The organism is Mesorhizobium sp. WSM4307, from assembly GCF_007003945.1.
Lineage (GTDB): Bacteria > Pseudomonadota > Alphaproteobacteria > Rhizobiales > Rhizobiaceae > Mesorhizobium.
Map to the genome: position 1 here is coordinate 1 of NZ_VFTB01000023.1, position 57671 is coordinate 57671.

The window sequence follows — 57671 nt, forward strand, 5'->3', positions numbered from 1 at the left end:
TGCTTCATGTTGATGATTTGGTCGAGCCGGGAGCGGAACAGGTCCTGCTCTCCCGTCTCGCGCTTCTCGCGTGGCCTGGACATTCGCTGTCCCCTCGATTCGCCGCCGCCGAACCGAGTGAATCACGCTCCGCGCCACAAGGGAATCGCAAAACCGAATTGCAGGAAAACAGCGTCCAAATACCGCTAATCCTGCAATTCCAAAGCCGCTATCCGCCTCAATCAACAGGCCAGATCAATGGCTTGCGGATAGTTCACGGCCGACCAAATCGAAAATGCAAACTTAGGCTGTTGCGCGGTATCTCCTTCCACATCATCTCTTGCGCATACCTGCATTCCAAGGTGTTTGATCCTATGCTTCGCGAGGAGCAGGTAGGTCGCGACAGCTAGGCAATGTTCCAGCTGCCCTAGCGGAGGAGTCACGATTTTCCGGCAAGCTCCGTCGGCAGACGTTCCTTTCTGGCCTTGGCAAAGGCTCGGTCGCCTTCCAGAAACGCCGCCAGCATGAAAGGGATGAGTTCTGCCACGGTTTCAGACTGACCATAGGTCTGACGGTAAAGTGCAGCATACTCCTTGAGTGTTTGGCTCAGCTCCGCGCTGACGGTAATGGTGATCTTCGAAGCTGTTCGGTCCGGAAGTTTTCCAAGTTTCAGGTCAGCCATGATAACTCCTGCTCAACTGGCGTATGGCCGCAGCACGATGTCCTTGTGCACGATGACGCGCAGTGGCCAACCTGGGCGGACGACGATGGTGGGCTGGATATTGAGGTTTTTTTCGGTGATGCGCTGGCCGGCTCGACTGGCGTTCTGCTGGGCTGATTCCCGGATCGCCTTGACCAGATCGCTCTCGTTTTCGCCGAGGCTGAATTCTGTGCCGACACCGAGCAATGTGGCAAGCGCCACTCCCTTGATCATCTGCCAAGTGTGGAAATCGACTTCGTCTTCCAGCCCTGCGTAGCCGGCGGTGTCGCTCGCGGGCAGATTGTCGATTTCGGCCGACGAGCCGTCGGGCAGCAGAATGCGCTGCCAGACCAGCAGCGCTCGCTTTTGCCCGAACGCGACGACGCTGTCGTAGACGCCGATAAGACGTGAGCCCTGCGGAATCAGCAATATGTTGCCCGTGACCGTGTCGTGCACATTTTCGGTGACTTGCGCGACGACAAGGCCCGGCAAATCGGAATTGATGCCGGTGATCAGGCTGGCGGCAATCACGCTGCCAGCCATCAGTTGATATGGCGAGATCGGCGTCTGCAGCGCATGCGGATTGTAGATCCCGCCAGTGCTCCGCTGGCTGAGAAAATCAAGCTTTCGCTGCTGATTGTTCTGGTCGCCTTCCGCCGCCGCCACCGAGGCTGACGCGCGTCCTGCTTCGGATTGGGGAAGCGCCTCAAATGGATGCTGAGCAGTTTGCACGCTCTCTCCGACATCTGTCTTTTGAGCTCGATTTTCGACGCGGAAAAGCACCCGCGATTCACGCGCTTCGATCGCCTGCTGCGCTAGACGCTGCTCCTCGGCCGAGATGTCTTGGCCCGGCACGATGCCGAGCTGGCGCTGCCGCTCGAGGATGGGGCGGCCGAGGTCGCCCGGCAAAGGTAGCCCAAGGACGGGAGGCTTCGGCTTCATGCCGGAATAGTCATGGGGAAGCGTATCGAGCCCCTCGGCGGTTGGTTTGCGCTCAGTGTTGTAGAGATCTTCCGCCTGATCCCTGATGCGAAGGGCCGGCCCCTGGAGGGCGATCATGGTAACGCCGAAGACAGCGCCGGATCCGAGCGCTGCGATCGCGATGATCACACCGCGCCTGAACCGCACCACGCGGCGGGGAGAGGCCCGAAGCTGCAGTTCCTCGGGATCCAGTTTCGGCGGGATGCCAGAGCGGGAATTTTCGATCATGAGTCCTCACCTCGCCGGCTGCCGCGAAAGAGCGAGATCCGCCGTTGCGGTTGCCTGCCGTCAATCCTGCTGATGCGGATCACCTGCTGCCGCTTGGTGCCGAGGCGAAGTTCGGCCGCGGCGAAGAGCCGATCGACGATGTAATAGTTGCCGCGCACGCGATAGTTGACGAGCTCGCTGCTCCCATCTGCGCCGACGATGAAGAGTGGTGGCGCCTCGCCCTGATCTATGCGACGAGGGAACTCAATATAGACCTTGCTGCCGTCGTCGAAGGCTCGCGTCGGTCTCCAGGGCGGTGTGTCGCCACTGATTGAGTAGCGAAAGCGAAGGTTTTCGAGCGCGATATTCGACGCGACCGGTGTAACTGCCTCGGCTTGAGCATTGCGCTGGCGAAGCGCGATGATCTGGTCTTGGCTGTAGGTCCAGGAGATTGCCGCCATTGCGGTCTTCTCGGTGCTTTGAAGCTGCAAATGATAGGTCCGCCGGTCCGTCGTAATGACGACATTGGTGGCAAGACCCGGCGCGAAGGGTTTTACCAGAACATGGGTGCGCTGATTGTCACCGGTGCCGCTTGCGGTATCGCCAATGACCCAGCGCACGGTGTCGCCAGCCGACACGGCGGTTAGTTTCTCGCCCGGCTGCAGAGCGATGTCGGTCACGCGCTCCGGCGCGGCATAGAGTTGATAAAGCGCGCCATCGGTGAAGGGGTAGACTTGCACGGCATTAACATACCCGTACTTGGTGGGTTGCTGGGTCGCGGCTTTGTTGGCATCAGCGACGCGTTCTTCAGGGGGGCGCTTGTCCTCGGCCTTGCCGGGCTCGGGCTGCATTTGGCCAGGCAGCGGCAGTGGTTTTGGCACCTCGACAATTCTAATCGGCCTCTCCGGCGCCTTTTCGATCGCGGCCGGTTTGAAGTCGGCAGCGTCATAGGAAATCTCAGGCGGCGGCACCTTCTTCGATGCACAAGCGGAAACGACCGCTGCCGACACCGATAGGATCAGCACGGCACGAATCGGTGACATTTTACCTTTCATTGGTGGACTCCGTCGGAGAAAGGGGGGTTGGGACGGCGCTGTCGAGCTCGCGTGACCAGTCAATGGCATTGATGAAGACGCCGAGCGGATTCTTGCGCAGCTGATCCGTATTGCTTGGCGAGCGAATCACGATCGTGAGGATCGCAGTCCAGCGCATCGTGCTGGCAAGGCTTCCGCGCTCAAACACCTGCTCGGTCCATTTGACCTGGAATGAACTTTCGGAGGCTCTGACCACGCTGGTGACCTGTACCGAAACACTGCGCGTTCCGATCTGACCGAAGGGGTCGTTCGCCTTGGCGTATTCGTTGAGGAAGAGCGCTGCGCGATCGCTAGCAAAGTCGTACGCTGCCAACCAGTTCTGCCGTACCAAAACCGGATCGGTGGAAACGGAACGGACATTCTGGATGAAGCGGCCGAGATGCCAGGCGATCTGAGCATCCGAGGGCTCATAATTCCGGATCGCCGGCGCGACGGCGCGCGTCTCGCCGAAGCCATCGACCTCGACGACATAAGGCACGACACGGCTTTGCATCGACTGCCATACGAGTCCGCCGGAAAGCCCGGTCGCCAAGGCCAGGCAGCCAAGGGCCATGATCCGCCAGTTCCTGGCCTGCAGTCGAGATGAGCCGATGCGCTCGTCCCACAGCTGGGCGGCTTTTTGATACGGCGTGACCGGTTCGGGTGTTTTGCCGTAACGGTGCACGGGTCGCTTGAAGAGCATCTAGTCATCCTTGTCGTTGAGAGAGGGGGTGGCGCTGCCTCCCGGCCGGTCTCCGTCTCGGACAGCTTGCATGGCAGCGTGGCGATTTGCACGGGCGGTCTGTTCAGAACGTAGGCGCCTTGCCCACGTCGGCGCCGAAACAGTGGCCGAACCGGCAGAGCGTTCGGTCATTGGCGCTGTCGGCGTGCCGCCGGTCGCGGTCCACGCGGCATCGCGCCCGGCATCGGCGTTGCGCCCAACACTTGCAGTGGCGGATCGCGCTATGCGTATAGCGGCGCCGCCAGCTGCACTGGTTACACCATGCATTCCAGCAGCCACACCGGAGAGGCCAGCGTCGGGCGAGGTTGCGCGCCCGATCTGCCATGACGTGGAAGCAGCCGATCCCATTGTTGTGCCGGCTCGGATGGCGGCGACACCGCCGCTGGTTGCCATACGCGCGCCAGCAAATGCTGTGCCTCCAGCAACGAGTGATACACCCGCTGCCGCCGCGGTCGTGCCGAGGGCGGCGCCCGCCCCAAGCTGCGGTGCGCCTGAGACAAGACCCGACGCGATCCCCGGCCCAAAAATGCCAAGGCCAAGCAATGCCAGTGCGCCCAGTACCTGGGACATGGCACCGGCAAGATCCGGCTCCTTGCCTTGCAATGCGGAAGCGAACTCCCCGAAGAGCGTGGAGCCGATACCGACAATGACGGCGAGCACCATCACCTTGATGCCTGACGAGATAACATGGCCGAGCACGCGTTCGGCCAGGAACGCTGAACGGTTCCAAAGTGCGAATGGAACCAAAACAAAACCTGCCAGCGTGGTGAGCTTGAACTCAAGGATGGTGATGAAAAGCTGGATGGAAAGGATGAAGAAGGCGATGATGACCAGGAACCAGGCCATCAGCAGCACGAAGATGGTCAGTGCGTTGCCGAAGATTTCCGGGAAGCCCAGGAGCTGACTGGCTTGGTCAAGCATTGGCCAAGCACCTTCGAAACCGGTCGCGGCAATGCGGCCCGGGCGCAAGAGATTGTCTGCCGACAGATTGCCGGCCGACGCCTTAATCCCGAGACCGGCAAAAGAACGATAAACGATATCGGCGAGGTTCTTGAAATTGTTCAGAATGAAGGCGAAGACGCCAACATAGAGCACCTTGCGGACAAGCCGGCCGAGAACGCTGGTTTCGTCGCCGAGCGCCCACGCCAGGCCGGCAAGTGTGATGTCAATGCCGATCAGAATGGTAGTGAGGAAGGCGAGGTCGCCCGATAGCAGACCGAACCCGCTGTCGATGTAGCGGATGAAGGTCTCCATGAAGCGATCGATGACGCCAAGGTCGTTCATGCCGCTGCCTTTCTCGTCGTGATGAACTCGTGATTAATTGCCGGGATAAGCCGAGCCGGTACCCAAGAATCGCTTCGTCATCTCGCGGGCGGCTTCGTCTGACTGGGCCTTGCGGGCGGCATCCTCGGCCTCAGCTCGAAACTGCGTTGCGAGCAGCGTCTGGATCTGCATCTGCTGTTTTGTCGAAAGCGCCATCAGCTGGTTGGTGGCCTGGCTTGCCTGAAGCGCACCGGCCGCCCCTTGGCTGCGGTTGACGAGATCGGCGAGCAGATCGCCGTCGGCGCGGACGTTCTCGACGATTTGCGACTGGACACCCATGGTCTGGCGGAACGCCTGCATGGCGGTTTGCCAACGCTCCCGCGCAGCACTCGCCACATCGCTGACTTTGATCGTGGCGTCGTAGCTTTCCGGATATTGGCTGCGCCACTGGTCTTGAAGCTTGCCCAGATCAAAGCTGAGGCCACTCGCCTGGTCCATCAAGCCGTCGATGCGATGGAGCGAACCGGTGAGTTGGCCAACGGAAGAGAAATCCAGACGCTGAAGATTGCGCGCCATGTTCTGCAGCATGGTCGCCTGATTCTGCAGCGACTGGATCTGGTTGTTGATCTGCTCCAATGCGCGCGCGGCCGTCAGCACGTTCTGCGCATAATTGGACGGATCGAACACGATAAGGGCGTAGGCGGGCTGCACATAGTCGGCCATAGGCTTGGCGATCAGGGAAACGGTGATCAGGCCGGAGAGAAGGCGTCGCCGCATCATGAGAATTGCTCCTTGTCTGGTTGAGGGAATTGCTTGAGAAGTTCGCCGGCCCAATCGAGGCCGCGCGCGATCAGGAACTGCGAGGCAAAGCTGCCTTGCCCGTCTTCGGACATGATCCTGTCGATCAGAGTCTGCGTGGCCGGATCGGAAGCACCGCAAAGCGCAAGAGCGATGGGGCCAAGCTCGAGCTCGAACAGACGGTTGCCGCGGCGCGATTGCAGATAATACTGACGCTTCGGCGTGGCGCGGGCGATCAATTCGATCTGCCGCTCGCTTAAACCGAAGCGCTCGTAGGCTGTGCGCGCCTGGGGTTCCACGGCACGATCATTGGGAAGGAAAATGCGCTGCGGGCAGCTTTCGATGATTGCCGGCGCTATGCCAGAGCCCGCGATATCAGCCAGCGACTGCGTAGCGAAGACAACCGACACGTTCTTCTTTCGCAGCACCTTCAGCCATTCGCGGATGCGGGCGGCGAACAGCGGATTGTCGAGATAGACCCACGCCTCGTCGAGCATGATCAGCGTGGGCCGTCCGTCGAACCGTTCCTCAAGTCGCTGGAACAGATAGGTAAGCACCGGCAGCAAAGCGCTTTGGCTGTGCATTAACTCCTCGGTCTCGAAACACTGCACATCCGACAAGGCCAGCCCATCATGATCGGCATCGAGCAGGCGGCCGAAGGGACCGTCGAGCGTGTAGGGCATCAATGCGGTCTTCAGCGCATTGGATTGAAGCAGGACCGAAAGACCGGTCAGTGTGCGTTCCTGCGCCGGCGCGGTGGCAAGGCTGGCCAGCGCTGACCAAATAGCCTCCTTCACCTCCGGCGTGACGGTGACGTTCTCGTGGGCAACAAGGCTGGCGATCCATTCGGCCGCCCAGCTTCGGCTAGCCTGGTCGTTGATGCTGCGCAGTGGCTGAAAGGCAAGGGAACCGTCCGCTCCTAGCGCGTGGTGTTCTCCACCCATGGCAAGTGTTGCAGCACGGGCCGAATTGCCTTTGTCGAAGACATAAACCTGGGCGCCGGCGTAGCGCCTGAACTGCAGAGCAATCAGAGCAAGCAGAACCGACTTGCCGGCGCCGGTCGGACCAACAACCAGCATGTGGCCGACATCTTCGACGTGGGTGGAAAGCCGAAACGGTGTCGACCCACTGGTCTCGGCAACGAAAAGCGGTGGCGCTTCGGTTTGGGTGACTTTCGCGAGATGCTCGTTTGTCGCAGGACCGGCCCAAACCGACGACAGCGGCATGAGATGGGCAAGGTTCAATGTATGAACGAGCGGTTGGCGAACGTTAGCGTAGACATGGCCAGGCAATGAGCCGAGCCAAGCCTCGACCGCATTGACGCCTTCTCGGATCGTGGTGAAGCCGAGCCCATTGATGATGCGCTCGACCGCGCGAAGCTTCTCTGCAGCGGCTTGGCGATCCTCGCCCCACACCGTCACGGTGGTGGTGAGATAGCCGAAACTCACATGATCACCGCCCAATGCCTGAAGGGCTTCGTCGGCATCGAGCGCCTTGTTGTCGGCATCGCTATCGACAAGCGGGACCGGCTCGTTGGTAATGACCTCGCGTAGGATTGCCACGATCGATTTGCGCTTGGCAAACCACTGCCGGCGCAATCGCGTCAGCGTCTTCGTGGCTTCCGTTTTCTCGAGCGGAATGAAGCGCGTCATCCAGCGATAGGCGAAATCCTGATGATTGAGGGTATCGAGGATTCCGGGCCGGGTGAGGTTCGGAAAGCCGAGGATGGTCAGTGTGCGAAGATGCTGCTCACCCAGCATCGGCTCCAGGCCACCGGTAAGCGGCGCATCGACCAGGATTGCATCCAGATATATCGGCGTTTCCGGGGCCATGATAGGATGGCGACGAGGCGAAATCGTGCCGTGGAGGTAGGTCAACGTCTGAGCATCATCGAGGACGCGTACTTCGGACATGAAACCCGAGAAGAGATCGAGCACGCGGTTGGTCTCGTCACGGAACCTCGCCAGATCCTGGCGCCAGTCTCTTTCTCCTCGGGAATAATGAGAGTCGACGAGCGTGCTTTCTGCGCGCGCCTGGGCGTCCGGCGGTGGCATAAACACCAAGGTCAGATGATAGCGGCTCTCGTAGTGCGCTACCTTCCCCTCGAAAGCAGCGCGGCGTTCTTCGTCGACCAGCCACGACGCGGCGTCAGGAAAATGCGAGTTCGGATAGCCCAGCGCTTCTGTGCGCTCGGCCTCAAAGAACAATGCCCAGCCAGAGCCAAGGCGTCTGAGAGCATTGTTCGCCCGGGCGCAAATGCCGACGAGTTCAGCCTCCGTCGCACTTTCGAGATCCGGGCCGCGGAACCGCAACGTCCGCTGAAAGCTGCCGTCCTTGTTGAGCACGATGCCGGGCGCCACCAAGGCAGCCCAGGGTAGATGGTCGGCAAGCCGGTCGGCTTTGCTTCGATATTCCGAAAGGTTCAGCATGCAAGCCACCCCTTCAGACGTAGGTGGCGCACAAGCACGCTGGCGAAGTCCGGATCGCGTCTTGCGGCAAACACCGCTAACGAGTGGCCTGCGATCCAAAGCACCAGACCAGCAATCCATTGCTGCAAGCCGAAGCCAATGGCCGCGGCCACTGTACCGTTGAGGATCGCCACCGCGCGCGGAGCCCCGCCGAGCAGGATCGGCTCGGTCAGCGCCCGGTGGACCGGTACTGCGAAGCCCTCGATATGCTGCTCCCCGGCGGCCATCAGACGAGCGCCCCACCACCGAAGGAGAAGAAGGAGAGGAAGAAGCTCGATGCCGCGAAGGCGATCGACAGACCGAAGACGATCTGAATCAGGCGCCGAAAACCACCGGCGGTGTCGCCGAAGGCAAGCGTCAGGCCGGTGGTGATAATGATGATCACCGCAACGATCTTGGCGACCGGTCCCTGCACGGACTCCAGGATCTGCTGCAGCGGCTGCTCCCACGGCATGCCGGAGCCGGCGGCATAAACCGGGGCCGTGATAAGAAACGCGAGCGCTGTGGACGAAAGAAAGCGAAGCTTCTTGCGCATGAGGAAGGCCTTTCAAAGCTGCTGGAGTTGCGAAAGCGTGAGCGGGGCAACGGCGTAATCGCCGCTGCCGTCGAGACCGGTGACCTCGGCGATTGCGTCGATGTGGCGCGACGAGCCGCGTCCCGCTATGAAGACGATCAGATCTATCGCCTCAGCGATGAGCCGGCGGGGAACGGTGACCACCGCTTCCTGGGCGAGTTGCTCAATGCGATAGAGAGCCGAGCGCGCGGAATTGGCGTGTACGGTAGCGATGCCGCCTGGGTGCCCGGTGTTCCATGCCTTCAGCATGTCGAGCGCTTCCGCGCCCCTCACCTCGCCCACGATGATGCGGTCCGGCCTGAGCCTCAGCGTCGAGCGCACGAGATCGGCAAGGGTGACCGAGCCCCGCCTTGTTCTCAGGGCAACGCAGTCCCTGGCCGCGCACTGCAGTTCGCGTGTGTCCTCGATCAGGATCACCCGATCGTCGCATTCGGCGACTTCAGCCAGCAGAGCGTTGGCGAGTGTTGTCTTCCCCGAGGAAGTGCCGCCGGCGATCAGCATGTTGCGCCGCTCGCGGACGGCCTTTTTCAGCGCATCGGCCTGCAGCGGCAGCATGATGCGTTCGGCAACATAGTCGGCCAGGGTGTAGACTTTCGCGGCGGGCTTGCGGATGGCAAAACATGGCGCCAACACCACAGGTGGCAGCAGGCCTTCGAAGCGTTCGCCAGACGGCAATTCGGCACTGACGATCGGGTTGTCGGCGTGCGCCTCGGCGCGCACGTGCGAAGCAACCAGGCGGATGATACGTTCTGCCTCGGACGGGTGCATGTGAACGTCGGTATCGACCCGACCTTCGCCTAACCGGTCGAGTCGCAGCGCGCCGTCGGGATTGACCATCACCTCGATGACGGACGGATCGGCCAGGGCTTCGGTGATTGCCGGACCCATGGCGGTGCGCAGCATGACACGCCGCCGGTGGTCGGCCTCGGGATGAGAGCTCATCCTTCCCCTCCCCCACCATTGTCTTTGCTAAGCGACTTTTTGCCGGAAGCGATCTGGCGGCCGACCTTCTCAACGAATTTCTCGAAACGCTCTTGGGCAATAGCCTGCGTTGCCCGATCCGGGACCGGCGTGTGGGCGTGAAGGGTGATCGAAAAGCGGATGAAGAGCGCCAGGCTCTCCAGGATCACCTCGGAATCGCGCCTGACGTGGGCAAGATCGCGGGAGAGCCGGTCAAGCCTTACGCCGTAGCGCCGATCGAACTCGCTCTCGCCACGCCGCTCGATGAACGCCTCGATCGCCTTCCCCACGATCGCTGATTTGGTCGTTGACGGATCGCGACTGAGGTTGTCCAGTTTCTCGCTGAGCTCCGGCTCAAGCAGAAACTGATGGCGAATGCGGTGCGGCTTCATGCGGATCGTTCCGACGGCCCGGCGTTGCGCCGGCGACGGGAGAAGCATCGGCCAGACGCTCAAAATTGCTTATGGCCGTTATCTACGCTGAGGTGCGCTCTGCAACTCAGCGGACTTCAGAAGCCGGGAATGACATCGTCGCCCCTGCCCTCGTTGATACCGTAGACGCGGGCCGCAGTGGAAATCCGATCCATGACACGCTTGTCCGCGAGCGCTTCGCTGTCATCGTCTGCGGGCTTGTACAGATCGGCCTGATCGGGCTCTTGAGAGACAACAACGTCTTCTTCGGGCAGGCTTGGATGGCGTTGCTGCTGAACGCCTCCCTCGTCTTCAACTGGCGCGTCGGCGCTTTCCTCGTCCGCAGCAAGTCGGCTATCGACGCTGCACACTTGTCCAGTCCAGCCGTCCGGGCGTGATGCAGGGCAGTCCGCATAGGGTCCGTCGTGCAGCACCGGCGCAGGCAGCACCCGATCTGTGAAATTCTGATCCTGATAATAGCGCAGCTTCTTGGCGCGGATCGGCGGCAACCCAGAAACCAGGACCAATTCGTCTGACGGCGGCAATTGCATCACCTCGCCTGGCGTCAGGAGCGGGCGCGCGGTTTCCTGGCGGCTCACCATGACATGTGAAAGCCAGGGCGCAAGCCGATGGCCCGCATAGTTGCGCATCGACCTAAGTTCGGTTGCGGTGCCGAGGGCATCCGAGATGCGCTTGGCCGTGCGTTCGTCATTGGAGGAAAAGGCAATTCGCACGTGGCAATTGTCGAGAATAGCATTGTTCTCGCCATAGGCCTTTGAAACCTGGTTCAAAGATTGTGCGATCAGATAGGAGCGAATGCCATAACCTGCCATGAAGGCGAGCGCCGTTTCGAAGAAGTCGAGGCGACCGAGCGCCGGAAACTCGTCCAGCATCATGAGCAGCTGATGCTTACGGCTCTTCTTCGGGTCCCCCTCCAGACGCTCCGTCAACCGCCTGCCGATCTGGTTCAAGATCAGTCGCACAAAAGGCTTGGTGCGCGAGATATCCGAAGGCGGCACGACCAGATAGAGCGACAGCGGTCGCTCTCCATCCACTAGGTCAGCGATGCGCCAGTCGCAGGACGAAGTGGCCGCCGCGACCGTTGGATCACGATAAAGCCCGAGAAAGGACATGGCGGTCGAGAGGACGCCTGAGCGCTCGTTTTCCGACTTGTTCAGGAGTTCGCGAGCCGCCGAGGCCACTACGGGATGGACCTGAGGGTTATGCCCCGTCCCGAGATGGTTTGTCGTCATCATCCGCCGTAGCGTTGCGGCAAACGAGCGTTGCGGGTCCGACAGGAAGGTGGCGACGCGGGCCAGCGTCTTGTCCTCTTCAGCGTAGAGCACGTGCAAAATGGCGCCAACTAGGAGTGAATGGCTGGTCTTCTCCCAGTGGTTCCGTCGCTCCAGCGCGCCCTCGGGATCGACGAGGATGTCGGCGATGTTTTGAACGTCCCGGATCTCATCTGGGCCTTTGCGCACCTCCAGCAGCGGGTTGTAGCGTGCCGATCTCGGGTCGGTCGGATTGAACAGAAGGCAGTACGAGAATTTCGACCGCCAGCCGGAGGTCAACTGCCAATTTTCGCCTTTTATATCATGAATGATGGCAGACCCGGTCCAGGAAAGTAGCGTTGGAACAACCAGCCCCACGCCCTTGCCCGAACGCGTCGGCGCAAATGCCATGACGTGCTCCGGGCCGTCATGGCGCAGATAGCGATCGTTCAGCCTACCGAGGAAAACGCCCGCCGGCCGTAACAACCCTGCCGTCTCGACCTCATGAGTCGTGGCCCACCGTGAAGACCCATAGGTCGTAACCGACCCGCGCTGTCGCGCGCGCAAAAGCGAGCCAGCGATTGCGGCGGCACAACCCAGGAATCCGCTGGCGCCTGCAAGCGTACCGGCTTTGTCGAAGACCTCCGGCGCATAAGCATCGAAGTGGAACCACCATTCAAACAGCTTCCACGGCTTGTAGATTGGCCAGCCGGCGAAGAGAAACCATGGTGCGCCGAGAGGCGTCTGGTAGGTCAGCATTTGAGCGCACCATTGGGTTGCCGTCCATACGCCGATAATGACAATTGCGCACACAACGGCGATCTGCCCGATCAGTAGCTTCGTAGGTGTCATCGGCTTGGCCCGCTGAACAACGCGACCTAGCATCGCGCGGCGCAGCCGGGACAGGAATGTTCCTCACATACGATTTGGGAGCAATGAACGACTTCCTACGTATGCAGGTCGGTCAGCACGCGTGTTGCGCCTTCACGCGACACCATCCGCCACTCCATCCTTTCCATTCACCCTGAGGCCCGGCGCCGCCGACAGTTGCGTGACCGCTCCTCCGCAAAGTTATCTTCTGCGTTCAGGGAGCCACGGCGCCTGGGCTGGCTGATGAACACCGTCCGCTCGCGCATGTGGGGTCGAATTGATTTGTGCCCAAGTGGAGGCAGGCTCGTCTTCCAACAGTTGCCGCAGTTCCCCTGGCTCGAACGCCATCATCGGTGGGGAAGCGGGTTCATCCTCCAACAGTTGCCGCAGTTCCCCTGGCTCGAACGCCATCATCGGTGGGGAAGCGGGTTCATCCTCCAACAGCTGCCGCAGTTCCCCTGGCTCGAACGCCATCATTGGTGGGGAGGCAGGCTCGTCCTCCAACAGTTGCCGCAGTTCCCCTGGCTCGAACGCCATCATTGGTGGGGAGGCAGGTTCGTCCTCCAACAGTTGCCGCAGTTCCCCTGGCTCGAACGCCATCATTGGTGGGGAGGCAGGCTCGTCTTCCAACAGTTGCCGCAGTTCCCCTGGCTCGAATGCCATCATCGGTGGGGAGGCGGGTTCATCCTCCAGCAGCTGCCGCGGCTCTTCCTCGTGCGGCAAGCGCCTCCTTAGCCGGTCTTGCAGCGCCTGCCGATCGGCAACGAGGTTGTCGAGGGGCAGCGGCTCGTGGTCTGGCCGCTGCCCTTTCACCAATCGTTCAACCAGCGCCCACGTGCCCTCCAGGACAAATACGCCGCAATCATAATGGTTCGTCTGTCTGGCCATGGGGGCTGGCGCCAAGGTGGCATTCAGCAGTCCTGCGAGCTGTTTTGCAGGCACGTCGTTATATCCCTCTCGCTGGAGGGAGTCGTAGTGATAGGCGAACCGCCTTTCCGGGTCGCGGCGATCAACGAGCAGCAGCGACCAATGGGTGCCGGGGCTAGTAGCCGTGCCATTATTCACTGGCAAGAACAGGAAGTCGGCTGTGGCGTTGTTTTGATTATAGATGGACTGCAATATGCCTCGAGCGTCTTGCGGCGACGTGTGTCGCAGTAGATGGGATACGGAAGGATCCACCAGCCGAGTCCGGGCAGCGAGCGCCGGATTGATCCCCTGCAGTTGCCCCTCCAGCAAATTGTAATCTCTCTGGATATGGGCGTCGCTCAGCCATTCGGCGGCGCCGAGCACCCGCCCCGTTGCAACGTTGGACGGGGCTGTCGGATCGAGCGCCCCGATCTGAGCCCCAGAGGAACTGGTAGTCAGTGTGGTCACATCAACCAGTGGAAGGCCGCGGTAGGTGCCTGGCAGCCTAGCGGTTGCTGGCGAGGCGGGTTGGGGAGCTCTTGCCGGTGCCGCTGGCCCAGCTTCAGCAGCGGCCCCAACGCGCCTGGTGACTGCGTCTGCCGGATGAGCAGAAAGGACAGTTTCGCGCCCGAGCACAATGCGCGGCAGGATATCCCGGAGGTGAGCCAATGCAGAACTGATACTTAGCCTATTACCATAGGAGACAGCCTTGAAGCTCTCAACATCTTTATCCAGCGATTTGTCGTGAATCCGAGCCGCAATCCCAAGCTTGTTATTTTGACGCAGGTACTGACTAAAATGTCTAAGAAAATTTGTATAGCCGCCCACGGTATCTGGATTCCGTCCGGTCGCAGGCGCTGCCAGGTACTCCTTGGTCGAAGCGGCTCTGTAATTTCTAATGAGCTCGGCATCGTCAGGATAGGGGATCACGACAGGGCGAGCCATAATCGGGGCTCCGCCTGTCGACTTCTTGAGGTAACGCAGTGCGCCAGCCACGGTGGAGGAACCACCCGTACTCTCGTACTCCTTGAGATCCTGATCCAGCGACGAATGGTAAAGCCGAGCAGCAAACCCTGGCTTGTTGTTTTGAAGGAGCCACCGACTAAAGCCGAAAAGAGAATTTACATTGTAAGTGACCGTGTTCGCTTTGGCCTTACCCGCGTGGAATGCTGCCCTCAGCCCTTCGATAGCGGTCGCATCGTTGGAATAGACAGGACGCTTGTCGGCACCGTCGGGGACTACAATTGGACGATCCGGCTGCACTGTCGAGGGCATCGACCCACCACCTCCGGGATGCGGTGCTGGGGTGGATTCGTGCTCATCCCTCTGCCTGACGAGCTGCGCCTCACATTCCGGTGTAGCCACCTCATGAGGATCCTGCATCGGTTCGATCCCCTCCATCTCCTGCTGCAACCAAGCCAAAGCTTGGCGAGCGGCCTGCGCGGCTTCATCAACCGCGGAGGATGTCTCCACACCTCTGGCGGACGCCGGCAGAGCCTGCTCCGCCCGCCGTCGAAAGAGCTCTGGCGAGGCGGATTTCTCCGCCCACAATCTGGGCTGCGTAGCGAGTCCCCGTCCAGATTTATGTGGCACCGCCTCGCTTGGCAGCGGGCTGCTCCTGTCCCGTGCAGCTACCAGCTCCTCCGGGGCGCCCTGGTCGCCGTGGCGCCAGTTCAAGTGAGGGACGGCCTCTCCAAAGTCGGGCGCTTGGTGTTGGTGCGCGGTTGGGGCGAGAGACAATGGTAGATCGGTGCCCTCCTTATAACCTACCGGCAGGAGCTCCTCTGGCCAATCGAATCCCTGCTGTGGTGCGGTATGCTGAGCAGCGTCGCCACGGGGACGAGCCTCCATGCTGACCGCGTTTTCCAGATGATTCCCGAGTATAACGCGCGGCGGGTTCTTGCGGAGATAAACCAGCGCAGATTCGATCGGAGCTCCACCATTAGAGGAGGCGGCCTTGTAGCTCTCAACATCTTTATCCAGCGATTTATCGTAAATGCGACCCGCAATTCCGAGCTTGTCATTTTGACGTAGGTAATGACTGAAATGGTTAAGAGCAGTTGCGTAGCCGCTCGCGGATCTGAAATGTCTGGTGAGCGCGGCGTCGTCAGGATGGGGGTTCAGGACAGCGCGACCCACAATCGGGCCGGCTCCGCCCATCGACTTCATCAATTGACGCAGTGCGCCAGCCACGGTGGAGGAACCACCCCTACTCTCGTACTCCTCGAGATCCTGGCTCAGCGACGGATGGTAAAGCCGAGCAGCAAGCCCTGGCTTGTTGTTTTGAAAGAGCCAACGACTAAAGCCGAAAAGAGAATTTGTGCTGCGAGTGACCGTGTCCGGCCTGGCTTTACCCGCAAGGAGTGCTGACTTCAGCCCTTCGATGGCGGTGGCATCGTTGGAATAAACAGGACGCTTGTCGGCACCGTCGGGGACCACAATTGGACGATCCGGCTGCACTGTCGAGGGCATCGACCCGTCGAGATGCGGTGCTGGGGTGTATTCGTGCTCGTCCCCCTGCATCACAAGTTGCGCCTCCCGTTCCGATGTACCCACCTGATCGGTGGGGAGTTGCATCATCACGCGAGCGCCTGAGTTGCCAACCTCACCTGGTTGCCGCTCAGTGACAGCATGCTGCAGATTGCTTTGGATCCTCTGCCTCTTCGTTGGTCTCAACTCACCTTTACCATGCGAGCCATTGACGAGGACCTCCTCGCCTAGCGCACCCATCAACTCGTCCGCCGCCTGCAGTTCGCCCAAGTGCTGCTCAAAACCGGCTTGGCCGGCCTGTCCGCTTGCTCGTGCGGTACGGCGTGCTGCACCTGCAGCCAAGCTGCCACGATGAATGTCTAGTTTGTACGGGTGCACGCTATCCTCACTTCCACAGATCACATGAGCAACCTACTCAGGCAAGCTTTCGAGAGGCTGACGAGGTCCGCCGCCGCGGAAGGCGAAGGCTGGTTTTCTGCTCAGCGGTTGACGGCCTCGCGTGTTGCGGCCGCGCCGGGTATCACGCCAATCAATCTGAATAGTCGATGCGTCAAACGAACCAGGATGGGATTTTCGTAGCGGGGCTGCTCTACTCACTCTTGTCCTGAGGGCAGAATTCAACCATATCGCCGAGCAACTGGATGCCGATTGGATACCCGATCCGGAAAGCTTCAGCTCATATGTGACGCGAGGATGAGAATCGTGGCAGCTCCAGACCGACGGGCTGCCACCCACAGCGGCGATGACCGACGAGGGTCTTCTATTGCCAAGGCAATCGTCCGTTCGGGGACCTATGTGTTCCAATGCTCGTCGAGCGGATCGGTGGGCCGCACCGCCGTAGCGTTACGGCGAGCGGAAGCGGCGTTGGGTGCGGCTTTTCCCCTGAACGCTTCACACCAGGCTGATAGGGGATCTTGCAATCGCACACACGCGGTCTGCAGGCGTGCCTATCAAGCAGTTTGCTCAGACCAACGTCGCGGCGAGCCGATCCTCAATACGCAGCGCAAGTCCTAGACTCCACGATCGTCCTTCGGTGCAGATTTGCTCGCGCCTCGCCCTGATTACAGCTGATAAGGCGAGCTAACAATTGCAAGAGCCACAAGCTATTCCAGCTCGATCGGTTTGGTGTTCCAGTCGGGCGGGGTCTGACCGAGAATGTTGCGAACGAAGAAGTCTAGGAGTTTGCGCTCGGTGTAGGTGCCTAGAGTATGGTGATTGGCACCAGGAACGTAGACCATGTCAAAATCTTTTCCTGCCTTGATGAGTCGATCGGCAAGCTGGAACGAGCAAAACGGATCGACATTATCATCCATTTCGCCGACCGCGATCATCAGCTTGCCCTGCAGCCTGTGAGCATTGTCAACGGCGGAGGATTGCGAATATTCAATGCCGACCGGCCACCCCATCCAAAGTTCGTTCCACCAGGTCTTGTCTATCCTGTTGTCGAAGCAGCCGTTTTTGGCGACGGCGACCTTGTAGAAATCGGGGTGAAAGAGCAGCGCGCTGACTGCACTCTGGCCGCCGGCGGATGCGCCAAAAATGCCGACGTTGGATATGTCGTACCATGGATATTGCGCGGCCGCCGCCTTGTGCCACAGAATGCGATCGGGAAATCCTGCGTCCTTCAGATTCTTCCAAGCAACATCATGGAAGGCGCGGGAGCGGTTGTTGGTGCCCATGCCGTCGATCTGAGCAACGACGAAGCCCAGCTGCGTGAGCGGCTCTGTCCACCGCGAGAAGGATTTTGGGACGAAGGAGCCGTGGGGTCCAGCATAGATATTCTCCACAACCGGGTATTTCTTCGTCGGGTCGAAGTTGGCTGGCAGGTGGAGCACGCCCCAGATGTCAGTTTTGCCGTCGCGCCCCTTGGAATGGAAACTGAGCGGCGGCTGCCAGCCTGCGGCGACGAGCTCAGAAATGTCGGCCGTCTCGATCTGCTGGAGCTTGGCATTGTCGCTGGCGCGGTAGAGTGCCATGCGCGGGGGCAGATCGATGCGTGACCAGAGATCGACATAATAGCGCCTGTCAGGCGAGAACTCGATATGGTGGTTGGCCGGTTCGGGCGTCAGTGCAGTCAGTCCCTTGCCGTCAAAGCCGATGCGGTAAGCATGGACCCAATAGGGGTCCTCCTGCGAGTTCATCCCGCTCGCCTCGAACCAGATCTGACGCTTGACCGGATCGACATGGTTGACCCTCCGGACGACCCACTCACCTCGCGTGATCTGGTTTTCGAGCGCGCCTGTCCGGCCGTTGAAAAGATACAAATGCTCATACCCGTCGCGCTCTGATGCCCAGATGATCTCCTTCCCGTCATCGACATCGTAACGGAAGATTTTTCCGGCATCCTCCTGGCCATGCCCCAGCGGCAAATAATCAACGAATGTCTCGCTGGTCTCATCGATCAGGGAGCGCCCGCGGCCCGAGGCGGCGTCTACCTCGACCAGGCGATAAAGCTGATGCCCGCGCTGGTTATATTCGAAAGTGAAGCCGCGGCTGTCCGCCCACCACCGGAGAGGGGAAAGTTCGAAGACGTTCGAGAAGAGGGCACCGTCAATCACGATCTGGCGCCGGCCGGCAATGTCGAACAGGACTGGCTGGGGCAGCGGAAGGACATCGCCCGGCCTGGGATAGAATTTTGTTGAATATTCCCGCTCCAACTGGTCCGTCGAAGAATTGAGGTAGCGGACCTCTCGCCTATAGCCGGGGCGAACAAGGTAAGCGGCGAGGTGGCGCGAGTCCGGCGACCAGCTCAGCGTCGAAAAGACGTAGCAATTGCCTTCGGCTCCGTCCCGGCTCAGAGGAACATCCTGCAATCCGTCCTCGCTGCGCAGGAAAACGTTGCAGTTCTTGATATAGGCGATCCATTTGCCGTCGGGCGACGCGTTGCTCTTGTCGGGGTTGTTCTCCGCTGGCGGCGTGTAGCGGTGGCTGAGCTCCCTACGGTCCCCTTTCCTTGCATCGAATGTGGTGCTGGTACAGTCATAGCTTGCAAGGTCGCAGCTCCACCGGGTGTCTTCAATCTGGAAGTCGAGCCTGCGACCATCCTCACTCAGTTCGAAACGGTCGAACGGAAGATTGCCGGCTTGATAGCTCTCATGGCTCACCTTGTTTAGCGCTGCCGCCAGACGCGCCTGATCGAAAGCGGGCCGCTTGAAACCCGTGGCAGCATCGACCTGCATGAACTGCTGCTCGCCGTGGCTAGTCCGGCGGTAGACGAAGGCTTCACCCCCGGTCAGCCAGAAAGGCATTTTGGGGACATTGACAGTGAGCCCGCCATATCGATCGTTGATCGTAAGTGCGCGCTTGAAATCGGCCGGCGCTAGCGTCGGGTGTAAACTTTTCGAACCCTTGGCCAGCGTCTGAGTTGCCGATCGCCATGCGGCGCGCGTCAAAGCGCCGATCCTGGACATACCTGTTCACTTCTTTCGGTTTTCGGAATGCTAATTTTGAAGTTGGGTTCTCGTCGCCGGTCTGCAGCAGCGCCGAAGCGTCGCCTTGGAGGAGAGCCAGCACGCGGGTGCAGCCAGGCACGCGCAACAGGGGCGCTCCTTGGACATCCAGGCACTGGTTCGGGTGCCGATTGAAGAGTTGGCGTCCGCCGCCGAAACAACCAGGAAAGAGCGTCCATGCAGCCCTGACGCGACTATTTCCCCGCGAGTATGGCCGCTTGCTTTTCTGCATCATCTGAAAGGTCCTGCTCTAGTCGGGCCGGATGTCACCCCGGCAGAAATCATTGTGCTATTTCGACAATCTCCGAGCGATTGCCGCCGGCCCATGACGAGGTTTACCGATAGGGCGCAATATGCGTGCCAAAGGAAAAGCGGTTTAAATACACGGCAATCCGCCTATGTCGCATCCCCAACATCGTCGCACACCGGACAATGCCGGACGAAATTGTCCCGGGGCGTCAAATTGGTTTGATGGTGACCCAAGGAGTTCTGGCTTTATCTGAGGCGTTCGGCCTTTTTCGAAAGCCGGACTCTTCGCGCGTTTCCGACGGCCCGAAGCGCCTGATCAAAGCTGACGGCATTCCCGGGTCTTGGCCTTGCCACAGCAGCACCTGCTGCATCAATTCCGACGGACGCTGTAGAACACCTGCAACACACGGCCCGCAGCAATTTCTCCGGCGCAACGCTGGGGCGACCGCCTTTGGCACTGCAGGCGTACATGCCGGAAAGGATGCCGTCTAGCCGCACCAGCGCTCCATTGATCATCAGCCGGTGCGGGCACCAGGATGACCGGCTGGAACGAAATCTTCCAACCGCTTCATCGTGAACAGCTGCTCCATGAACACATCGCTCCCGTCAATCGAGCCGTCTCGCCAGGGGGATCAATAGTCTGTCTTTGGCGTAGGTATTTCAGCAGCCTGCTGTTAGCGTGCGGACGACGCCGACATCAACCGGCGGACAAATGCGACGAGGGCAACAAGCGCGCCTGACGCAACGCCGCCAGATCAGCCGAGCCCGTGCAGAAGCAGGCGACGGCCAACTGGCGGATGACGATCTCGAAATGCGCGACAACGGCCCCGGTGGACACTGTCGCCGCGCCCAGCACGCTGGCCGCCTGCCCGGCGATGTCCGCGCCCAGGCGGATGGCCTTGGCCACGTCGACGCCATCGCGGATCCCGCCCGACGCGATCAGCTTCACCGTTGGCAGCGCCCGACGCACCGCCTGCACGCTGGTCAGGGTGGAATCCCCCAATCGGCGAATGACATCGCCACTGCACGGTCGGCGGCATTGCGGGCGCGCTCGCCCTCCACTGCGGCCCAACTGGTGCCGCCGGCGCCGGCGACATCGATTACCGCCACGCCCGCCTCGACGAGCGCACAGGCACCGAGGCGGACAGGCCCGCCCCCACTTCCTTGGCCACCATCGGCACGCCCACGATGCGCGCGGCGCCAGCGATCAGCGCCAGGACGCCGCGCCAGTTCGCGGTCGCCCTCCGGCTGTACCGCTTCCTGCAGCGGATTGAGATGGACGATGAGCCCATCGGCCTCCAGCGCGTCCACCGCGCGACGCGCCAGGTCCAGGCCGTCGGCCTCCCGCAGTTGCGCGGCGCCGATATTGGCCAGCAAGGGAATGTCTGGCGCCAGGCGGCGCAGCGCGCGCGTTAGCCCCTGGGAGTTGCGGGATTGCAGGCTCACACGCTGCGAACCGCACATGGCGATCCCCAAGGCTTGCGCTGCCTCGCTCAAATGCCGGTTGATGGCCTCGGCCCGTGGCATGCCGCCGGCCATAGAGCTGATCAGCAGCGGCGCGCGCATAGCCTTGCCCAGCAGCGAGGCGCGCAGGTCGATCTGCGTCAGGTCCAACTCGGGCAGTGCGCAGTGTTCGAGATGGATGTACTCCCAGCCAGCGGCCACCGTGGCCGGCGCCGTTCGCCGATCCAGCACGATGTCCAGATGTTCGTCCTTCCCCGGCTCAGGGCGGTGTCGCTCATGCTCGCTCCATCCGTAGCAGCGGGCGACGGCGTTGCGTCGGATCGAACCGACGGCAGCGCGCCCAAGCCGCCGCCTCCGGCGCGTCCAGGCCGACGCACGCTGGCCTCCCCCTGCAGCGTCGCTGCGATAGCGGCTGGTCGAAGTCTGGTAGTACTGCGCGCGGATCGCCGCCATCGCCTCGATCAACGGTCCCCACGGCGCGGGAAAGCATTCTTCCGCCATCACCCGGTGCAGCATGCGCGTATGGCCGGCCAACTCGTCGTTGAGGAACTCAACCACAGGCATAGCCGGATAGCGCTGCAGAAGCAGGATCGCCGCGTTATCGCCGGCCGACCTGTCCTTGTCGCGTCCATGCAGATCGTTCTGCAGGCGCCCTATCACTGAGATGAGCCGCAGGACCTGGCGAAACGCTGGACGCGCGCGCAAGGTCGCCATGTCCAGCCCCCACAGCAGCGACAGGCAACAGAACACGGTCCCGTAAGCGATCGAATCGATGCCGTTGTGCAGGTACTCGGCGTAAGACCAGCGTCGCGCCCCTGCCGCCTGCGCGTGTCCGGCGCGCAGCGCCGCGCAGTAGCACCGGGTATAGTCGAGAAGCCGAGCATAGTCGTGACGATCGTAAGCGAGCGCAGCCAGCGAAGCGCGCAGCTGAGCGCAGCCCTCGAATCCGGAGAGCACGCACGGTACGCCGTGCCCCAGCGCCTGCTCCAGGGCGGCGAGCTGCTCCGGCGCGATCAGGCCAACGTCGTTGCAATCGTCTAGCCAGAACAGCAGCGCCAGTTCGCGATAGAACGCCACGATCAGCGTTTCGTCCTGCGGATCGCGGCCGGTGCGGGCGCTGGTGTCGCGCAGGCTCGGGTGAATGCGTTGCAGGATATACTGGCCGCCCCTTACCGCTTCCTCAGCATGCTCATCCGCGAAACCGGTCAGGGCACGCCCCCACTCAAGCACCTGCTGCAGCGCGCGTTCGGTCTGGATCATGGCGCCGCCCCTGCTCCCTCGGCTACGACGCGCCGCCCACAACGAAGCGCCAGCCACAACCCGGCGAGACCGCATCTCCGCGCCATAACGGCGATCGCGAAGTTATCGATCCGATTGCCAGTTGCTGATGCAAGCTCTTGTGAACGGCCGTTAGGACCGGCCCGCAGCCTCGCCGGCAGTATCGAGCAATCCGCTTGCGCCGGCTCGCCATAGCAGGCGAGGACGGCAAGGTCGCCGGCGGCAAACGCACGCGAGCACATTGCAAGCGACATCCGCGAACGCGGCGCCGACTGGTCAGCCTCCGCCTCGGTGCCCGCATATGTCCGCGAGTCGAGCAGCGCCTTCGCCACGAAATGAGCAGAACGCCTTACGAGCATCGACCGCCGGCTGCTGCGCATGCGCGATGATGAGGCATGGTCTCGCAGCGGACCCGTTCCGACAGATGCTGCACCAGGGACGAGGCGACCTTATCCAACAAGGCACCACTTGCGCTGTTTGTGGAGACGAGCGTCGGCTGCATCCATGCGGCTGCTTGAGTGGTGAAGACTCTGAACGACGGTTCCTACGGCGCTGCCGGCGCAATCGGCTGCTTGGGGGACGCGTGACGCAGTCAAAGCTCCCCTTGCCAAGCACGGAGCAGGCGAGTGAGAGAGCAGATGAATAGGCGTGTCGCCAATATTTTTGCATTGCTCTAATCGATTATAGTTGTGAGGAGCAATTTGAGACCATTTACTTGCGGCTCAAGTCACCCATAAAAGAAGGCAAGCACCGATTCGGTAGCTTATCCCCTGTCTTTCGCGTACTCGCGGCCGTGGCGCCGGGTGAACGATTGAAGACCGCCGGTCTCACTCGCAGGTGGGCGCCAGGGCGTGGGGCGGTTGGCAAGCCACAGGAGTAGGACAATGTCGAAGGATTCGGGTAAGGGCGATAATCACGGCGGCGGACCGGGCAAGATCGAGATCACGGTGGTGGTGAACGGCCAGCCCACGCAGGTCGAAGCCAATCCCAACCAGCCGCTTCACGTCATTCGTACCAAAGCCCTTGAGAACACGCAGAATGTCGCCCAACCAGCCGAGAATTGGGAATTCAAGGATGAGGCCGGCAACTTGCTCGATGTCGACAAGAAGCTTGGCGACTTCGGTTTCCCGAATACTGTGACCCTGTTCCTCAGCCTGAAGGCGGGCGTCGCAGGTGCCTAAACACCAAAGTGTGGATCCGGAGGTCTCCCGAGCGAAGTTTGATCGGGAGATCGGCCGGTTCCGGCCATATGCTGATGTCTATCGGGCTCAGGGCTGCTTCTTGATCGAGGCGACCTTTCCGCGCGCTTTCTTCATTTTCGCCAGCCCCAAGTTAAAGCCACGGGTGGTCAGCGCAGCGAGCGAGGTCGACTTCACCGACTACGACTTAAGACCACCGTCCGTGGTCTTCGTCGATCCGTTTACGCGTCATCCGATTGCCCGGAAAGATCTATACCTGAAAATGCTTAGACGTCCGCCGCTGCCCGGAACGCCGCCGGAGATGATAGGAGCTCTCATCCAGCAGAACGCCGTGCCGCTGACGGACTTCATCCAGGCCAACAGTCCCGAGGACGAACCATTCCTGTGCATGGCGGGCGTCCGGGAATACCACGACAATCCAGCCCATTCAGGTGATCCATGGCTGCTTCATCGGGGTTCTGGCGAAGGCTGTTTGGCCTTCATCCTGGACAAGATCATCAAGTACGGAATCGTTCCTATAGAGCAGTTGCAGATTCAACTCCAACCGACAATCGTAGGAATGGTGGTATCCCCTCAGGCGATACAAGAATGACTGGTTTGAGAGATGTAACGATCGTGACTCTCCCGCGCGGCTGCATCTCGACCACGCATGGGCATCTGCGCTCAGTTGGTCGCGAGGGCAATGAGGGGATGGCGCTCTGGGTCGGCGTTCAGCAAGAGCGGCACTTTGCCGTAACAGAGACGGTTATCCCGGCGCAGCGTCACATTCGGACAAACGATGGCGTTTGCGTGATCGTTGCGGCCGAAGAACTGCACCGGCTCAATGTCTGGCTCTACAAAAGCGGCCTGAAACTCTTGGCCCAGATTCACAGCCATCCGGGCCGCGCCTACCATTCGACGACGGACGACGCTTATGCGGTTGCTACCACGGTTGGGTGTCTGTCGCTGGTAGTGCCGAATTTCGCCCGCGAGCCTTTCGATTTTGCTCGGGTCGCCGCCTATCGGCTTGACGAAAAGGCCAAATGGAATGCGCTCCCTCCCGCGGCACTGTCGCGAATGATCATGATATCGAGTTGAACAATGGCATTCGCTAACTTCATCGATCGCGCCGCCACGGCGGCATCTCAGGTCCTGGCCGATTTTCATCTGGGAGACTTCAAAGCAGCTCTTGAAAAGCAGGTCGTGGCAGTCGCCTTCGACCATCAGGCCGCTTCCTGCGCCGAAGGCCAGGCGACACTAGATCTTGCGGTGAGATTGCTCGCTAGGCTCTACCCGGTTCTGGCGATACTCCCGCTGGACAGCGCGGCGAGCTCTCAAGCCCAAGCGCTGGAGCGCTTGGCAAAGTCGATCAATCCAAAAGTCGGCATCCGGCGTTCCGGCAAGTCTGCCACCGTCTGCGTCGTTGCAGGGGTAACGCGCCCATCACTCCGGTGCCCGATCTTTTTCGTGGGATCGGACGGTTGGGCGGCAAAGCTGTCGCGTACGGACCCGGTGGGCTCTGGCCCAAGTCTGCTGCCTTATGGAGCTGGCGCCGCCAGTTGCTTCGGCGCCGCCAACGTCTTTCGAACTATCTTCGCTGCCCAGTTGACCGGCGCCGAGTTGGACGAAACCATCGACCTCTCGCTATGCAGCTACGACAAGACCAAAGCCGGAGAGCCTGGCCCGATCGACTTCCCAGTCGACCTTGGCGAAACCCACCTCGTTGGGCTCGGTGCGATAGGCCATGGCTCGCTTTGGGCGCTAGCGAGACAACCCGATCTCAAAGGTCGTCTGCATGTAATCGATCACGAAGCGATCGAACTCTCAAACCTGCAGCGCTACGCATTGGCTGGCCAGGCGGAGATTGGTATGTCCAAAGCGGTTCTTGCAGCCACCGCCCTTAGATCGACTGCCCTTGAGGTCGAGGCGCACCCTCTGACGTGGGCAGAATATGTTGCGCGCCGGGGCAATTGGGTCTTCGACCAAGTGGGTGTGGCGCTTGACACCGCCGCCGACCGTCTGGCTGTCCAAGGTGCACTGCCGCGATGGATCGCAAACGCTTGGACGCAGGAGCACGATCTCGGTATCTCCCGGCATGGTTTCGATGACGGCCAGGCTTGCCTTTGTTGCATGTACCTGCCATCCGGAAAATCCAAGGACGAGCACCAGCTGATTGCCGAGGAACTCGGAATACCGGAAGCACACGAGCAGGTGAAAACGCTCCTGCAGACCAATGCCGGAGTTCCCAACGACTTTGTAGTTCGCGTGGCTACAGCGATGGCTGTGCCGTTTGAACCGCTAGCCCCGTTTGTCGGCCAGCCCCTGCGCTCCTTTTATCAGCAGGCTATCTGCGGCGGTCTGGTGTTCCAGCTTAGCGAAGGAAGTCGCCGCGTTCGAACTGTGGTTCCGATGGCCTTTCAGTCGGTGCTTGCCGGGATTATGCTTGCCGCGGATTTGGTCAAACATAGTGCGGGGTTTCCCATGAGCCCGACGACGAGCACTCGGGTGAATCTTCTGCGCCCCCTTGGCTCTCACTTGCACGATCCGAAGGCCAAGGACTCCAGCGGCCGCTGCATCTGTAGCGACGACGATTTCATTGCCGCTTACAGGCGCAAATACGGCGAGCGCGTTGATCAGGTAAGCGATGTCTCGGCCGCCTAAACAGACGCGCACCTCTCCGTAGACGCAGGGGGCGCGGCTTGTGGGCGTGACCATGGGCGCCATTATCACACGCTTGGCCCGCTCCTTTGCCGGCCTATCGTCCTCCGCGCATGATCCCTGTTGCCGACGTGATGATCCAGCACCAGCCGCCATGGCACCAGAGGCTGGTCAAACCTCCGTTGTTGGCCGATTTGGACAGTGCTGCATCAGGTCTCGACCGACGTCTCGACAGTCAGGGCTGCTTCGACGGGTGTGAAGATGTCAACATCGACCCCAGGCGCCCGCATCGTCACAATCAGGGCGTACCGAGCCAGAGCGTCGACGCGTTCCAGGTAAGGCTTCTCCTTCCACCAGCCCCCGACCGGGAACACGCCGATCGCATCACGCTCGGCGAGATCGGCGGCGCTGCCCGACCAGAAATCGGCGTGCAACGAGCCGCGATCGCGGAAGGTGCCGAGCAGCCACTCTTCTCCGCCTCCAGCAGGCGCCCCTTCCTCCTCGTCCCGAGCGGCCTGATTGATGCGGGCTCGGAATTCGTCGACTGTCTCGGTCGCTGACTTTACTCTGAACCGAAGACCATGGGACGCGTAACGATGCCGGCGGGTCCATCCGCGTTCACCGGGGTTGGGTTCGATGAAATAGGACAGCGTGACGCGGAGCTCGACCTGGGCAGCGCCGAGCGCCGCGAGCTGCTCCTTCGGCCAAGGCAGGCGATGCAGCTTCATGTCACGCGTTTTGGCAGCCGCGCCGCCCTCGCGCTGGAAAGGCTGAAGCTCATCTTCAACGATAAGCGTGAGGTCGTTCACCGTTGACAGAAGCGCGCGCCCAAGATCTGGCACGCCGTAACCATAGCGCCGCACGAGCGCCTGGATCTCGCCCTTCGCTCCGTTGCACGCATCGATGCGTGCGCGCATCGCCGGAGTCCATTCGGCCGAGTGGACGATCAGGGCGCGAACCGTTTCAGGCCACAGCTCGGGGCGCGCTGATAGAATTAGTCCCGCCATCCGTGCGGCATGGGCCGTTGCCGCGCTCGTATCTCCGAGGGTGGTGAAGTGGCGCAGTTCGGGTCGATAGAAAGTGGTCAATATCTGCAGATCGTCGATCGGCTCGCCAGGCAACACACCGTCATGGGCGAGATTGCCGCCTTCGAAGACGACCTCGGGCTTCACCGGCCACTGCCTGTCCCAAACGACCGAAGTGCGACTGCGCGGCGAGAGCTCGCCGACCGGCGCGATCGGAGCGTAGCCCGCAAAGTCGGTGTCAATGATATCGACCTTTTCTGTGAAAGCGCCGACCGTCAGCGCATTCCAGGCCTGAGAAGGATCATCGACTGCTTCCAGATCGTTGCGCGTCAAATGCTCGGCCGGCATGAGGTCATCGCCGATGTTGCCGGCAGAGAGAACGATCAAGCGTCGCTGCTCCTCTTCGAAACAGAGTTGGTCGATAGCGGCAGACCACGATGTGGGCCTTCCACGCGCCGGACTGGCGCTTGTCACAGCCATTGCGATCGCGCGGCGGCGCTCCGGCGCCTGCACCTCGGCGCGGGCGATCGCTTCCGCGGTGATCGAGCCATAGAGTTCTGGATCGTTTGCCTCGTCTTCTGGCGGAAGGATACGGACACTCTCCAGCCGAAAGGGCAATGGAACTGGATCGCCTCCGACCAGGAGCGGGACCAGATCACCGTACAGGCCGACACCTGCCATTCGCGTCCCGTGGCCGCTCCACGCAGGTGTGTCGTCGCTGCCCCATGCCGGTTTGACGGTGTGCCAGTCTTCAACGGCAAGTGCGGGTTCGATCAACGGGTGGGTGCGACGTACGCCGCTGTCGAGAATGCAGACCGCAATATCGGATTGAGGCGGTCTGACGCGCCCGAGAAGCTCGTCGCTCCAGTCCCTTTGCTCCGCGCCGCCAAGGCCCATGAAGAAGGACGGCGTATCCTTCGCGCGCCGCAGCTCGGCGACGACATCGCTGTGCGCAATCATGCGGTCGAGCATTGCCGTGCTGGCGAGTGCCAGCATGACCACCCGCTCCGGAAACCTGACCGCATGCGTGCGCAAAGTGATGTTCAGGGCTTCGGCAATGTGCTCGAAGTTCTCGCGGCGACCGTCGCGCAGCCAGACTTCCCACCACACCTGCTCGTCAGCGGCCTGGGGGAAGAGGTCGTCGTGGTCGGTAAACAACGATCGTGCAGTCGCCAGCCTGACTGTCTCCATGCGGGAGACGAGCGGCTCGTTGCGCGGTCTGCCGCGGTCAGTGTCAACGTCTCGATACGCCTCGACTTTCCGCAAATAATAGGCTTGCGCGCTTTGCGGCAGGAACACCGACGCTGTGATGGGAGCACCGGGTTGAGTTGGCTCATGGACGGCGACCAGCTCCATGTGCTGGCGACGATCGGCCAACTGGTCGAGGGCCGCCCGTCCGGACATGGGCAGATCGATCTCGAGGTAAAAGCCAGGCGTGCCGACCGACAGCTGGGGGTCACGCGCCGCAATCTGCTGGCGTGCACTTTCGACCGCTTGTTCGATGGATTGCGTCAAGGCCGCAGCATGCGACGCCCGATCACGCGCCGGCAGCGGCGGTGCATGTATAAGTTGGTTGGGCCGCCGATAGGCTTCCCGAATGCCGTTGTTGCGAAGGTGGATATGGGCGCGGTCGCGCGGAAAATCGTCTGCCATTATGATCTGTGCTGTCGCTACTCAGACAGCGAAGCCTGCCGGCGTTCCTTCAGAGCGTCGATGAGCGCTTCCGAGGTGATCCGCTTCCCCCCCCGCAATATGATGGTTTTTGCAGCGTCGTCGGCCGCGCGGGTGATCTCGGCCTGCGACAGTCTCTCTGCCTGAGAGATCGCCTCGTTCCAGGCAAGCCCTCTGGTGTCGAAGCGGTCGAGTCGAGCCCGAAGCAGCGCCTCGATAATCGGCCGATCGGGCACGGCGTATTCGATGACATCGTCGAAACGGCGGAACAAAGCTCTGTCGAGCAGCTCGGGATGATTTGTTGCCGCAATAATCAGGCTGTGGCTGTCGTCTTGCTCGAGAAACTGCAGAAACGAATTCAGCACGCGCCGAATCTCGCCAACATCCTGGCGTTCGCCTCGACGCGCGCCGATGGCATCGAATTCGTCAAAGAAGTAGACGCCCCGCGTCGCCTGCATTGCATCAAAAACAAGCCGCAGCTTTCCGGCAGTCTCTCCCATGAACTTGGTGATCAAACCATCGAGGACGATCATGAAAAGGGGCAGATGAAGCTCCCCGGCCAATGCCGATGCGGTCATCGTCTTGCCTGATCCTGGCGGGCCGACCAGAAGCAGTTTGCGACGGGGAACAAGCCCGTGCTCGCGCAAGCTTGCTTGTTGGCGCTGCTCTCCCAGCACGCGGTGCAGGCGCGAGCGCAGACTGTCCGGCAAAATCATGTCCGTCAGTCGCAGGTCCGGATAGCGCACATGCAGGAGGCCTGCGAGTTCGCCCTTTGGCTGAAAAAGGGGAACCGGCCGACTGCTCTTGGCAATCCGGGCGTCCCTGCTCTTGGCTGCGTCGACCAGATCCTTGAGCTCCTGAGCAAGCTTGCCATGGCCTTGACGTGCCTCATGCGCAGCAAGCTGCATCGCGATAGAGAGGAAACGATCCTCGTCGCCGGCAATGTGGCTTTTAAGCAGCGTCACGATATGGCGGGCCGTGGTCATGGCTCTCTTCTGGGGTATCCGTTTACTTGGCGAAGCGCATGCAACCTAAACGCTTTCAACGGCGATTTGTAACGCGCAATGGTGTTTTTTCTCTTGTCGATGTTCGCCCGTGGCAACTTCAGCGGTGAACTGTTGCGCCGCGGTCATAGGCCAGCCGGAATAACGCCGGCCAGCAGACAACAGTCCGCATCTTCGAGCGCTCGAAGTCTGGCCACTCACGCAGCGTGTCGGGTCCGAACGCTCCAAAGCCGCCCCGCCTGGCAGGTCCATGCGACCGATTGCGGGCGTGCGGCCATAAGGTCTACGCGGGCTCGCATGGCTGCCCGCGCCGCTGGCTAAAAAGCTGTACACCATCTCACGAAACACCAGGTCCGCTCCTTTGCCGGCCGACGGTCCATGAAATCCCCTCCCCACTCACGACACCGGAGACCTCCTTGCCCACATGGCGCTCAAGCACCGGCCGCCATGGCACCAGCGTGAACTCGCGCGACTTTTCAACGACGGCATATTTTCCGCTGGCAAGCTCGACGGAGCGGCGGAGCGTACCCTCTACTCGTCCTCCGAATCGCGCTTCGGCATAGGGCAGGCCAAGTTCCTCCGACAGTTGGCCAGCAACACGGTTCAGTTCTCGCTGGCGCAGGATCGAAAGCATGTTGGCTCGATAGACGATCCCATCCTGTTCTTTATGCGCGAGGCCTTGCGCGATCAGCCACTGCCGCCGGCGAGCTTGCGCCTCTCTCACGTCGCGGCCGAAGCCGGATCCGTGCAAAGGCTCGGGTCTATCGGCAACCAGCTCCCGGTCGAGCCAGGTGGCGCCGTTGAAGCTGACCTGTCGCTCCAGCGCCATTGAGGAGAGCTTGTCGGCAACGACAGGCTCGGCCCTGGCCCGCTGGCCCTCATAATTCGCGACGCGATCGAGATGGTCCGGCGCGATGAGCCAGGTGCCGTTCGGCTCTCGCTCAACGCCGCCGGTCGCGCGGCGGATCGCCTCCAGCCGCCGCACATGCGTTCGCGCAAAGCTCTCGGTGGCGGATGGGTCATGCTTCAGGTGCATATCGACGTCGTAACGGCCGCCATGCGCGGCGGCGATTTCGGCGATGGTACGATCGACCTGCCTCGGCTCGGTGTTCCTTGGCGCGACACGCACGATGCAGCCATTAGGCATCGTTTCCATCGCCTCGCCTCTACCGATGTTGATCCAATGGCTCTTACCGTCGACGGCGTCGACGATCATGTAATGGCGGTCATTGATCTCGTCGGCCAGTCCACGCGCGACAACGCGACCGACGAGAGACTGGACGGGCTCGCCGGATCGATCGTGGATCACCCAGTCGGCGGCCCTGCGGGCAAGCCCCTTGCCGGTCAGTTCGCGGTGCATGGTCTTGATGATGTCGCCGCGTTCGCCGGTGCGGCGCAGCGTGGCTTCGAGCTCATCGTCGAGGCGCCAGGAGCCAGCGCCGACCTCCGCGGCCAGACCCATCCGCTCGAGCTTGCGCAGCCGTCCCTGGTGCAGCGTCTGGCGAATGGCGTCGGGACCGCCCGGCGAGACCAGGCCGTCATCATCACGCATGCTGAGCAGCCGACGGTCGATGCTGGTGAAGCGTTCCTGCTCCATTTCCCGGCGCAGGCGAAGCTCAATCTCGCGGTCGGTTCGCGGACCGAGATCGAGGCTGACCAGCTCGGCCGCCCGCTCGCGGATGCCAGATGAGATATATTCGCGCGCGATGACCAGGTTCTCGCCACGGTCGTCCCTGCCACGGACGATGATGTGGCTGTGCGGGTGGCCGGTGTTGAAATGATCGACCGCGACCCAGTCGAGCTTCGTGCCGAGGTCTTCCTGCATCTGCGCCATGAGCCGCCGCGTCAGCGCCTTGAGGTCGTCGTACTCGATGCCGTCTTCGGCAGCGACGATGAAGCGGAACTGATGGCGGTCGCCGTCCGCGCGATCGATGAACGCCTTGCCGTCGACGCGGCCGCTGTCGGCGCCGTAGAGCTCGCCAGGTTCACCTTCGCGGGTGACCCCGTCGCGCTGAAGATAGCGTAGATGGGCACGCGCCCCGTCCGCGCCCTTGCCGGCGAGCTTGACGACCCGCGCCTTGACGATCACCCGGCGCTGGCGGAAGGCGGCATACCGGTCGCGCGATTTCAGCAGTGCGGCGGCCGCCCCGCCGCGCCCTGTCCGGCTTCCTGTGAAGCGACCACCGCGTTGCGGCCGGCCGCCAGCCCGGTTGATCGCCGCACGAACCTGGCCGGCATAGCGTTTGCCGGCCTTCGAGCCGCGCGACCCGATTTTGCCGAGCTTCGGCCTGAACTCGTCATCCTTAATGCGAGCCTCCCAGACATATCAAGCAAAATCAGACACTTACACGTCAAACCCTCTTGGCACCGGCGGCAGCCTCCCGGAAAAACGATGTGCAGACAAAGATTTAACCGCCTCCTGGAGGCGGTACCTTTATCTTGCCTTCCGCGCCCAGCCCCGCCAGACGCGCCCCCGTCCGCCATGGCTAACGCACCGGCTCCTTCGGCTGCGCGCCGTCCTTGCCGAGCGGCACGAAGAGATCGCCGTTTCGCACGCCTGAGTGAACACCGTCATGAATGAAGAACAGCGACCGTCCGAGAGGAGCGATTTGCGCCTTTGGAGCGACAGATTGGCTTTCGAACGCCTCGATGTCGGCCGCCGAAACTCCGGCCGCCTTGAGTTGGTCGAGGTACTCGACGGTCTCTTCTGGCAGCGGTTTGCCACGCTTCAAATGCTCGTCGTAGCGCTCGGGACCGGCATTGTAGGCGCCAAACAGGCCAGGAAATCCGAAGCGGTCATACATGGCACTGAGATAGGCCGTGCCGGCCAGGATATTGTCGCGCGGATCGTGGGGGTTAGGCCCAAGGCCGTGTTCGACCCGCATCTCTTCATAGGTGCCGGGCATCACCTGCATGAGGCCCATGGCGCCAGCGGGGGAGGTGATGGGGCGGCCGCCGCGCATTGTCTTGCCGCCGCTTTCGGCAGCCATGACGGCATAGATCCAGGCTTGGGGAATATGGAAGCGCCGGCTTGCTTCCGATACCAACGTCTGCCACTTTCGCAGCTGCGGACTTTGGGAGATGGCGACCGGCTCAGCGCCGGTCGAGGCGGAACAGGCGCATGGCGCAATGGCGATCATGCCCAACAAGAGGAGGGTCACTCGGTCCATAGTGGTACGAGCCTCCCGATGACATTTTGAGTGGGAACAGGCCCGAAATAGCGGCTGTCGAAGGAGCGGTTTTTGTCGCTGCCGAGCAGGAAAACCTCGTTATCCCCGAGCGCTCGGCAGCCGTTCCACCATGGCAAAGGTCGGCCTTCGGCGTCGATTTTGAGCCGGCGCGCGACGATGTCGCCGCCGATGATGATGGCGTCATTGAAGGCGCAGACATTATCGTCCGGCAGCGCTGCAAGACGTTTTGCCAGCGGCACATTGCGAGGCAGATAGCTGCGCTCGGCGGCGAGATACGCCGCGTATTCAGGCGGGCGCACGAGCACGAGATCGCCACGCGCCAGCGCTCCCGCAGCGATGCGGTAAAGGCCGATCGGCGCGCTGGCCGAGGCGTTCCAGACCAGCCAAGGGGCGGGCTTTCCCAGCGCCGTGAAGCCCAAAAGACCGAGACCGGCCGCGGCCAAGGCGACCGTCTTACGGGCTCGAACACGCCTCAGGCGGCTGCCGATCAGATGGATGGAAGGGCGCCGCCTCATGAACGGCCTCCCGTGCCGCCCTGGCCGGAACCGGCCTTGCCATCGCCGGCGATGGAGTGCTGCGGGTGTCCTTTCGACCAATGGTCGAGTTCGTCGATGTGATAGCGGACATAGCGGCCGTGCTTGCGGAATTTCGGGCCGCCGCCCTTGAGCCGCATCTTTTCGAGCGTGCGCTGGGAGAGCCCGATATAGAAGGCGGCTTGGGCTGTGCTGAGAAACGGGCTGCCCTTTTTCGCGCGGGCCGCGCGTTCGTTTTCGTCGTCCATGATGATCCTCGTTTCGCTTCGGACAAGCGAGGGCGAGGATGGGCGAGGGAGATCGTCTCGGGGACGGGCGAAGAGTCGGGGGAGAGTTTTCGCCGCCCTTTAGGGCGGACGGGGTTTGGGTGGAACTCCTGGGAATGAGCCCCGCGCCGGGGCTGCGGCGCGAGGCTCTTATCTCGGCCGGTCAGTCGGCCGGGTTCCAGATGATGGCGTAGGTGTCGTGATCGTCCTGGCCGGCGGCTCGGCCGAGATTGGCGTAGAGCTTGCGCGGTCCGAACTCCGGCGCTGCAATCGACAGGCTCACATAATCCTTGCCGGAAGTCTCGCCGGTGCGGATCCAGCCAGCGCCGACTTCGACCCCTTGCGTAAGCACCCGGAAGTCGGGATGGTTATCGGCGCTCTTGGCCTGGTTGGGGACGATATCGATGTCGGCGCGGACGCTGAGCGTCTTGAACTGGCCCTTGTAGGCGCCGTTTTCCTGCTTGTTGACGTAACCGATCGCGGTCATTTCGAAGTCTCCTTTTGTGGTTTCGCCGGGGACCATCCCCTGCGATGGCGCACCGTAATGGGCGCGTCAGGACCGCCTGAATCCGACAGGGCCGCAGCGACAGTGAAGGACCCGAGCGGGCAGCTTTTTTGTGAGCGAAGCGGCGCGAGGAAGCCGCCGCAGGCGGCGGGGAAAAAAGCTGATGGCGCGAGGGTTTCGGGCGGCCGGACCCGCCCATAGGTCGACAAGCCAGCCGCAGGGATGGTCCTTGGAGAGAGCATGGAGACCGCTCGCCAAGTGCGGTCTGTCAGCCAAGCAGGACGCCGGGATGAAACGGCCTGCAAAGATGCTGCGCCCTTATGCCGGATCGAGATCGTGCCAGCGGGTCGGGCGCCAGAGCAGACATCCGGCATGGTGCGATCTATGAAAGCAGGGCTCGCCAGCGGGAATTTGATACGCGAGGGGGCCAAAGTAAGGCTGGATGAGAAGCCGGTGCTACCTGCAGGTCCAGTGTCATGTGGCGGCGCTCGGGAAACCGCTACGCAATGTAACGCGCTCTTATGAGGCGAACAGACCGGCCCCAAAACCGATCGACCGGTGGTCGGCGCGAAACGCGTCATGCCTGTCCGAAAGCTGACAGTGGCAGAAGACGCATGTCGGGTTCCGCACAATTGACCATGCTGGATTTGTGAGGTTTTCAGGGAGAGCCATGCGTTCACTTCCCAGTGAGCTTTGGCACGGCATTTGCTCTTGATGTGGCAACACGGATCGAAGGTTGACTGCATGCACAAGCGCGAGATGAGCAATGCTCTCCTTTCCTGGAGGCTTGGCAGCAGATTCGATTTGACGTTGCGAGGAGCTTCAGCCGCTCGCGGCGGAAGTGATCTCAAATCTGAAGGCACCGTTGGGGCCGCAGCCATCAAACACATCTTTCTCTTTTTCGCAGCTCGTCTTCAACGCGATGCGGACTTCTTCGCGTCGACGGCGGCCGAAGGTGGAGAAGGGGCTCGACTTGCAAAAAGGAGTTGTCAATGACGTCTTACGTTCGCACCAACAGCCCGGCGCAGGTGCGCTCACTGTCCACCTTTGGCAAGCATCTGCAAAGGAGCGTGCTGACGGCGACGCTGCTTGCCGCGGCTTCGACGGGAAGTGAAGCGCAGCCCTATGTTCGTGCTGACGGCAGCACGACTGACGACTTGGAAGCGGCGCGAGCAAGTTGGCGTCATGACGCCGAATTCAATGGAAATGTGGGGCTCGCAGCCATCAACGCGGATGCCGCGTATGCGTTGGGTTCCACCGGGGAGGGGGCCAGAGCTCCTCGCCTGCCCTCGTCCGTCTTGACGAGTGCCCGCTTACAGCCTACCTCACTATCGCGTTAGCACTCGTCCATCGCGAGTGCTAACAAAAACCCCTCAACAGCGCACCAGGGAAAAATCCGAAAATGGCAAAGTCGAAGTTCCGCCCGCTGCATGACCGCGTGGTCGTTCGCCGGGTCGAATCCGAATCCAAGACCGCTGGCGGGATCATCATCCCCGACACGGCAAAGGAAAAGCCGCAGGAAGGCGAGATCATCGCTGTCGGCTTCGGCGCTCGTGACGAAGCTGGCAAGCTGGTCCCGCTGGACGTCAAGGCCGGCGACCGCATCCTGTTCAGCAAGTGGTCGGGCACGGAAGTCAAGCTCAATGGCGAAGACCTTCTGATCATGAAGGAATCCGACATCATGGGCATCATCGGCTCATATCAGGCCCTTTCGTCAACTGAATTCCCGGGCTCGATTGAAGCCCCTGCCAGGAGCTAAAAATGGCTGCCAAAGACGTAAAATTCTCCCGCGATGCCCGCGAGCGCATGCTGCGCGGTGTCAACATCCTCGCTGACGCGGTGAAGGTCACGCTCGGCCCCAAGGGCCGCAACGTGGTCATCGACAAGTCGTTCGGCGCCCCGCGCATCACCAAGGACGGCGTCACCGTCGCCAAGGAAATCGAGCTTGAGGACAAGTTCGAAAACATGGGCGCGCAGATGGTCCGCGAAGTTGCTTCGAAGACCAACGACATCGCTGGCGACGGCACCACGACCGCGACCGTTCTGGCGCAGTCGATCGTCCAGGAAGGCCACAAGGCCGTTGCCGCCGGCATGAACCCGATGGACCTGAAGCGCGGCATCGACCTCGCGGTAACCGACGTCGTTGCGACCCTGATCAAGAACGCCAAGAAGATCAAGACCTCCGAAGAGGTTGCCCAGGTCGGCACCATCGCCGGCAACGGCGATGCTTCGGTCGGCAAGATGATCGCCGAAGCGATGCAGAAGGTCGGCAACGAAGGCGTCATCACGGTTGAGGAAGCCAAGACCGCCGAGACCGAACTCGAAGTCGTCGAAGGCATGCAGTTCGACCGCGGCTACCTCTCGCCCTACTTCGTCACCAACGCCGACAAGATGGTTGCCGAACTCGAGGACGTCTACATCCTCCTGCACGAGAAGAAGCTGTCCAACCTCCAGGCCATGCTGCCGGTTCTCGAAGCCGTCGTGCAGACCTCGAAGCCGCTGCTCATCATCTCGGAAGACGTCGAAGGCGAGGCTCTGGCCACGCTGGTCGTCAACAAGCTGCGTGGCGGCCTGAAGATCGCCGCCGTCAAGGCGCCGGGCTTCGGTGATCGCCGCAAGGCCATGCTGGAAGACATCGCCATCCTCACCGGTGGCCAGGTCATCTCGGAAGACCTCGGCATCAAGCTCGAGAACGTCGGCCTCAACATGCTCGGCCGCGCCAAGAAGGTGTCGATCTCCAAGGAGAACACCACCATCGTCGACGGCGCCGGCAAGAAGGCCGAGATCCAGGGCCGCGTTGCCCAGATCAAGCAGCAGATCGAAAAGACCACTTCGGACTACGACAAGGAGAAGCTGCAGGAACGTCTGGCGAAGCTCGCCGGCGGCGTTGCGGTGATCCGCGTCGGCGGTGCGACGGAAGTCGAAGTCAAGGAAAAGAAGGACCGCGTCGATGACGCCCTCAACGCGACCCGCGCGGCCGTCGAAGAAGGCATCGTTGCTGGTGGTGGCGTCGCGCTGCTGCGCGCTTCGGCCAACATCAAGGCCACCGGCGTCAATGCCGACCAGGCCGCCGGCATCAACATCGTGCGTCGTGCGCTGCAGGCTCCGGCCCGCCAGATCGCGGCCAACGCCGGTGCGGAAGCATCGATCGTTGCCGGCAAGATCCTTGAGAACAAGGGCGCGACCTTCGGCTACAACGCCCAGACCGGCGAGTATGGCGACATGATCGCCATGGGTATCGTCGATCCGGTCAAGGTTGTCCGTACGGCTCTTCAGGACGCGGCCTCGGTCGCCGGCCTGCTGGTCACCACCGAAGCCATGATCGCGGAGGCTCCGAAGAAGGAGTCGGCTGGCGGCGGCATGCCTGGCGGCATGGGCGGCGGCGGCATGGGCGGCATGGGCGGCATGGATTTCTAATCCAGCTCTGGCAGCTTTCGCAACGAGAGGGCGGCATCAATGCCGCCCTCTTTTTTTGCGAACCTCGGTCCGATGAACGATCGACGCCAACGCCGGCCATCGGCGTTAGGGCAACCTCAAAAGAACTGTCGAGTTGGTTGCGCGCGGCTTTGCGTCATCAGAGGCGCAAGGCGGTCGCGTGTGAGGATTGCGCGCTCCCATAGGCGGTTTCGGCATGTGCCTCGCCTTCGACATCGACATTGCGGCCAAGCAGGAAATCGGCGGCTTTCGAGGCATGGCTTGCGGCGCGGAAGATGGCGCGGTTGTCCTCGCGCAAAACCGTCAGCCATGAGCCGATGTAGTCGGCATGGCGCACGGTCGGCTCGATGCCGAGACTGCTGCAGATGAAGGCTGATGCGATTTCGGCGACCAGTTCCTCGCGCGCATAGGTGTTGGACCCGAAGGAGCCGGACAGGTCGCGCGCGAGTCGCCTCGGGTGGCCGGTCCAGTGGCCAAGCTCGTGAAAGCAGGTCCGGTAATAGTCGATCTGGTGGAAGAAAGCCGGCTGCGGCGGCACCTGTATGGTGTCGCTGCCGGGCATGTAGAAGGCGCGCTCGCCGCCGACGCGAAAATCAGCGCCGGTTGCATGAATGAGCGCCTCGGCCTGCGGGACCATCTCGCGCTCAGGCAGAGGCTCGCCGGCGGCGTAAAGATGTTCGGGCAGATTATCGCACTGCGCGACATTGAAGACGGTGAAGCGCTTCAGGAAGGGCACCGCCTGCGGTTCGTCGCCATCGGTGTCGGCGCGTTGCTTTTCGTTCTTGGGAACAAAGCGGTCAGCGTGAACGATGGTGGTGCCGTGCTCGCCCTTCCTGACATTGCCGCCAAGCGAAAGCGCCTGCCGGAAGGTGAGCCAGTTCTGGCTGGGGAAACCGCGCTCGATGACCGCGCCCCACAGGATCAGGATATTGATGCCGGAATATCGGCGCTGGGTGGCCGCATTCCGCGGCAGGCCGAGGCCTGTCCTTGCCCTGCCCCACGGCTTGACCCATGGCACGGTGCCGCGCTCCAGTTCGGCAATGATGCGGTCGGTGATTTCCTGATAAAGGCTGGCGCCGGTGCGCCCGCCGCTGTCTGCGCCAGCCTGTCGGCTGCCGCAACGTTTGTTGTTTGCACGCATCGTGATGTCCTCCGCTCTACAATCGCGCGCCCTCCCCGGAAGCGGGGTGGGCGGCAAAAGCGACCGGAAAGGCCCGCCGTCGGAGGCGGACTGCATCAGCAGGACCGGAACGGAGTGGAGGACCCGAAAGCGACAAGCGAAGGGTTGCGGGACGCCGCGGCGGGCCTAGAAGGGAGTGCTGCCCACCCTGCGCCAGGGGGAAGGCCACAATAGAAAGACGCCGGCCGACAGGCCGGCGACCGTCAGCAGCCGAAGGCTGCCCCGCGCCAGGGGGCGATGCCGCAGGGCCAAGACCGCCTGAGCTTGCCGAAGAAAAGCGGGCTCGGTTCACGAGCACCCGGCCAGCGACTTCAGGCGCGGGCGCTCAGGATTGTTGTTGGCGCCCACGGCAGCTGGATGACCGCAACAAGATTACGAGGAGCGACAGCAAAGCCAGCTGCCACAAACGGCACGCTCCGGCAACAACAGCGTGGCCGGTCTACAGATGCTGCCCCGCACGAGAGCCAGCACGCTTTGAGCGCGCATCGGCGATGCAAGCGTTGCAAGCTGGCCATGTCCACAAGGTCGGCGACCACTATATCGCCGACCACCAACGCGGGCGTACCGTCTAAGTGCAGACCTTTCGCGAGTGCGCGGACGCGCGCATTTCATCTGCGATGGCCGGATCTTGCATTCCCGCTTGAGCTGCTCAACGTCAAGGCCTACACGCGCTGCGATCTTGAGAGTGACCCTTCAACTGGGGGAAATCATAAGGGCGCGGTGGAATTCGTCGAACTTTCCCTGTTTTCTCGAGGCGAGTGCGGCGAAGGCTGGGAATTGGGAATCCGGTCCCAGGACCGGGAACTGTTTGATCACAAGCTTCAGATTGGGCTCATGCTTGAAGGCTTTTTGGTAGTTGATATCAGCCAGTCTGCAATGCGGACAGTTGTGGTAGTCATTGAATATGACCAGAACGGCATCGCCTTGCGGGTTGCCGGCGATTGGCGAAGGAGATCGTTGTCGAATGCGCCGCTCCACTTTTGCCTGTCGGTCGACCACGCCTGCCGGTGCAGGTTCGCGCTATATTGGCTCGCCAGCAAGGCGAGGAGTAAAAGAAGAGCTGCGACAGTGATGGCAGTCGGCTTAGACATGAGTCTCCAATCCATGGACGGCGTGGCAGCAACGGCCGCCTTTTTGGTGTAAAATGGGTCAGTTTTGATCGTGCCCCGCAGTTGCTACAGGCGCACAGGTGCCGGTGCGATCTGGCGGTTTCTCAAATACGGCTTTGCGCCATCGGGTCCACCCCAATAGCTGAGCGTCGTTCGCACGGGGAATTGTGTTCACCACGCCGGGCGACTTGACCGTCCACCGCCAGAGCGCTGAACGGTCCGCTAGTGAGGCGCTCCCCGAATCGTCGTTTATCCCGCTCGCCCCGGACCGGGTGACAGCCAGCGTTGCCGCTACGCTGCGGAGAAAAACCGTCAGCGCGTGGCATTCGGACATAAGCTGATCGACGCCAAGAATAAGCCCCACGGAGGTGACCGGTGCGGCCGGAACAAGAAAGAGCGTTGCAGCCATTGTGACGAGGCCTGCACCGGTAATGCGGGTTGTTCCGTTCGAAGGGAACAATGCGACAAACAGCATGAGGATCCGGCAGCCGATCGGGAGATCAGTTTTCGTCGCTTGGGCGATGAAAAGGGCGGCGAGCATCATATTCGTGCCGTCCAGATTGAATGGAATGAGACCCACGACCGAATGCGTGGCGCCGGCCTTTTCCATCTTCTCCATGAGCGAGGCCAGCGCGGCCTCTGAGGAGGACATTGCGAGCAGCAGCTCGTCCTTGATGTATCGGACGAGAGAGAAGAGCGAGCGGCCGTTGTAGCGGCAGACCGCGCCGAACAGGATCGAGAGGAACAGGACCGAGAGGAACAAGACTTGCAGGATGTCGCCTTCCGCGAAGGCACTGGCAATCGTTGACGGGATGATGTTCATCAGGAAGCTGGTCACGGACTGCTCGTGAGCCGTGGCCACATAGCCCTTAACGGCTTCGACATCGAGCGAGGCCGGATCGATGTTGAGGCCGGCGCCAGGCTGAACGATATTCGCGACAATCAGCCCGACAAGGAGTGCTAGCGTCGAGAAGGTAAGGAAATAAACCATCGCCTTGGCGGCAACTCGGCCGACCTTCTGCAGATCGCTCATGCCGGCAATGCCGGTCGCCATTGTCAGGAAGATGACAGGTACGGTGATTATCTTGACGACATCGACGAAGGCATCGCAGAGCGGCTTCAGGCTGTGGCCGGTCTCCAAATGGAAATAGCCGATTGCGGCACCCAGGATTATGGCGGCAAGTACCTGCACGTAGGTCCGGGCAAAATGGCGCTTGCGGGGCGCTAAGATCGCGCGGGGAACTCTTGGAACCAACACCGTCTCTCTCCTTGACCGGATCGGGGTGGGGCTCCTCCCTCTCCCATGCAGTGCTCCGGTCGAACGCTGCGCCCACTTCGGCGCAAACGATGTGCCAAATAGCAAGAGGGGAAAACGCGCAGGACCTCACGCAATGCTTGCGATTCGCTCTCCCACACTCGTGCAGTGGTTGCCTGTCGCAACTATGGAAGGGTCGATTCTGGGAACTCCAAAGGCCGCTCTTTGCGTCGACGCAGCTTGGCTGCCTGGAAGGTTCCCTCTTTGCCTTGCGGTCTGCGAGCTGGGTCCAGATGGTCATCATTTGGCTGCGCGCTGCACGGGGCTCGAAAGATTCAATCGAGGACGGGTCCTCTTGGAAAACGGGGGCAGCGTTGGTCAAGCCCTTCCACCCTGCTGTCCCAATGGTGTTCAGAAGCTCAGTTCACGATCAAGCGATGGATCAGCGTCATCTGGCGTTTGCGCCATCGCGGCGGCGTTGCAACGGGTCTGCCAAAGATGAGCAGGCCGCGAGGCAGGGTCCGAGACCTAGACTCCAACCTCATAGCGCGCTCGGCTCGCGTTCGGAAGGTTCGAACCGCAGCACGATCAGGTGGCGACACCGTTGGTCGGAACCGGAACCCGACGAATGATCGTTCGTGACCGACATCTGTGAACAAGCAGTATGTGTCATTGCAATCACCACCCGTTGCGCGGAAATGCCCATATGGCCGTGAATGAACTGGATTTGGTGATTTTCCAGATGGCGGTGGAAAGCGTCCGCTTGCTCTCTTCAAGCTTTGATGAGAAGGCGGCTGAGATAGCCACGAGGAGCCGTGGTAGCCTTCTTTTTGACGTGCGGGTGGACGGTGACCTGGAGGTCCAGCGAGTCGCAGCCATTGGATATCCAGGCGACAAGATCGGTGTGGTGGCATTGGACCGAGAGGGCCTTGTTAGCTGTTGTTGCCTTGTCAATGGCACCTTCTCACCTTTCATTGCACCGTTGGAGAACTGGACCAGCATGCCCCTTTCGATGCAGGCCCAGATCGATGTCACAGGCTATGCGAGGCTCCTTCTGGCCGCCTTGCGAAATGCTGGACATATGCTGGACAGGTAGCATCGCGATGATGTCTGTGATGAGATGGTGCAAACGGCTGGATGAGGCGATCGCTTGCTGGCAGCTTTGGCAACAAAGCGATCGGTGAGTTCGCAATGCTGGAACACGTCCTTTAGACTCTGCAGTTAAGTTAGCGGACTACCATCTGACGAATGCCCTCTGACAGTCTGCATGGCGCGGCATGCCCTCTTAGGAATGCAGCCGTGGTTCTACACCATCGGCTGTTTTTGTGTCGAAGGCGACGGGCACGCCATGAACGAAGGAAGCGGCCGCCAACAGTTCCTCCAACTCGCGGTCGGTGGCCTTGCATGCCGGCATTAGTGTTCGGATGGCGCGGATCGCCTGCGCCATGGAGAGAAAGCGGACCCTTCCCCTGGAAAGGACATAGGCTTCTGCGGCTTTTTCGACGGTGACGGTGTGAAACGAATTGGTCATGACGAATTCCTCCCTGAACCCTGACCAACCCGACTTATGGCACGAATTCGACCGCCTTCAAGCCTATGTCCGATTGCGGACAATCGCTGCGATTCGTTCAAAACCGCTGATGCTTTTGGGCGACCTGGTGAGGGGCAAGGAGACGTCGGCTGAACCCGTTTCAACCGACATGCTTCAGGCAGCGGCCAGGCCGAAATAACGCTGCTCCTCCTTGTCATAAGCGCCATGTGTGAGCTTTATCAATCCGGCACGGTCGATGATCGTGATCTCGCCGCGCTTGGCGTGCACCAGTCCTCGATACTCAAGCATTTGCAGGGCCGTGGTGACCCCGGGCGGTGGGCGCGAGCATGGTCGCCAGAAATTCATGCGTCGGGAGGATCTTATCTCCTTCCGCACGGTCGTGGACCATCAGCTGCCAGCGGGCCAGCCGTTCTTCGACCTTGGAGTGGCCATTGACCAGTGCCGTCCGGCATGATTGGACGAGGAACGCGTGGGCATAGTCCAGCACTGAGGTGCGAAGCGACGGGCTAATCGCAGGGCGAAGGTTTTCAACCGGCAGGCGCCAGGTAGTGCTTTCCTTTCCGAGAATGACGGCAATTCCTTTCATCCCGTCATAGCCGACAATGCCGACTTCACCTTGCCGCCCGCCGGTCATGGTGGCGACCACCGACGCGATGCCCCTCTCGGGAAAATATACGTTCTTGATCGGCTGATGCGCGACCTCCAACTTGTCCTTGATGCCCGGTTCGACGTGATGCAGCGATGGTCGCAAAAGCGCGAAGTCCTGCGGGGTGAGGGCTTCAGCACCTGGTCGCGAAAGAGGGATCGGGCAAGGCTCTCTTCCAACGGGGCAAGAGCGCGTACGTCTTACTGTCGGCTGCACCGAAGTAAATGCCGGCCGATGCCAAAGCATAGGCTTCGAAACGCGCGATTGCAAAGCCCTGTCGGGGCAGTGCAGTCATGCTAGAAGTCGCGCCGCCTACGATAGGCAGCGGATGACATGATTCCCTTCTGCGGCGGCCACCAAGAACGGCTCGGGCACGCTTTAATCGTTCATACACAAGCTCGCAGGAATGTAAGCAGCGGAACAGTCGGGTGATTCGTACCGCCCTGCCCTTTCAGAGATCAAGTCATTGGACGTCAATTCGGCTGGAACGCCTCGTCGAACGGCCCAGGAAAATGCAGCCGGATGAGCAATGGTGGTTCACCTTATGTGCGGTCCCGGATATGCGGTCCGGCGGCTCATCTCCCAATGGCTTGTCGATGGGGAAGTGGAACTCGTCATGTCGCCGCGAACCGTCACCGCGCTAGCGGGGCTCTTTTGAAGACGCCGGTGTTTTTCTTTGTGGAACTGAATCTGTGAGGTGATTGATGCATGAATCAAACATTTGCGTATTTCCGCTGCATCGGCGACGTATATTGGTCGAAAGTATCGCCCAGGCCCTCGAGACCAAGAACGGCGAGGCGGCGAGCGCGTTCTGGCGCTGTGCCGCCAAGAAAATGCTCATTCAATTGTCCGATGTAGGAATTGCGCCAGAGCTCGCTGCGCAGGAGGTTGGAAGCCTTCTTCATGCGGTCTTGGACGACATGGCCAACCGAACGGTAATGCACAAAGCATAGGCTCGGGCGCTGTTGGACCGCGCGTCAGCTCGGGTCCTTATCGGGGGACTGCTCCGACTGGCCGACGGTCCGGCCAAACCGGCATACCGGCAAAGCTTTGAGGTTGCGATCGCTCACGGCGGCCGGTCCAATATTCTAAGACGACCTCAGAAGCCACGTTGGCTTCTTTGGACGAAGCGGAGGGGCGCCATTTTGGCGTGCTCACGCTGGACTGCGGGTTGCGCCTACGGAAATCCAAAGTCCGGCCGCGCGAGCCAATCGACCGGAACAGTCGAAAGCTCGTGGGGCGGGTCCGCTCACCCTCACGGCGGCGGTGGCGGCCGTGAGCAGACTTAACTCAAGTCACGGCTGAGCATCCGCAGGCGCTATGCCGATTGGATGAGAACTGGTTGCCACAACACCGGCCCGTTGAGGCGTCCCCTCCAGCGGATGCGCAAGAGACTGGCGTAGGAAATATCGAGGAAGCCGGCGACTGCCTCGGTGTTGCCGACCTGCTTGGGCTGTCCGATACGTGACAACGGCCAGGTCGCGAGACGAAGGATCCTTTCGATGCGCGTATCTGTCACCGTTACGATCCCGGAGAGATTGTTGGCCAAGCCGAATTCGATGATCCCCGCGAAGAGCTCGTAGGTTGCTTGGGCCAGGCCGCCAGCTGCCTTCGGCGCTGTCGCAGGGAGATCGAGCGCGAAACGACTACTCTCCCAGATATCGGCACTCGCAGGGACCACCATCTCATCCAGCAGCGTCGGAAACGTATCGCGCAACATTGTCGGTCCGGTGGTCGGCAAAAGGCGGACGCAGCCGCAAGTTCGCCAATCGGACCCCTTGAGAAGCAGGTAGACGGGGTTCAGGCTGTCAAACGAGTCCGTTTCCATTTCGCCTTCGGTCTGCACTTCCCAATCGAGCCGCTTCTTGAAAACCCGATACCTAAGTCCGTGCATTTCCTTGAGTTCGCTCGCAAACTCGGCGTAGCAGTCGGGTGTTATCAGCTGCATCATTGTCGTCTCCGTGCGGGATGTGTCCACGCAATCGAAGGGCAAAGCCGTCATGAATGCAGCCTGTAGACCTTTACAGCTAGACTTGGAGAGGATCAGGATCTCGCCCGAGCAGCCATCCGCACTACGGCCTGGTTGATGGTTCGCACGCCAAGCTTCGCCTTGGCGTTTTCCTGATGGAAGGTCACGGTGCGTTTCGAGACACCGAGAATCTGGCTGATATCCCAGGCCGACTTGCCGCACGCCGCCCATTTCAGGCACTCGAACTCCCGCCGGGTGAGCATTATGCCATCTACCACGCAATCTTCGGCGAGCCTGCGCCGGGCATGGATATGAACGTTGATCGCAACCAGTTGCATTGCTTTTTCGTAGCGCGTCAGCGACCTCAGAAATGGCGGATGCGCCTCGTTGGAGGCGAAGGTCAGTGCGGCGAACCGGCCGCGATGATCATGCATCGACATGGTCAGTCCGCCGCGAATGCCGAACTCAGCTGCTTTTTCCAGGACTTCCTGCTGAGAGGTCGGCAAATAACGGTGATCGCGGTCCACACCCCAGTCGAAGGTATCCCAGCCCCGCAGTCCCCGCAGGATCACGGGATCCACGCTGTGGTAGCGCTGTTGCAGGTAATGTGATGTCCATGATGATGGATAATTCGAGATCAATCGCGGCCTGTCGCCGGAAGCGGATGGGTAGGTGAAATAAGCGAAGAGCGGAAAGTCGAACCCGGCTGCGGCGGACGCCATTGCCTCATGGAGATCGACGGCATCGACGCTTGCAGAGAGTTGCTCGACCAAGGTTTCAAATACGCGATGCATCTGCGCTTAGCGTACCTCGCGGAGGTTGCTGGAAGCCGACGGAGACGTGGTTCTAAATGATGGCCTGTCCCTGCAGGGCATACGACGCGCCGCCGTCATCACCGCAATTGCTGTGCTGCTTCCGATTGGAGAGAGCTCCGCCCACCTGACCAACTACCGATGGGTGATATTGCGACGTTATCGATGAGCCGCGTGTCGCCAAGCCAAGCCGCAGCAAGCAAGCGTGCCGGTCGGTCAAGGCTTGCTAACGATTGCAGGTCTGTTTCTCCGCGAAGCTCCAGGTATTCGAGCTCGCGATAGCCGGCAGCCAGAATTGCTGCACGCGCTTCATCAAGCGTAGGCAGGATGGGGGAGCCGCGTGCAAGCCGCTCGGCCGTATCGAGCAGGACCGATGCTAGTTTTGGGGCAATGGCGCGTTGGGCTGGGGAGAGCCGCACGTTACGCGACGATAGCGCAAGACCATCGGCTTCGCGGACTGTCGGACAGGGCACAATAGTGATCGGAATGTCGAGATCCCGGACCAAGCGCCTGACAAGCTGAAGTTGCTGAAAATCCTTTTCGCCAAAAAAGGCGAAGTCAGCGCCGGCCTGCAGGAAGAGCTTGGCCACGACCGTCGCCACGCCATTGAAATGGCCGAGCCGGAATGCGCCGCAAAGGCATTCGCTGATGCCGGACACTGAAACGGCCGTGGCGAAGCCCACCTGGTACATTTCCTCTGTGTCCGGCACATAGAGCAGATGCGTGCCCAGCAGAGCGAGCTTGGCAGCATCGTCGCTTTCCGTCCGAGGGTAGGCAATCAGGTCGGCGGGGCTGTTGAACTGCTTGGGGTTTACGAACAGCGTCACGATCACCCGCTCGGCCCTTTCGAGCGCCTTCCGCACGAGGCTCAGATGCCCGTCGTGCAAGGCTCCCATGGTCGGCACAATACCGATCGTGGCACCCGAGCGACGCCATTGCGCAACGACGCCGCGCAGCTCGCTCACGGTTCGAGCGATCGGCACGCTCATGTGAAGTCACCGGCCTTCAAGGCGTTGACATAGAGATGTTCGACCGCCGGAAAGTGCCGGTTCCGCATATCGGTGGCGTAAGCGGCGATTGCCGCCTCAGCCTGCTCACCGAGCTCGGCATAGCGTTTGACGAACTTCGGCCGAAATGAGGTGAAGAGCCCGAGCATATCGTGGCTCACCAGAATCTGGCCGTCGCAAGCTGGCGAGGCACCGATGCCGATGGTGGGTATGTCGATATCGGCGGTTATCTGCCGTGCAAGCTGCTCCGGTATCTTTTCCAGCACCAAGGAGAAGGCGCCAGCTTCAGTTACCGCCCTGGCGTCGCGCCTGATCCGCTCTGCATCGGCTCCCCGGCCCTGCACACGATAGCCTCCAAACGTGTTTACCGCCTGCGGCGTCAGGCCCACATGGGCCATGACAGGTACGCCGCGCGCGGTAAGGAAGCGGATGGTTTCCGCGATGGTCTCGCCGCCCTCGATCTTTACCGCTGAACAACCGGTCTCACCCATCACGCGCGCAGCGTTGCCGAAAGCGTGCTCTGGGCTTTCCTCGTAGGAACCGAAGGGCAGGTCGACGACCATCAGCGCGTGTTCAAGGCCGCGGCGAACGGCCTGTCCGTGCATGATCATCATGTCGAGCGTGACCCCCAGCGTCGACGACAGGCCGTGCAGCACCATGCCGACGCTGTCGCCGACAAGAACGATGTCGCAGTGGCGATCGAGCAGCCTCGCGACCGGCGTGGTGTAGGCCGTCAAGCATACAAGTGGCGTCTGGCCTTTTCGCGATCGAATATCTGGAGGAGTCATCCCTTTTATCTCACCAGCCGCGCTCAACCGAGGCCCCTTCCCTTACGTTACCAACAGCGGGTGTCGCGTTTGGCATATTTTTGTGCGACTGCGAAGAGCTAAAAACAGCGCTTGAGTACTCCGGTGTTGACGTGCTGGCTTCCAAGGTTACATTCAATCGATTAAGGCGCTCCGTTGGGCCAACCCGCTTTCGCAAACATGGATCCTCAGACAAGAAGAACCAAGAAAGGCAAAGCCGCCGTCAAAGCTGACGAAGCCAAAGTGGACCTGACTGCCGTCGTGGTCGCCGTAAACGACAGTGAGCCCTGTGTCCTCACAGTCGGTCATGCGGACACCCTCCCTTCTGGACCTTTTGCCCTTGAGCATCGATCACTGCAGTCGGGTTTGAGGGGGTGGGTGGAGCAGCAGACCGGCCATGCACTTGGATACATCGAGCAACTCTACACCTTCGCCGATCGCGATCGCATCGGCACTGAGCGCCACCAGCGCGTCATCTCAATCAGCTATCTCGCATTGACCAGGAAGGAACAGGCAACGAACTCGGCCGCGTGCGGCTGGCAAAGTTGGTACGAATATTTTCCCTGGGAGGACCACCGCTTCGGCACGCCGCCTGTGCTGCTCGATAGATTGCGGCCCCGCCTGATTGAGTGGGCCGGCGGCGCCAGCGAGCCGACCACTCAACGCGAGCGCCGGCAGCGCGCTGCGATAGCCTTCGGCTTCGACGACCGCCATTGGAACGAGGAACTCACGCTCCAACGCTACGAGTTGCTCTATGAAGCTGCTCTGATTGAGGAGGCCGGTGGCGGCAGGGACGCGATTGCGGCCGCGGCTGGCAAACCAATGGTCGCTGACCACCGTCGTATTCTGGCAACCGGGATCGCGCGGCTGCGTTCGAAGATCAAATACCGGCCGGTCGTGTTCGAGCTTATGCGGCCTTCCTTCACGCTGCTGCAACTGCAGCGAACCGTGGAAGCTTTGGCTGGCAGGCTGATCAACAAGCCGAACTTCCGGAGATTGGTCGAGCAGCAGGAACTTGTTGAGGAGACCGGGGAGACCTCCCTCGACACGGGCGGCCGACCGGCGAAGCTTTATCGCTTCCGGCATGCCGTCCTCGACGACAGGGCTATCGCCGGGACAAAATTACCGCTGGCGCGGGCTTGACATACTTATAGTCAAGGTAGATATATTCCCTTATTGTCAAACCGAATATAATCGAGGCGCCAATGACTGGGGCGTTACCTATGGCTGCGTCCTTGTATGAGCGTGTCCGGCGGGTGATCCCACCCGTTGAATGGCCCGCGTTCGCCGGCGATATTGAAGCCATCTTAGCGCTGAAGCGTGAGCGCAATGCGGTGGTGCTGGCGCACAATTACCAGACGCCCGAAATTTTTCATTGCGTGGCAGACATCGTCGGCGACAGCCTGGCGTTGGCCCACAAGGCGGTGACGGTCGACGCCGACATCATCGTGGTTGCCGGCGTTCATTTCATGGCCGAGACGGCAAAACTGCTCAATCCGAACAAGACCGTGCTCATCCCGGATCTCCGCGCCGGCTGCTCGCTGGCCGAATCGATCACGGCAAACGACGTGCGGCTAATGCGGCTGCGGTATCCGGGGGTCCCCGTTGTTACTTACGTCAACACTTCCGCCGCCGTAAAAGCGGAGTCCGACATCTGCTGCACGTCCGGCAACGCCAAGGCGGTGGTGGAATCGCTTGGCGTGGCGCGTGTGCTGATGCTCCCGGACGAATATCTGGCGAGGAACGTGGCAGCCGATACAGACGTCGAGATCATCGCCTGGAAAGGCCATTGCGAGGTGCATGAGCGCTTCACCGCAGCAGACATCCGGGAACTGCGCGATGCCCATCCAGGCGTCATCGTGCTGGCCCATCCAGAATGCCCACCAGACGTTGTCGCGGAGGCGGAGTTCTCCGGCTCGACCGCGGCGATGTCGGATTATGTCGAGCGTGAGAAACCGAAGCGTGTCGTCCTTCTGACCGAATGTTCGATGAGCGACAACGTCGCGGTCGCGCATCCCGACGTCGAGTTCGTTCGCCCATGCAATCTGTGCCCGCACATGAAGCGCATCAACCTGGCCAACATTCGCGCCGCACTCGAGCAGAACCGGCATGAGGTCCGGATTGATCCCGAAATTGCCGGCCCCGCCCGCCGCGCGGTCGAGCGCATGCTTTCCCTATGAGTCTGGAGGTTCGCGAAATCGCGGGGGCGCCGGTCGTCATCGGCGGCGGCATTGCCGGCCTGATGACGGCGCTTCATCTGGCGCCGGAACCGGTCGTGCTTTTGACCAACGCGCCGCTTGGAACCGGAGCCTGCAGTGAACTTGCCCAGGGCGGTCTTGCGGCAAGTCTCGGGGGCGACGACGGCCCAGATTTTCACCTTTGCGACACGATAGCTGCCGGCGACGGACTCTGCGATGAGGCCACGGTGCGGCGAGTGGTACGAGCTGCACCCGAAGCGATTAGGACGATCCAAAGGTTCGGCGTCGACTTCGACCAGCACCCTGACCGCGCGTTGCGACTTGGGCTCGAGGCGGCACACTCGCGACGGCGGATTGTGCATGCAGCCGGCGACGCCACCGGTCGCGAGTTGGTGCGCGCGCTCGTCGCCGCGGTTCGGCGTACAGCCTCGATCACCATTATCGAAAATGTGGAGGTCCGCCGGCTGGTCGTGCAGGACGGGTCGGTCATCGCCGTGGTCGCAGCAGGACGAGCCGGCGCGCTCGCTCTGCCCACGCGTCGCGCGGTGCTGGCGACCGGCGGCGTCGGCGGGCTGTTTTGCGACACGACAAACCCCGCTGGCTCATGGGGTCACGGGCTGGCGCTCGCCGCATGGGCGGGGGCGGAACTCGCCGACTTGGAATTCATACAGTTCCATCCAACTGCGCTCGACGGTCCGCGCCGGCCGATGCCGCTGGTGAGCGAAGCCGTGCGTGGCGAAGGCGCGGTGCTCATCGATGAGCGAGGAGAGCGCTTCCTCGCCGACACACCTGGCGGTGAACTTGCGCCTCGCGACGTCGTAGCGCGCGCCATTTGGCACCAGCTTGCCGTTGGACGCCGCGTATTCCTGGACGCACGGCAAAGTCTCGGCCCGAGATTTGGCAAGCGTTTTCCAGGCATCGCCGAATTGTGCCGGAGCGCAGGAATCGACCCAGCGACCGACCTGATCCCGGTGCGCCCGGCGGCACATTATCACATGGGCGGCGTCGCCGTAGACAGCGCCGGCCGCAGCTCCATCGAGGGATTGTGGGCCTGCGGTGAGGTGGCCTGTACCGGCCTGCACGGCGCCAACCGCCTGGCCAGCAACTCGCTCACCGAAGCGGCGGTCACCGCGAGCTGGGTTGCCGAAAGCGTTGCCGGCACGTCGTATACCCGGCGACCGCGCAGATGCTCCACATTCGTCCCTCCACGACCAGACGCTTCCGTGGTCCGCCCGATTGTCTCCGCCGCCCTGGGTATCATCCGCGACGGCGAGGCAATGCGCGAAGCGGTGGCGACCCTGCTGCCGATCGCAGCCAATAGTGTCGCTGCCTCTGGTCCGGCTTTGGTCTCACTGATGATCGCCGCGGCGGCCCTGAGGCGGGAAGAGAGTCGAGGCGCGCACTGTCGGTCCGATTTCCCGCTCCACGATGCCAACGTGCGCCCATCACGGCTGACACTGCACAGCGCAATGCGGGCCGCGGCCGCACTCGATTGCCGGGCTACCATACGGAGCACTTGATATGACTTCATTCTCCCCCCTCCCCGCGACCCTGATCGAACCGATTGTGCGCGTTGCGCTCCTCGAAGACCTGGGCAGATCCGGCGACCTGACCACCGATGCGGTTATCCCGTATGATTGCACTGCCACGTTGGTGCTCAAAGCGAGGCAGGCGGGCGTCGTTGCCGGGCTCGATCTGGTCTCGTATGCCTTCCTTCTCGTGGAACCGGCGATCAACATCCAGATCTGGCGCCCTGATGGCAGCGAGGTTGGGGCCGGGGAAACCATTGCAAGATTGTCCGGACCCGCACGAGGCCTGCTCACGGCCGAACGCACGGCCCTCAATTTCTTATGCCGGCTGAGCGGCATTGCCACTGCCACAGCGGCCATGGTTGAGGCCGTGCGCGGTCACAAGGCGAGGATTGTATCGACGCGAAAGACGACGCCCGGGCTGCGGGCATTGGAGAAATACGCCGTGCGCGTCGGCGGCGGTGCCAATCACCGGTTCGGCCTCGATGACGGCGTGCTCATAAAGGACAACCACATCGCGATCGCCGGCGATATGCGCACAGCAATAGAGCGGGCGCGCGCCGCAGCAGGGCATATGGTGAAGGTCGAGGTCGAGGTCGACACGCTGAAGCAGCTCGATGCAGCGCTCGCGATTGGTGTTGACGCGGTGCTGCTCGACAATATGTCGGTCGAGGATCTTGCCCGCGCGGTTTCTATAGTGGATGGCCGTACGATCACCGAGGCGTCCGGTCGGGTGATGCCGAAAACGGCGGCGGCGATTGCGGCGACCGGTGTCGATCTCATCTCCATGGGTTGGCTGACGCACAGCGCCCCGATCCTCGACATCGGCCTGGACATGCCGGACCACCAGAACATCTGCAAGCACTTGAACTGAGGATTACGGCGTGAGGAGCAACATCAGCTCGGCAGGCGTAGGAGGTGCTGGAAAGACGTGCCGCAGCTCGCCTTTAGCGAGTGCGCCCCAAAGCCAAGAAGGCGTACCGGACTAGCAAACAAAGGTTTGACGATGACGATTGGAATGAACTCGGAGTTCGACGTGAACCAGACCATGCAATCGGTCGACGGAACGCCTCCGCGATGGAACCGCAAAGAGGCCGAGGCCATCTACGGCATGCCATTCAACGATCTGCTGTTCCTGGCTCAGACGATCCACCGCCAGAACTTCGATCGAAACCGAGTGCAGCTGTCGCGGCTCCTTAGCATCAAGACCGGCGGGTGCCCCGAAGATTGCGGCTATTGCAGCCAGTCTGCGCATTACGAAACCGGTGTGAAGGCGTCGAAGCTGGTGGACGTCAAGCATGTCATCGACGAAGCGGCCAAGGCGCGTGATGGCGGCGCAACGCGCTATTGCATGGGCGCGGCGTGGCGAAGTCCCAAGGAGCGCGACATGGACGTTGTGGTCGCCATGATTGAGGGCGTCAAGGCCCTCGGCATGGAGACCTGCATGACGCTCGGCATGCTCGATCTTGAGCAAGCTGCTCGCCTGAAGCAGGCCGGTCTCGACTACTATAACCACAACATCGATACCTCTGAGCGCTACTATGGCGAGGTTATTTCAACCAGGACTTTTGCCGACCGGCTGAAAACGCTTGGGCACGTGCGCGCGGTTGGGATGAAAGTCTGCTGCGGCGGCATTGTCGGGATGGGAGAAGAAAAGACCGATCGCATCGACATGCTGGTCACGCTCGCGAACCTGCCCGAGCCGCCGGAAAGCGTGCCGATCAACATGCTTATTCCCATCGAAGGCACGCCGCTTGCCGCGGCCGACGCCATCGATCCGATCGATTTCGTCCGCATCGTTGCGCTCGCGCGGGTGATGATGCCGAAATCCTATGTAAGGCTGTCCGCCGGCAGGACGGCGATGAGCGACGAAACGCAGGCGCTGTGCTTCTTTGCCGGCGCCAATTCGATCTTTGTCGGCGACACGCTGCTGACGGCGGGAAATCCCGGCGAGGACAAGGATACCCTTCTGTTCCGGCGCCTCGGCATTGAGCCTATGGAACTCGCCACGCAATGAAGGAGGCAATTCTTGCCCGCTATGACGCAACCTTGCGGGGACTGGGGCGCAAGGACCGGTTGCGGACGCTCGCACCGCGCGCCGGGCTCGACTTCTCGTCGAACGACTATATCGGACTTGCCGCCTCCAAAAGACTGGGCGATGCGGTTTCGACGGCGATTGCGCGGGGCACGCCAGTGGGCGCCACCGGATCGCGGCTGTTGCGCGGCAATGCACCGGAACATGAGCAACTGGAGGCGGACGCAGCGGCATTTTTCGGAGCCGAGCGTGCACTGTTCTTCGGCAGCGGCTATATCGCCAACTTCGCTCTGCTGACGGCCCTGCCGCAGAAAGGCGACCTGCTGGTCCTCGACGAGCTCGCTCATGCCAGCATGCATGAGGGTGCCCAGGCCGGGCGCGCTGAGTTCAAGCTGGCCGCGCACAACGACGTCGACGCTGTCGAGGACGCAATCACCCGCTGGCGCGCCGAAGGCGGCATGGGGCGGGTGTGGATCGCCTTCGAAAGCCTTTACAGCATGGATGGCGACCGTGCGCCGATGGAGAGCCTGGTCGCGCTGGCTGATCGGTACCAGGCATTCATCGTCGTCGATGAAGCGCATGCCACCGGCGTCTGGGGACCGGACGGCCGGGGACTGGCCGCCGCGTATGAAGGCCGCGACAACATCGTCACGCTCCACACATGCGGCAAGGCGCTTGGCGCATCCGGCGCGCTCGTTACCGGACCGCGAACACTGTGCGACTATCTTATCAACCGGTGCCGGCCATTCATCTATGCGACCGCACCATCGCCGCTGATGGCAGTCGCGGCACGTGAGGCGCTGACTATTCTGTCTGACGAGCCTATGCGTCGTGCTCAGTTGCACGAGCGTGTCGCTTTCGCGAGCCGGCAATTGGCCGAACGCTGCGGCGTGATGCCCAGCGGCTCGCAGATCCAGCCGCTTGTGATCGGCGATAACAGCCGCACCATGGCGGTGGCGGCAGGACTGCAGGCACGCGGCTTCGACATACGCGGCATTCGCCCGCCGACAGTGCCTGAGGGTACGTCGCGCCTGCGCATTTCGCTGACTCTCAACGTCGACGAAGCCGACATTTCCGCCATGGTCGAGGCTCTCGTCGGAGTGTTGGCCACAGCATGACCAAACGCATCGTCGTCACCGGAACAGACACTGGAATTGGCAAGACAGTGTTTTCGGCCGGACTTGCCGGGCTGCTCGACGGCTTCTACTGGAAGCCGGTGCAATCGGGCCTCAACGAGGAGACCGACAGCGAGGTCGTCGCCCGGCTTTCCGGCTTGCCCGACGGACGCGTGCTGCCCGAAGTCTATCGACTGACGATGCCGCTGTCGCCGCATCGATCAGCCGAAATCGACGGCGTCGCGATCGAGGCCGACGATCTTTCATTTCCGGTCCTGCCGACACCGCTCGTCATCGAAGGCGCCGGCGGGCTGATGGTGCCGCTCAATCGACAGACAAGGTTCATTGACATATTCGAACAATGGCGGCTGCCGGTCATACTGTGCGCCCGCACCGCGCTTGGCACCATCAATCATACGCTGTTGTCGATCGAGGCCCTGAGAGCCCGCTCCATCCCGCTCATCGGCATTGCCTTCATTGGCGAAGAGGTGGCCGATACACAAAGGACAATCGTGGAATTCGGCGGCGTGCCGCAGCTGGGCAGGCTGCCGCACCTCGGTCCGCTGACGGGTGAAACGTTGAGAGATGCAATGATTTCCGGCTTCGACCTGGCCATGATTGCCGGAGGCGACTGATGGCGGAGTCTCGAGTCTGGCATCCGTTCACGCAGCACGCGCTAGAGCCCTCGCTCCCTGAAATCGTGCTGACTGAAGGCGCCTATCTCCACAAGGCCGACGGCTTCCGCATCCTCGATGCGATTTCTTCCTGGTGGGTCGTCACCCATGGCCATCGCCACCCCCGCATCATGAAGGCCATCGAGACGACCGCCTCGAGCCTCGACCAGATCATCTTCGCGGGCTTCACCCACGAGCCGGCCGAACGGCTGGCCGAGGCGCTTGTAGGCATCGCACCCGCCGGCCTCCACCGGGTGTTCTATTCCGACAGTGGCTCGACCTCAGTCGAAGTCGCGCTGAAGATGGCGCTCGGCTATTTCCGTAACATCGGCGCGTCGCGTTCGCGCATCGCCGTCATGGAGCACAGCTATCATGGCGACACCATCGGCACGATGAGCGTCGGCGCCCGTGGCGTCTTCAACGCCGCCTATGAGCCTTTGCTGTTCGAGGTCGACACCATCCCCTTCCCGGCCGCCGGGCGCGAGCAGGAAACGCTGGATCGGTTCGAGGCCGTTAGCCGCGACCGGCGCGCAGCCGCGCTGATCGTCGAGCCGCTGGTGCTTGGCGCCGGCGGCATGCTGATGTATCCGGCCTGGGTTCTTGCCGAATTGAAGAGGATCGCCGAAGCCTCCGGCACGCTCGTGATCGCCGATGAAGTGATGACCGGCTGGGGGCGCACCGGAACCATGTTTGCCTGCGAACAGGCGTCCGTCTCGCCCGACATCTTGTGCACCTCGAAAGGTCTGACCGGTGGTACCATCCCGCTGGCCGCCACGATCGCCACCGATGCCATCTTCCACGCTCACTTTTCGGAGGATCGCAAGAAGACGTTTTTCCATTCGAGCTCCTACACCGCCAATCCGATCGCCTGCGCGGCAGCACTTGCCAATGTCGAGATCTGGCGTGACGAGCCGGTGGCCGAGCGGATCGCGGTCTTGAGCGCGAGGCAGGCCGCGGGGCTGCAACGCTTCCGGGACAATCCATATTTCACCGACTGCCGGACAACCGGCACCATCGCGGCACTCGACCTACGCACCGGCTCAGCCGGTTATCTGGCCGAGATCGGGCCAAAACTGCGCGCTTTTTTCCTTGAGCGCGGCCTGTTGGTGCGCCCGCTCGGCAATGTCCTCTATCTTCTGCCGCCCTATTGCATCACCAGCGACGAATTGGACGGGCTCTATGACGCGATAGAGGAGGCCGGCGAACGCTTCGGCTCGCGGCCATGAACCTATCGTCGCGCGTTCTCGGCTTCGGCCATCATGCGCCGACGCGCAAGGTCGAGAACCCGGAAATCGAAGACCGGCTCGGGCTTGAGCCCGGCTGGATCGAGCGGCGCACCGGAATTCGCTCGCGCTTCTGGGCAACAGACGAAGACACGCTGTCGGGCCTTGCCGCCTCTGCCGGCGACATGGCGCTGACCAATGCCGGTATCGACCGCGGCGACGTCGGTCTACTCTTGCTCGCCACGTCGACGCCCGATCACCTTCTGCCGCCAAGCGCGCCGCTGGTCGCACATCGGCTGGGGCTAGGCCGCGCCGGAGCGATCGACCTGACCGGCGCCTGCGCCGGCTTCATCTATGCGCTGATGTTCGCCGACGGGTTCACCCGCCTGCACGGCAAAGCGAGCCTTGTCATCGCCGCCAACATCCTCAGCCACCGCATCAATTTGGCCGAGCGCGCCAGCGCCGTGCTGTTTGCCGATGCCGCCGGCGCCATGGTGATCAGTCCTTGCGATGACCCGGATCGAGGCATTCTCGGCGCTTCGGTGGATTCCGACGGCTCGCGCTACGGGCTAATCCAGATTCCCGCCGGGGGAAGCAACACTCCGTTCCATGCCGACCTCGACCTCGCGCAGACACGGATGACGATCACTGACGGCCGTGAAGTATTCAGCAAGGCCGTGGAGATGATGACCGCCTGCTCGAGAGATGCGCTCACTGCTGCCCGACTGAGGCCGCAAGACCTCGATCGTTTCGTGCCGCATCAGGCCAATGCGCGCATTTTCGACGCGGTCGGCAGGAACCTCGGCATCGCTGATCACTCGATCGTCAAGACGATCGCCGAATATGGCAACTCTTCCGCCGCGACGATCCCGCTCTCATTGTCGCTGGCCCATCGGGCGCAGCCGTTTCGGCCTGGCGAGAAAGTCCTCTTGGCGGCAGCGGGTGCGGGTCTCAGCGGCGGCG

General features: G+C 61.6%; 49 protein-coding genes and 4 pseudogenes (1 of these 53 running past the window's edge). 19 read left to right on the top strand and 34 right to left on the bottom strand.

Annotated features, from left to right (window positions below; all coding sequences use genetic code 11):
• On the top strand, window positions 1-389 hold a 389-nt coding region (locus FJV83_RS36785; RefSeq protein ID WP_210249398.1), incomplete at its 5' end, for a hypothetical protein.
• Between the two features lie 29 nt (window positions 390-418).
• On the opposite strand, the gene FJV83_RS35020 is transcribed toward FJV83_RS36785, so the two are convergent.
• The 17 genes and pseudogenes from FJV83_RS35020 to FJV83_RS35095 form a co-directional block, all read right to left on the bottom strand.
• Entirely contained in the window at window positions 419-661 is a 243-nt protein-coding gene (locus FJV83_RS35020; protein ID WP_024502859.1) for a DUF2274 domain-containing protein, read from the bottom strand.
• 12 nt (window positions 662-673) lie between these two features.
• A complete protein-coding gene (locus FJV83_RS35025) occupies window positions 674-1888 on the bottom strand; it encodes a TrbI/VirB10 family protein (RefSeq protein WP_063169228.1) in 1215 nt (404 codons plus the stop codon).
• A complete protein-coding gene (gene trbG / locus FJV83_RS35030; protein ID WP_164548809.1) occupies window positions 1885-2910 on the bottom strand; it encodes a P-type conjugative transfer protein TrbG in 1026 nt (341 codons plus the stop codon). Before trbG ends, FJV83_RS35025 begins: the two co-directional genes overlap by 4 nt.
• Before the next feature lies 1 nt (window position 2911).
• Complete coding sequence (gene trbF, locus FJV83_RS35035) at window positions 2912-3643, bottom strand: conjugal transfer protein TrbF (protein WP_063169230.1); 732 nt, start codon at window positions 3641-3643, stop codon at window positions 2912-2914.
• Window positions 3644-4966 carry a P-type conjugative transfer protein TrbL gene (gene trbL / locus FJV83_RS35040; RefSeq protein WP_063169231.1) on the bottom strand — a complete coding sequence of 441 codons (1323 nt, stop codon included), beginning with the start codon at window positions 4964-4966 and terminating at the stop codon, window positions 3644-3646. It lies immediately after the preceding gene.
• Between the two features lie 33 nt (window positions 4967-4999).
• Entirely contained in the window at window positions 5000-5725 is a 726-nt protein-coding gene (gene trbJ / locus FJV83_RS35045) for a P-type conjugative transfer protein TrbJ (protein ID WP_024502854.1), read from the bottom strand.
• Window positions 5722-8172: a conjugal transfer protein TrbE gene (gene trbE, locus FJV83_RS35050; protein ID WP_063169232.1), complete on the bottom strand. Its 2451-nt coding sequence runs from the start codon at window positions 8170-8172 to the stop codon at window positions 5722-5724. Before trbE ends, trbJ begins: the two co-directional genes overlap by 4 nt.
• Entirely contained in the window at window positions 8166-8438 is a 273-nt protein-coding gene (locus FJV83_RS35055) for a VirB3 family type IV secretion system protein (protein WP_024502852.1), read from the bottom strand. The genes trbE and FJV83_RS35055 overlap by 7 nt, the downstream gene beginning before the upstream one ends.
• Window positions 8438-8746 carry a TrbC/VirB2 family protein gene (locus FJV83_RS35060; RefSeq protein ID WP_024502851.1) on the bottom strand — a complete coding sequence of 103 codons (309 nt, stop codon included), beginning with the start codon at window positions 8744-8746 and terminating at the stop codon, window positions 8438-8440. Before FJV83_RS35060 ends, FJV83_RS35055 begins: the two co-directional genes overlap by 1 nt.
• Window positions 8747-8758: 12 nt before the next feature.
• Complete coding sequence (gene trbB, locus FJV83_RS35065; RefSeq protein ID WP_024502850.1) at window positions 8759-9727, bottom strand: P-type conjugative transfer ATPase TrbB; 969 nt, start codon at window positions 9725-9727, stop codon at window positions 8759-8761.
• On the bottom strand, window positions 9724-10137 hold the full coding sequence (locus FJV83_RS35070) for a CopG family transcriptional regulator (RefSeq protein WP_063170364.1): 414 nt from the start codon (window positions 10135-10137) through the stop codon (window positions 9724-9726). The genes trbB and FJV83_RS35070 overlap by 4 nt, the downstream gene beginning before the upstream one ends.
• A 116-nt stretch (window positions 10138-10253) precedes the next feature.
• A complete protein-coding gene (locus FJV83_RS35075; RefSeq protein ID WP_063169233.1) occupies window positions 10254-12278 on the bottom strand; it encodes a conjugal transfer protein TraG in 2025 nt (674 codons plus the stop codon).
• Window positions 12279-12497: 219 nt separating this feature from the next.
• Window positions 12498-15962, bottom strand: a complete 3465-nt coding sequence (locus tag FJV83_RS35080) for a Ulp1 family isopeptidase (protein ID WP_063169234.1) — start codon at window positions 15960-15962, stop codon at window positions 12498-12500.
• 833 nt (window positions 15963-16795) lie between these two features.
• Entirely contained in the window at window positions 16796-19102 is a 2307-nt protein-coding gene (locus tag FJV83_RS35085; RefSeq protein WP_063169235.1) for a S9 family peptidase, read from the bottom strand.
• A 667-nt stretch (window positions 19103-19769) separates the two neighbouring features.
• A pseudogene (locus FJV83_RS37385) lies at window positions 19770-20001 on the bottom strand (IS5/IS1182 family transposase); the annotation flags it as partial.
• 86 nt (window positions 20002-20087) lie between these two features.
• A pseudogene (gene fni / locus FJV83_RS35090) lies at window positions 20088-21132 on the bottom strand (type 2 isopentenyl-diphosphate Delta-isomerase).
• An 88-nt stretch (window positions 21133-21220) separates the two neighbouring features.
• Window positions 21221-22114 (bottom strand): annotated as a pseudogene (locus tag FJV83_RS35095) (hypothetical protein); the annotation flags it as partial.
• Window positions 22115-23016: 902 nt separating this feature from the next.
• Between FJV83_RS35095 and FJV83_RS35105 the strand changes: the two are divergent.
• Genes FJV83_RS35105 through FJV83_RS35120 form a run of 4 tightly spaced genes read left to right on the top strand, consistent with a single transcriptional unit; the run spans window position 23017 to window position 25971 of the window.
• Window positions 23017-23313, top strand: a complete 297-nt coding sequence (locus tag FJV83_RS35105; RefSeq protein ID WP_024505654.1) for a DUF2604 domain-containing protein — start codon at window positions 23017-23019, stop codon at window positions 23311-23313.
• On the top strand, window positions 23306-23923 hold the full coding sequence (locus FJV83_RS35110; RefSeq protein ID WP_024505653.1) for a putative metal-binding protein: 618 nt from the start codon (window positions 23306-23308) through the stop codon (window positions 23921-23923). The genes FJV83_RS35105 and FJV83_RS35110 overlap by 8 nt, the downstream gene beginning before the upstream one ends.
• On the top strand, window positions 23920-24408 hold the full coding sequence (locus FJV83_RS35115; RefSeq protein ID WP_024505652.1) for a Mov34/MPN/PAD-1 family protein: 489 nt from the start codon (window positions 23920-23922) through the stop codon (window positions 24406-24408). Before FJV83_RS35110 ends, FJV83_RS35115 begins: the two co-directional genes overlap by 4 nt.
• A 3-nt stretch (window positions 24409-24411) precedes the next feature.
• Window positions 24412-25971 (top strand): E2 ligase fold family C protein, encoded by a 1560-nt coding sequence (locus tag FJV83_RS35120; protein WP_024505651.1) that lies wholly within the window; start codon window positions 24412-24414, stop codon window positions 25969-25971.
• 206 nt (window positions 25972-26177) lie between these two features.
• Here FJV83_RS35120 and FJV83_RS35125 read toward each other — a convergent pair whose 3' ends face one another.
• From FJV83_RS35125 to FJV83_RS35155, 7 genes are all read right to left on the bottom strand, one after another.
• The gene (locus FJV83_RS35125; RefSeq protein ID WP_063169237.1) at window positions 26178-28646 is read right to left on the bottom strand and encodes a S8 family peptidase; all 2469 of its coding nucleotides are present in this window, start codon (window positions 28644-28646) and stop codon (window positions 26178-26180) included.
• A 17-nt stretch (window positions 28647-28663) separates the two neighbouring features.
• Window positions 28664-29650, bottom strand: a complete 987-nt coding sequence (locus FJV83_RS35130; RefSeq protein ID WP_024505649.1) for an ATP-binding protein — start codon at window positions 29648-29650, stop codon at window positions 28664-28666.
• A 355-nt stretch (window positions 29651-30005) separates the two neighbouring features.
• Window positions 30006-31976: a relaxase/mobilization nuclease RlxS gene (rlxS, locus tag FJV83_RS35135; RefSeq protein ID WP_063169238.1), complete on the bottom strand. Its 1971-nt coding sequence runs from the start codon at window positions 31974-31976 to the stop codon at window positions 30006-30008.
• Window positions 31977-32154: 178 nt separating this feature from the next.
• A complete protein-coding gene (locus tag FJV83_RS35140; RefSeq protein ID WP_024505647.1) occupies window positions 32155-32838 on the bottom strand; it encodes a lytic transglycosylase domain-containing protein in 684 nt (227 codons plus the stop codon).
• Complete coding sequence (locus FJV83_RS35145) at window positions 32826-33374, bottom strand: S26 family signal peptidase (protein ID WP_024505646.1); 549 nt, start codon at window positions 33372-33374, stop codon at window positions 32826-32828. The genes FJV83_RS35140 and FJV83_RS35145 overlap by 13 nt, the downstream gene beginning before the upstream one ends.
• Window positions 33371-33640: a helix-turn-helix domain-containing protein gene (locus tag FJV83_RS35150; RefSeq protein ID WP_024505645.1), complete on the bottom strand. Its 270-nt coding sequence runs from the start codon at window positions 33638-33640 to the stop codon at window positions 33371-33373. The genes FJV83_RS35145 and FJV83_RS35150 overlap by 4 nt, the downstream gene beginning before the upstream one ends.
• Window positions 33641-33821: 181 nt before the next feature.
• Entirely contained in the window at window positions 33822-34145 is a 324-nt protein-coding gene (locus FJV83_RS35155) for a DUF736 domain-containing protein (RefSeq protein ID WP_024505644.1), read from the bottom strand.
• 1010 nt (window positions 34146-35155) lie between these two features.
• On the opposite strand from FJV83_RS35155, the gene FJV83_RS35160 reads away from it, so the two are divergent.
• The 3 genes and pseudogenes from FJV83_RS35160 (at window position 35156) to groL (ending at window position 37580) form a co-directional block, all read left to right on the top strand.
• Window positions 35156-35503, top strand: coding sequence for a hypothetical protein (locus tag FJV83_RS35160; RefSeq protein WP_063169239.1), 348 nt, complete (start codon window positions 35156-35158; stop codon window positions 35501-35503).
• 62 nt (window positions 35504-35565) lie between these two features.
• Window positions 35566-35859 (top strand): annotated as a pseudogene (groES, locus tag FJV83_RS35165) (co-chaperone GroES); the annotation flags it as partial.
• A gap of 65 nt (window positions 35860-35924) precedes the next feature.
• Entirely contained in the window at window positions 35925-37580 is a 1656-nt protein-coding gene (groL, locus tag FJV83_RS35170; protein ID WP_063169240.1) for a chaperonin GroEL, read from the top strand.
• A gap of 157 nt (window positions 37581-37737) precedes the next feature.
• Here groL and FJV83_RS35175 read toward each other — a convergent pair whose 3' ends face one another.
• From FJV83_RS35175 to FJV83_RS35185, 3 genes are all read right to left on the bottom strand, one after another.
• Window positions 37738-38739 carry a zincin-like metallopeptidase domain-containing protein gene (locus FJV83_RS35175; RefSeq protein WP_063169241.1) on the bottom strand — a complete coding sequence of 334 codons (1002 nt, stop codon included), beginning with the start codon at window positions 38737-38739 and terminating at the stop codon, window positions 37738-37740.
• 732 nt (window positions 38740-39471) lie between these two features.
• Complete coding sequence (locus FJV83_RS37390) at window positions 39472-39777, bottom strand: thioredoxin domain-containing protein (RefSeq protein WP_126057771.1); 306 nt, start codon at window positions 39775-39777, stop codon at window positions 39472-39474.
• 150 nt (window positions 39778-39927) lie between these two features.
• The gene (locus tag FJV83_RS35185) at window positions 39928-41142 is read right to left on the bottom strand and encodes a cation:dicarboxylase symporter family transporter (protein ID WP_210326676.1); all 1215 of its coding nucleotides are present in this window, start codon (window positions 41140-41142) and stop codon (window positions 39928-39930) included.
• A 706-nt stretch (window positions 41143-41848) separates the two neighbouring features.
• Between FJV83_RS35185 and FJV83_RS35190 the strand changes: the two genes are divergently transcribed.
• Entirely contained in the window at window positions 41849-42238 is a 390-nt protein-coding gene (locus FJV83_RS35190; RefSeq protein WP_024505560.1) for a hypothetical protein, read from the top strand.
• Between the two features lie 189 nt (window positions 42239-42427).
• On the opposite strand, the gene FJV83_RS35195 is transcribed toward FJV83_RS35190, so the two are convergent.
• The 3 genes from FJV83_RS35195 to FJV83_RS35200 form a co-directional block, all read right to left on the bottom strand.
• Entirely contained in the window at window positions 42428-42673 is a 246-nt protein-coding gene (locus FJV83_RS35195; RefSeq protein WP_063169243.1) for a hypothetical protein, read from the bottom strand.
• A gap of 174 nt (window positions 42674-42847) precedes the next feature.
• Window positions 42848-42982: a hypothetical protein gene (locus tag FJV83_RS37645; protein ID WP_256754986.1), complete on the bottom strand. Its 135-nt coding sequence runs from the start codon at window positions 42980-42982 to the stop codon at window positions 42848-42850.
• A complete protein-coding gene (locus FJV83_RS35200; protein ID WP_224570941.1) occupies window positions 42975-43445 on the bottom strand; it encodes a hypothetical protein in 471 nt (156 codons plus the stop codon). The genes FJV83_RS37645 and FJV83_RS35200 overlap by 8 nt, the downstream gene beginning before the upstream one ends.
• 599 nt (window positions 43446-44044) lie before the next feature.
• On the opposite strand from FJV83_RS35200, the gene FJV83_RS37395 reads away from it, so the two are divergent.
• On the top strand, window positions 44045-44293 hold the full coding sequence (locus tag FJV83_RS37395; RefSeq protein WP_063169245.1) for a DUF6074 family protein: 249 nt from the start codon (window positions 44045-44047) through the stop codon (window positions 44291-44293).
• Between the two features lie 365 nt (window positions 44294-44658).
• Here the strand turns inward: FJV83_RS37395 and FJV83_RS35210 are convergent, their stop codons facing one another.
• From FJV83_RS35210 to panB, 4 genes are all read right to left on the bottom strand, one after another.
• Entirely contained in the window at window positions 44659-45291 is a 633-nt protein-coding gene (locus tag FJV83_RS35210; protein ID WP_063169246.1) for an acyl-homoserine-lactone synthase, read from the bottom strand.
• 92 nt (window positions 45292-45383) lie between these two features.
• Window positions 45384-46103, bottom strand: coding sequence for a LuxR family transcriptional regulator (locus FJV83_RS35215; protein ID WP_063169247.1), 720 nt, complete (start codon window positions 46101-46103; stop codon window positions 45384-45386).
• Between the two features lie 98 nt (window positions 46104-46201).
• Entirely contained in the window at window positions 46202-47110 is a 909-nt protein-coding gene (gene panC, locus FJV83_RS35220) for a pantoate--beta-alanine ligase (RefSeq protein ID WP_063169248.1), read from the bottom strand.
• On the bottom strand, window positions 47107-47943 hold the full coding sequence (gene panB / locus FJV83_RS35225) for a 3-methyl-2-oxobutanoate hydroxymethyltransferase (RefSeq protein ID WP_063169249.1): 837 nt from the start codon (window positions 47941-47943) through the stop codon (window positions 47107-47109). Before panB ends, panC begins: the two co-directional genes overlap by 4 nt.
• Window positions 47944-48114: 171 nt before the next feature.
• Here panB and FJV83_RS35230 point away from each other — a divergent pair, with 171 nt between their 5' ends.
• The 9 genes from FJV83_RS35230 to FJV83_RS35270 form a co-directional block, all read left to right on the top strand.
• Complete coding sequence (locus FJV83_RS35230) at window positions 48115-49077, top strand: membrane protein (RefSeq protein WP_024505567.1); 963 nt, start codon at window positions 48115-48117, stop codon at window positions 49075-49077.
• A gap of 62 nt (window positions 49078-49139) precedes the next feature.
• Window positions 49140-50114, top strand: a complete 975-nt coding sequence (nadA, locus tag FJV83_RS35235) for a quinolinate synthase NadA (protein ID WP_063169250.1) — start codon at window positions 49140-49142, stop codon at window positions 50112-50114.
• Complete coding sequence (locus tag FJV83_RS35240; RefSeq protein ID WP_063169251.1) at window positions 50111-51652, top strand: L-aspartate oxidase; 1542 nt, start codon at window positions 50111-50113, stop codon at window positions 51650-51652. The genes nadA and FJV83_RS35240 overlap by 4 nt, the downstream gene beginning before the upstream one ends.
• Before the next feature lies 1 nt (window position 51653).
• Window positions 51654-52535 carry a carboxylating nicotinate-nucleotide diphosphorylase gene (nadC, locus tag FJV83_RS35245; protein WP_063169252.1) on the top strand — a complete coding sequence of 294 codons (882 nt, stop codon included), beginning with the start codon at window positions 51654-51656 and terminating at the stop codon, window positions 52533-52535.
• Window positions 52536-52709: 174 nt separating this feature from the next.
• On the top strand, window positions 52710-53678 hold the full coding sequence (gene bioB, locus FJV83_RS35250) for a biotin synthase BioB (protein ID WP_224570943.1): 969 nt from the start codon (window positions 52710-52712) through the stop codon (window positions 53676-53678).
• Window positions 53675-54814 (top strand): 8-amino-7-oxononanoate synthase, encoded by a 1140-nt coding sequence (locus tag FJV83_RS35255; RefSeq protein WP_024505572.1) that lies wholly within the window; start codon window positions 53675-53677, stop codon window positions 54812-54814. The genes bioB and FJV83_RS35255 overlap by 4 nt, the downstream gene beginning before the upstream one ends.
• A complete protein-coding gene (gene bioD / locus FJV83_RS35260) occupies window positions 54811-55446 on the top strand; it encodes a dethiobiotin synthase (RefSeq protein ID WP_063169254.1) in 636 nt (211 codons plus the stop codon). The genes FJV83_RS35255 and bioD overlap by 4 nt, the downstream gene beginning before the upstream one ends.
• Window positions 55446-56711, top strand: coding sequence for an adenosylmethionine--8-amino-7-oxononanoate transaminase (locus FJV83_RS35265; protein ID WP_063169255.1), 1266 nt, complete (start codon window positions 55446-55448; stop codon window positions 56709-56711). Before bioD ends, FJV83_RS35265 begins: the two co-directional genes overlap by 1 nt.
• On the top strand, window positions 56708-57671 hold the 5' portion of the coding sequence (locus tag FJV83_RS35270) for a beta-ketoacyl-ACP synthase III (protein WP_063169256.1). 20 nt of this gene lie beyond the right edge of the window; the window shows 964 of its 984 coding nt (coding positions 1-964); the start codon lies at window positions 56708-56710; its stop codon lies beyond the right edge, outside the window. The genes FJV83_RS35265 and FJV83_RS35270 overlap by 4 nt, the downstream gene beginning before the upstream one ends.

Excerpts from the sequence above, each read along its gene's own strand:
- FJV83_RS35240 (WP_063169251.1), top strand. The coding sequence starts at position 50,111 with ATGAGTCTGGAGGTTCGCGAAATCGCGGGGGCGCCGGTCGTCATCGGC.
- nadA (WP_063169250.1), top strand. The coding sequence starts at position 49,140 with ATGACTGGGGCGTTACCTATGGCTGCGTCCTTGTATGAGCGTGTCCGG.
- FJV83_RS35075 (WP_063169233.1), bottom strand. The coding sequence starts at position 12,278 with ATGACACCTACGAAGCTACTGATCGGGCAGATCGCCGTTGTGTGCGCA.
- FJV83_RS35190 (WP_024505560.1), top strand. The coding sequence starts at position 41,849 with ATGGCCGTGAATGAACTGGATTTGGTGATTTTCCAGATGGCGGTGGAA.
- trbJ (WP_024502854.1), bottom strand. The coding sequence starts at position 5,725 with ATGATGCGGCGACGCCTTCTCTCCGGCCTGATCACCGTTTCCCTGATC.
- FJV83_RS35230 (WP_024505567.1), top strand. The coding sequence starts at position 48,115 with ATGGATCCTCAGACAAGAAGAACCAAGAAAGGCAAAGCCGCCGTCAAA.
- FJV83_RS35025 (WP_063169228.1), bottom strand. The coding sequence starts at position 1,888 with ATGATCGAAAATTCCCGCTCTGGCATCCCGCCGAAACTGGATCCCGAG.
- bioB (WP_224570943.1), top strand. The coding sequence starts at position 52,710 with ATGCAATCGGTCGACGGAACGCCTCCGCGATGGAACCGCAAAGAGGCC.
- FJV83_RS35105 (WP_024505654.1), top strand. The coding sequence starts at position 23,017 with ATGTCGAAGGATTCGGGTAAGGGCGATAATCACGGCGGCGGACCGGGC.
- FJV83_RS35195 (WP_063169243.1), bottom strand. The coding sequence starts at position 42,673 with ATGACCAATTCGTTTCACACCGTCACCGTCGAAAAAGCCGCAGAAGCC.
- FJV83_RS35055 (WP_024502852.1), bottom strand. The coding sequence starts at position 8,438 with ATGGCCGCCGGGGAGCAGCATATCGAGGGCTTCGCAGTACCGGTCCAC.
- bioD (WP_063169254.1), top strand. The coding sequence starts at position 54,811 with ATGACCAAACGCATCGTCGTCACCGGAACAGACACTGGAATTGGCAAG.
- trbG (WP_164548809.1), bottom strand. The coding sequence starts at position 2,910 with ATGTCACCGATTCGTGCCGTGCTGATCCTATCGGTGTCGGCAGCGGTC.
- FJV83_RS37395 (WP_063169245.1), top strand. The coding sequence starts at position 44,045 with ATGCATGAATCAAACATTTGCGTATTTCCGCTGCATCGGCGACGTATA.
- trbB (WP_024502850.1), bottom strand. The coding sequence starts at position 9,727 with ATGAGCTCTCATCCCGAGGCCGACCACCGGCGGCGTGTCATGCTGCGC.
- FJV83_RS35115 (WP_024505652.1), top strand. The coding sequence starts at position 23,920 with ATGACTGGTTTGAGAGATGTAACGATCGTGACTCTCCCGCGCGGCTGC.
- FJV83_RS35020 (WP_024502859.1), bottom strand. The coding sequence starts at position 661 with ATGGCTGACCTGAAACTTGGAAAACTTCCGGACCGAACAGCTTCGAAG.
- FJV83_RS35145 (WP_024505646.1), bottom strand. The coding sequence starts at position 33,374 with ATGAGGCGGCGCCCTTCCATCCATCTGATCGGCAGCCGCCTGAGGCGT.
- FJV83_RS35215 (WP_063169247.1), bottom strand. The coding sequence starts at position 46,103 with ATGCATCGCGTATTTGAAACCTTGGTCGAGCAACTCTCTGCAAGCGTC.
- FJV83_RS35125 (WP_063169237.1), bottom strand. The coding sequence starts at position 28,646 with ATGGCAGACGATTTTCCGCGCGACCGCGCCCATATCCACCTTCGCAAC.
- FJV83_RS35140 (WP_024505647.1), bottom strand. The coding sequence starts at position 32,838 with ATGGACCGAGTGACCCTCCTCTTGTTGGGCATGATCGCCATTGCGCCA.
- panC (WP_063169248.1), bottom strand. The coding sequence starts at position 47,110 with ATGAGCGTGCCGATCGCTCGAACCGTGAGCGAGCTGCGCGGCGTCGTT.
- nadC (WP_063169252.1), top strand. The coding sequence starts at position 51,654 with ATGACTTCATTCTCCCCCCTCCCCGCGACCCTGATCGAACCGATTGTG.
- FJV83_RS35155 (WP_024505644.1), bottom strand. The coding sequence starts at position 34,145 with ATGACCGCGATCGGTTACGTCAACAAGCAGGAAAACGGCGCCTACAAG.
- trbF (WP_063169230.1), bottom strand. The coding sequence starts at position 3,643 with ATGCTCTTCAAGCGACCCGTGCACCGTTACGGCAAAACACCCGAACCG.
- FJV83_RS35210 (WP_063169246.1), bottom strand. The coding sequence starts at position 45,291 with ATGATGCAGCTGATAACACCCGACTGCTACGCCGAGTTTGCGAGCGAA.
- FJV83_RS35060 (WP_024502851.1), bottom strand. The coding sequence starts at position 8,746 with ATGCGCAAGAAGCTTCGCTTTCTTTCGTCCACAGCGCTCGCGTTTCTT.
- FJV83_RS35150 (WP_024505645.1), bottom strand. The coding sequence starts at position 33,640 with ATGGACGACGAAAACGAACGCGCGGCCCGCGCGAAAAAGGGCAGCCCG.
- groL (WP_063169240.1), top strand. The coding sequence starts at position 35,925 with ATGGCTGCCAAAGACGTAAAATTCTCCCGCGATGCCCGCGAGCGCATG.
- trbE (WP_063169232.1), bottom strand. The coding sequence starts at position 8,172 with ATGCTGAACCTTTCGGAATATCGAAGCAAAGCCGACCGGCTTGCCGAC.
- FJV83_RS35255 (WP_024505572.1), top strand. The coding sequence starts at position 53,675 with ATGAAGGAGGCAATTCTTGCCCGCTATGACGCAACCTTGCGGGGACTG.
- FJV83_RS35085 (WP_063169235.1), bottom strand. The coding sequence starts at position 19,102 with ATGTCCAGGATCGGCGCTTTGACGCGCGCCGCATGGCGATCGGCAACT.
- FJV83_RS35175 (WP_063169241.1), bottom strand. The coding sequence starts at position 38,739 with ATGCGTGCAAACAACAAACGTTGCGGCAGCCGACAGGCTGGCGCAGAC.
- FJV83_RS35265 (WP_063169255.1), top strand. The coding sequence starts at position 55,446 with ATGGCGGAGTCTCGAGTCTGGCATCCGTTCACGCAGCACGCGCTAGAG.
- trbL (WP_063169231.1), bottom strand. The coding sequence starts at position 4,966 with ATGAACGACCTTGGCGTCATCGATCGCTTCATGGAGACCTTCATCCGC.
- FJV83_RS35130 (WP_024505649.1), bottom strand. The coding sequence starts at position 29,650 with ATGACCACGGCCCGCCATATCGTGACGCTGCTTAAAAGCCACATTGCC.
- FJV83_RS35070 (WP_063170364.1), bottom strand. The coding sequence starts at position 10,137 with ATGAAGCCGCACCGCATTCGCCATCAGTTTCTGCTTGAGCCGGAGCTC.
- FJV83_RS37645 (WP_256754986.1), bottom strand. The coding sequence starts at position 42,982 with ATGCTTGAGTATCGAGGACTGGTGCACGCCAAGCGCGGCGAGATCACG.
- FJV83_RS35160 (WP_063169239.1), top strand. The coding sequence starts at position 35,156 with ATGACGTCTTACGTTCGCACCAACAGCCCGGCGCAGGTGCGCTCACTG.
- FJV83_RS35120 (WP_024505651.1), top strand. The coding sequence starts at position 24,412 with ATGGCATTCGCTAACTTCATCGATCGCGCCGCCACGGCGGCATCTCAG.